31 protein-coding genes and 1 pseudogene are annotated in these 44,243 nt (G+C 67.5%); 19 read left to right on the top strand and 13 right to left on the bottom strand.

Annotation, left to right across the window (positions count from 1 at the left end):
- A pseudogene (locus tag C5O79_RS19395) lies at nucleotides 1-152 on the top strand (AI-2E family transporter); the annotation flags it as partial.
- A gap of 150 nt (nucleotides 153-302) precedes the next feature.
- Here the strand turns inward: C5O79_RS19395 and C5O79_RS19390 are convergent.
- From C5O79_RS19390 to C5O79_RS19380, 3 genes are all read right to left on the bottom strand, one after another.
- Nucleotides 303-2,504, bottom strand: coding sequence for a glycoside hydrolase family 3 C-terminal domain-containing protein (locus C5O79_RS19390; RefSeq protein WP_122477404.1), 2,202 nt, complete (start codon nucleotides 2,502-2,504; stop codon nucleotides 303-305).
- A 453-nt stretch (nucleotides 2,505-2,957) separates the two neighbouring features.
- A complete protein-coding gene (locus C5O79_RS19385; protein WP_047850115.1) occupies nucleotides 2,958-4,025 on the bottom strand; it encodes a glycosyltransferase in 1,068 nt (355 codons plus the stop codon).
- A 75-nt stretch (nucleotides 4,026-4,100) separates the two neighbouring features.
- A complete protein-coding gene (locus tag C5O79_RS19380) occupies nucleotides 4,101-5,357 on the bottom strand; it encodes an oligosaccharide flippase family protein (RefSeq protein ID WP_047850114.1) in 1,257 nt (418 codons plus the stop codon).
- A 492-nt stretch (nucleotides 5,358-5,849) separates the two neighbouring features.
- Here C5O79_RS19380 and C5O79_RS19375 point away from each other — a divergent pair, with 492 nt between their 5' ends.
- The gene (locus C5O79_RS19375; RefSeq protein ID WP_122475628.1) at nucleotides 5,850-7,709 is read left to right on the top strand and encodes an alpha/beta hydrolase; all 1,860 of its coding nucleotides are present in this window, start codon (nucleotides 5,850-5,852) and stop codon (nucleotides 7,707-7,709) included.
- A 158-nt stretch (nucleotides 7,710-7,867) separates the two neighbouring features.
- Here C5O79_RS19375 and C5O79_RS19370 read toward each other — a convergent pair whose 3' ends face one another.
- Nucleotides 7,868-8,353, bottom strand: coding sequence for a hypothetical protein (locus C5O79_RS19370; RefSeq protein ID WP_226148554.1), 486 nt, complete (start codon nucleotides 8,351-8,353; stop codon nucleotides 7,868-7,870).
- 58 nt (nucleotides 8,354-8,411) lie between these two features.
- On the opposite strand from C5O79_RS19370, the gene C5O79_RS19365 reads away from it, so the two are divergent.
- The 5 genes from C5O79_RS19365 (at nucleotide 8,412) to C5O79_RS19345 (ending at nucleotide 15,771) form a co-directional block, all read left to right on the top strand.
- Nucleotides 8,412-9,620 carry a polysaccharide biosynthesis/export family protein gene (locus C5O79_RS19365; protein WP_226148553.1) on the top strand — a complete coding sequence of 403 codons (1,209 nt, stop codon included), beginning with the start codon at nucleotides 8,412-8,414 and terminating at the stop codon, nucleotides 9,618-9,620.
- 55 nt (nucleotides 9,621-9,675) lie between these two features.
- Nucleotides 9,676-11,943, top strand: a complete 2,268-nt coding sequence (locus tag C5O79_RS19360; RefSeq protein ID WP_046547632.1) for a polysaccharide biosynthesis tyrosine autokinase — start codon at nucleotides 9,676-9,678, stop codon at nucleotides 11,941-11,943.
- Nucleotides 11,944-12,034: 91 nt separating this feature from the next.
- Nucleotides 12,035-13,357 (top strand): oligosaccharide repeat unit polymerase, encoded by a 1,323-nt coding sequence (locus C5O79_RS19355; protein ID WP_163009053.1) that lies wholly within the window; start codon nucleotides 12,035-12,037, stop codon nucleotides 13,355-13,357.
- Between the two features lie 108 nt (nucleotides 13,358-13,465).
- Nucleotides 13,466-14,524 (top strand): acyltransferase, encoded by a 1,059-nt coding sequence (locus C5O79_RS19350; protein WP_046547634.1) that lies wholly within the window; start codon nucleotides 13,466-13,468, stop codon nucleotides 14,522-14,524.
- Nucleotides 14,521-15,771, top strand: a complete 1,251-nt coding sequence (locus C5O79_RS19345) for a right-handed parallel beta-helix repeat-containing protein (protein WP_122475630.1) — start codon at nucleotides 14,521-14,523, stop codon at nucleotides 15,769-15,771. The genes C5O79_RS19350 and C5O79_RS19345 overlap by 4 nt, the downstream gene beginning before the upstream one ends.
- A 51-nt stretch (nucleotides 15,772-15,822) precedes the next feature.
- Here C5O79_RS19345 and C5O79_RS19340 read toward each other — a convergent pair whose 3' ends face one another.
- Nucleotides 15,823-17,403, bottom strand: coding sequence for a mannose-1-phosphate guanylyltransferase/mannose-6-phosphate isomerase (locus tag C5O79_RS19340; RefSeq protein ID WP_122475632.1), 1,581 nt, complete (start codon nucleotides 17,401-17,403; stop codon nucleotides 15,823-15,825).
- Nucleotides 17,400-18,062, bottom strand: coding sequence for a drug:proton antiporter (locus C5O79_RS19335; RefSeq protein WP_081421063.1), 663 nt, complete (start codon nucleotides 18,060-18,062; stop codon nucleotides 17,400-17,402). Before C5O79_RS19335 ends, C5O79_RS19340 begins: the two co-directional genes overlap by 4 nt.
- Nucleotides 18,063-18,266: 204 nt before the next feature.
- Between C5O79_RS19335 and C5O79_RS19330 the strand changes: the two genes are divergently transcribed.
- The gene (locus C5O79_RS19330) at nucleotides 18,267-19,490 is read left to right on the top strand and encodes a glycosyltransferase family 4 protein (protein WP_046548522.1); all 1,224 of its coding nucleotides are present in this window, start codon (nucleotides 18,267-18,269) and stop codon (nucleotides 19,488-19,490) included.
- A gap of 690 nt (nucleotides 19,491-20,180) precedes the next feature.
- Complete coding sequence (locus C5O79_RS19320) at nucleotides 20,181-21,572, top strand: sigma-54 dependent transcriptional regulator (RefSeq protein ID WP_046547638.1); 1,392 nt, start codon at nucleotides 20,181-20,183, stop codon at nucleotides 21,570-21,572.
- A 52-nt stretch (nucleotides 21,573-21,624) separates the two neighbouring features.
- Here the strand turns inward: C5O79_RS19320 and C5O79_RS19315 are convergent, their stop codons facing one another.
- The 6 genes from C5O79_RS19315 to C5O79_RS19290 form a co-directional block, all read right to left on the bottom strand.
- Nucleotides 21,625-24,075, bottom strand: coding sequence for a glycoside hydrolase family 2 protein (locus C5O79_RS19315; protein WP_236862381.1), 2,451 nt, complete (start codon nucleotides 24,073-24,075; stop codon nucleotides 21,625-21,627).
- Nucleotides 24,076-24,104: 29 nt separating this feature from the next.
- Entirely contained in the window at nucleotides 24,105-25,163 is a 1,059-nt protein-coding gene (locus tag C5O79_RS19310) for a DUF1839 family protein (RefSeq protein ID WP_122477411.1), read from the bottom strand.
- On the bottom strand, nucleotides 25,160-26,134 hold the full coding sequence (locus C5O79_RS19305; RefSeq protein ID WP_122475638.1) for an amino acid--[acyl-carrier-protein] ligase: 975 nt from the start codon (nucleotides 26,132-26,134) through the stop codon (nucleotides 25,160-25,162). Before C5O79_RS19305 ends, C5O79_RS19310 begins: the two co-directional genes overlap by 4 nt.
- Nucleotides 26,131-27,327 (bottom strand): acyl-CoA dehydrogenase family protein, encoded by a 1,197-nt coding sequence (locus C5O79_RS19300; protein ID WP_122475640.1) that lies wholly within the window; start codon nucleotides 27,325-27,327, stop codon nucleotides 26,131-26,133. The genes C5O79_RS19305 and C5O79_RS19300 overlap by 4 nt, the downstream gene beginning before the upstream one ends.
- Nucleotides 27,324-27,575, bottom strand: coding sequence for an acyl carrier protein (locus C5O79_RS19295; RefSeq protein WP_046547642.1), 252 nt, complete (start codon nucleotides 27,573-27,575; stop codon nucleotides 27,324-27,326). Before C5O79_RS19295 ends, C5O79_RS19300 begins: the two co-directional genes overlap by 4 nt.
- A gap of 189 nt (nucleotides 27,576-27,764) precedes the next feature.
- Nucleotides 27,765-28,547: a Crp/Fnr family transcriptional regulator gene (locus tag C5O79_RS19290; RefSeq protein WP_174242142.1), complete on the bottom strand. Its 783-nt coding sequence runs from the start codon at nucleotides 28,545-28,547 to the stop codon at nucleotides 27,765-27,767.
- A gap of 921 nt (nucleotides 28,548-29,468) precedes the next feature.
- On the opposite strand from C5O79_RS19290, the gene C5O79_RS19285 reads away from it, so the two are divergent.
- The 5 genes from C5O79_RS19285 to polX all read left to right on the top strand — a co-directional run bounded on the left by C5O79_RS19285 (nucleotide 29,469) and on the right by polX (nucleotide 35,625).
- On the top strand, nucleotides 29,469-30,251 hold the full coding sequence (locus tag C5O79_RS19285; protein ID WP_046547644.1) for a Crp/Fnr family transcriptional regulator: 783 nt from the start codon (nucleotides 29,469-29,471) through the stop codon (nucleotides 30,249-30,251).
- Between the two features lie 32 nt (nucleotides 30,252-30,283).
- Nucleotides 30,284-31,669, top strand: coding sequence for an undecaprenyl-phosphate glucose phosphotransferase (locus C5O79_RS19280; protein WP_122477413.1), 1,386 nt, complete (start codon nucleotides 30,284-30,286; stop codon nucleotides 31,667-31,669).
- Between the two features lie 285 nt (nucleotides 31,670-31,954).
- Nucleotides 31,955-32,995 carry a glycosyltransferase family 1 protein gene (locus C5O79_RS19275; protein ID WP_236862386.1) on the top strand — a complete coding sequence of 347 codons (1,041 nt, stop codon included), beginning with the start codon at nucleotides 31,955-31,957 and terminating at the stop codon, nucleotides 32,993-32,995.
- 312 nt (nucleotides 32,996-33,307) lie between these two features.
- Entirely contained in the window at nucleotides 33,308-33,700 is a 393-nt protein-coding gene (locus C5O79_RS19270) for a TraR/DksA family transcriptional regulator (RefSeq protein ID WP_047850105.1), read from the top strand.
- A gap of 155 nt (nucleotides 33,701-33,855) precedes the next feature.
- Nucleotides 33,856-35,625, top strand: a complete 1,770-nt coding sequence (gene polX, locus C5O79_RS19265) for a DNA polymerase/3'-5' exonuclease PolX (protein WP_122475644.1) — start codon at nucleotides 33,856-33,858, stop codon at nucleotides 35,623-35,625.
- Nucleotides 35,626-35,679: 54 nt separating this feature from the next.
- Here the strand turns inward: polX and ald are convergent, their stop codons facing one another.
- On the bottom strand, nucleotides 35,680-36,795 hold the full coding sequence (gene ald / locus C5O79_RS19260; protein ID WP_046547648.1) for an alanine dehydrogenase: 1,116 nt from the start codon (nucleotides 36,793-36,795) through the stop codon (nucleotides 35,680-35,682).
- 344 nt (nucleotides 36,796-37,139) lie between these two features.
- Here ald and C5O79_RS19255 point away from each other — a divergent pair, with 344 nt between their 5' ends.
- From C5O79_RS19255 to C5O79_RS19235, 5 genes are all read left to right on the top strand, one after another.
- Nucleotides 37,140-37,556: a DUF3995 domain-containing protein gene (locus tag C5O79_RS19255; RefSeq protein WP_122475646.1), complete on the top strand. Its 417-nt coding sequence runs from the start codon at nucleotides 37,140-37,142 to the stop codon at nucleotides 37,554-37,556.
- 701 nt (nucleotides 37,557-38,257) lie between these two features.
- On the top strand, nucleotides 38,258-38,995 hold the full coding sequence (locus C5O79_RS19250) for a gluconate 2-dehydrogenase subunit 3 family protein (protein ID WP_039356908.1): 738 nt from the start codon (nucleotides 38,258-38,260) through the stop codon (nucleotides 38,993-38,995).
- Entirely contained in the window at nucleotides 38,995-40,773 is a 1,779-nt protein-coding gene (locus tag C5O79_RS19245) for a GMC family oxidoreductase (protein ID WP_039356901.1), read from the top strand. The genes C5O79_RS19250 and C5O79_RS19245 overlap by 1 nt, the downstream gene beginning before the upstream one ends.
- Nucleotides 40,770-42,182 carry a cytochrome c gene (locus C5O79_RS19240; protein WP_122475648.1) on the top strand — a complete coding sequence of 471 codons (1,413 nt, stop codon included), beginning with the start codon at nucleotides 40,770-40,772 and terminating at the stop codon, nucleotides 42,180-42,182. Before C5O79_RS19245 ends, C5O79_RS19240 begins: the two co-directional genes overlap by 4 nt.
- A 207-nt stretch (nucleotides 42,183-42,389) precedes the next feature.
- Nucleotides 42,390-44,108 (top strand): cation:proton antiporter, encoded by a 1,719-nt coding sequence (locus tag C5O79_RS19235; protein WP_046547652.1) that lies wholly within the window; start codon nucleotides 42,390-42,392, stop codon nucleotides 44,106-44,108.
- Nucleotides 44,109-44,243: the final 135 nt, after the last annotated feature.

The raw sequence follows: 44,243 nt of genomic DNA, 5'->3' as shown, positions 1-44,243 counted from the left end.
GCGAGGGCGCGCTGCTCGGTGTCGCGTATGCGCTGGCCGGCGTCCCGCATGCGGCGCTGCTCGGCCTCGTCACGGCGCTCGCCGCGATGCTGCCGTTCTGCGCGCCCGTCGTGTTCTGCAGCGCGGCGCTGTGGCTGTTCGTACAGGGCGCGGCGGGGGGGGGCGGGGGGGGGGCCCCCGGGGGAGGGCCGGGCGCGGGCGGTGGGTGGCGTGGGGGTGCGGTTCGGGGGGGCGTTGGCGCTTGCGTTACACCGCCCGCGCGGGCCCCGCGGGGCCGGGCGCTTCCGTTCCTTCGCTACCGCTCAGTTCCCCTGCAACCGAATATCCCGCGACGATGCACCGACGTACACCGTTCCGCCCGGCACCACGCGCCAGCCGTTACGCGACGTATCCCACACGCTCTGCATCCGCGGCGATACGGTCACGCGTACCCGCCGCGTCTCGCCCGGATTCAGCCGGATCTTCTCCCAGCCGACCAGGCGCTTCGGCGGTTCGTCCTTGTACGGCACGCCCAGATAGACCTGCGGTGTTTCCGCGCCGGCGACGCGCCCGTCGTTACGCACCGTGAATGCGACGCTCAGTGCGCCGTCCCATTGCTTCGACACCGACAGCCCCGAATACGCGAAGTGCGTGTACGACAGCCCATAGCCGAACTCGAACATCGGCTTGATGTTGTGCGCGTCATACCAGCGATAGCCCATGTTCAGCTTTTCCGCATAGACGGGATCGTTGTCGAACGCACCGTTTTGCCCCCAGGTCGGCGAATCCTGGTCGCGTGCGGGGAACGTGACAGGCAGCTTGCCGGACGGATTGACCGCACCGAACAGCACGTTCGCGATCGCCTTGCCGCCGGCTTCGCCCGGATACCACGCCTCGACGATCGCGGAGACCTGGTCCTTCCACGGCATCAGCACCGGGTTGCCGCTCTGGACCACGACGATCGTGTGCGGATTCGCGCGGGCGACGGCTTCGATGAGCGCATCCTGGTTCGACGGGTTTGCGAGGCTCAGGCTCTGGAGATCACCGAAATCCTCGCCGGCCGGCTGCGCGACCACGACGATCGCGACGTCCGAGCGGCCCGCGAGCGCGGCGGCCTGGTCGATCTCCTGTTGCGTGTACGCGCGGAACGGCGACTGCTGGTCGGTGTTGCCCGCGAACGTGACCTGGGCGGCCGGCGCGAGCGCGCGGATCGCCGCGACGATCGGTACGTCGACCTTCAGCCACGGATTGCGCCACCAGCTGCATCCCGTCGATGACCCGAACGTCAGGCCACCGCAGCCCGCGAACGATCCCGATACGGGATCGCGCGTGTTGCCCGAGCCGCCGCCGGACAGCACGGCCGTATCGGCATGGCCGCCGATCACCGCGATGCGCGACAGCGCCGACGCGGCGAGCGGCAACTGGTTGCCGTCGTTCTTCAGCAGCACGATCGACTGCTCGGAAGCGGCCTGAGCGAACCGGTTCGCGGCCGCGAAATCGATCGTGCCGCCGCCCCTGGCCGGATCGTCCATCACGCCGACGCGGATCATCACCGCGAGCTTGCGTCGCACCATGTCGTCGAGGCGCGCGGTCGACACCGACCCGTTCGCGATGGCCTGCTTGACGGCCGCCGGTGTGAGGTACACGGTCGATCCGACGTCTTCTTCCTCGTCGAGCCCGGCATTGATCGCGGCAGCGGTGCTGTGCGTCGCGCCCCAGTCGGACTGCACCTGGCCCTGGAAGCCCCATTCGTTCTTCAGCACGTCGTTCAGCAGGTGAGGGTTCTCGCAGGCATATGCACCGTTCAGGCGGTTGTAGCTGCACATCACGCTGCCGGGCCGCCCGCGCTTCGCGGCGATCTCGAACGGCAGCAGGTAGAGCTCGCGCAGCGTGCGCTCGTCGATCTGCGTGTTGCCGCCCATCCGGCCGTGCTCCTGTTCGTTCCCGGCGTAGTGCTTGATGGTCGCGATGACTTTCTGCCGCTGCGTGGCGAGCGTGCGTTCGGCGAGCAGGTCGCCGGCCAGCAGCGGATCCTCGCCGAGATACTCGAACAGGCGGCCGCCGCGCGGCTCGCGCGCGAGGTTGGTGCCGCCACCGAGGCCCATGCCGAAGCCTTGCGCGCGCAACTGGATCGCGACCTGCTTGCCGTAGTCGTACGACAGGCGGCGATCCCAGCTCGCGGCGACGGCGATCGTCGCAGGGAATGTCGTGCTGGCCTGCGACGTGCTGCCGGAACCCGTCGCTGAATCGACCATGTTCAGGTCGGGAATGCCGAGCCGCGGCACGCCCTGGATGTAGCCGGCGCCACCGCCCGGCACTTTCGACATTTCGTATTGCGAATGAATGAATTGAAGTTTTTCGTCGAGCGTCATCTTGCGCACGAGCGAGTCAGCGCGCCGGACCGCCGCGGCGGACGCGAACGCTTCGGTCGCGTCGCCCTGCGCGTTGAAATCGGCGTCGCCGGCGTAGGCGGTGGTGCAGAGGGTCGCTGCCAGCACGACGGCCGGCCAGAGGGTGTCCCGCATGTTGCTCTCCATGATCGTATTGCCGGTTGTTCGGATGATGTCTGGAGCTGCGCACGTCCGGTGGATTCGCACCGGACGCAATTGGCTGGCGATGCTGGGTGGTTGCGCGTCGGCATGCCGGGCCAGGCGGGGAATCGTTACGGCCGGTTGGGCCCGATCGAACATCGAGGACGGCGACGCGGACCGCCCGGCGCTGCCGAATCGGATGTAGCGATTCTCTGCAGCGACCAATCGTACAAATGTAGTTTGACTACAGCATCGGTGTTTCTACCGATATGTCCGATCTTTCTTGGGTGCGGGTGCCTGGCGAAGCGGAGAGGTGGTCAACGTTCCCGATCGCGATCGTGTGACACCGTAAGAAGTACCTGAATACAGGTGTTTCGCGCGGAACGGCGGTGACGCGCGCAGTCCGGCTCGTTGCGAACGCATCGAATGGATCGGGCACGCACTTCGCTATCGGGCAGCGCGGGCCGCGGTTCGCGAATCGGTCGACGGGCGGACGCGCGCAAGCGGATTGGCGATGTAGCGAATCGCACGATCGCTGAGCGTCGATGACGGCAGCAGGCACGCGAGCGACAGTCCGCTGACGGCCAGCTTTTTGAACGGCCGCCAGAACGGATTGCGTAGCACGGTATGCCAGTAGCGATCCGAATCGGACAGGAACCAGCGCCAGCGGCGCGCGAGCGGCGCCCGGTACAGCGTGCTCGCGAAGCGCGCCTTTTCGATCGAGAAGTCGAACGGTTCGGCCGGCAGCGCTTCGTTTAGCCGCGTGCCGGCAATCGTGCGCAGCGTTGACCATCGGCGTGCGGACTTCAACGCACCGGTGGCGGCATCCTCCGCATTGGCGAACGCAAGATCGGCCGTGTCGCGGTTGACGTCGCCGGCGGCAGGGGCAGCCGGTGGATGAACGCGATAGCCGCCGAGCGTCGCATCGATCATGTGAACCGCGCCGAGCAGCGCGATCCCGTAGATCGCGTAGAAATCGGCGCCGTGCAGGTTGTCGGGTGTGACGGGCACCGGGAAGATGCGCCGGAGCGCGTCGGTCCGGTATGCGTTGCCCGACGCGGGCGGCGACGGATACAGCCAGCCCGCGCGCAGCAGGCGGCCGCAATCGGTGGCCACACCCGACTGCGGGACCGTGACGCCCGTCGCGGTGCCTTCCTGCGTGATCACGTCGAGCCGGAAGTGCACCTTCACGAAGTCGCCGGAGGCGAACGCGGTCAGCACGCGGGCAGCCGCGTCGGGGTAGAGCAGGTCGTCCGCGTCGAGCAGCAGCACATGGCGGGTCGCGACGTGCTCCAGCGCGCGGTTGTATGCGGCGACCTGGCCGCGATTCTCCTGGAAAACCGCCGCGATGCGCTCCCCGTAGGAGCGGATGATGTCGCGGGAGTCGTCGGTCGAGCCGTCGTCGACCACCAGGACGCGGACATCTTCGGCGGTCTGGGCGAGCGCGGAGTCGATCGCGGCACGCAGATAGGCGCCGTGGTTGTAGTTGCAGATTGCGATGGTCAGGTCTGCCATGAGCGGCTCCCGCATGAACTGGGTTCGGGCTTCTCGGCGCGCGTAACCCGCAGCGCGCCGTCGTGCGGCCGGAGGCTAGCGGCGCGCAATGGAGCTGCCGGGCAGCGGAATGCCGGCGCGATAGACGACCGCCGCGAGCGCGGCGGCGACTGCGGCCTCCGCGAGCAGCACGGCGGCCGCGGCACCCAGCTCCGCGAAGTACTTCGCGAGCACGGGCAGCAGCACGATGTTCAGGATACCGGACGACATCAGGATGCGCGTGAAAGCCGTTTTCATGCCGAGCGGCAGCATGGTCTGCACGCCGAACAGGTCGGTCATGCCGGCCATGAACGGGATGAACGCCATCCAGCGCAGCACATGAACCGTCGGTTCGTACGACGGGCCGTACAGGATGCGCACGGCTAGCGGCGCGCCGAAGAAAATCACGAGTGAGATGCAGAGCACCATCACGACCTGCACGACGAACAGCTTGCGCAGGAACGAGAACGCGTCGTTGCGCGCGTGCCGCATCAGGTAGCTGATGCGCGGATAGGTGGCGGCCTTCAGCGGCTGGAGCAGGCTTAGCGCCGCGCGGATCAGCTTGTCGCCGGCGGCGAAGTAGCCGGCCGCGACGTTGCCCGACACGAAGCCGAGCAGCACCGTGTTGGTCGATGCATAGAACGCGATCGACGTCGACGCGAGAAACACCTGCCAGCCGCCTTTCAGCGATTCGGCGATGTCGGCCACGCCGACGCGGACGAAGTCGATTTCGCGATGGAAGTACAGATAGACGGCCAGCGCGATCGCCGACAGCATGGGCACCGCGGCGTTGACGATCATCGCGCGATCGATGTCCTCCGGGCTGTGCACGAGCGCGAACATCGCGGGCAGGCTCAGTACGCGGCCGACGAACAGGATCACGCTGAGTGCGCGCAGCTTCTCCATCCCCTGGAAATACCAGCCGGGCGTGAAGGCGACGCCGGCCACCATGCCGAAGCCGATCAGAAGCAGGTCGCGGTCCTCGCCGAAACGCCCGATCAACAGGGTCAGCAGGACCAGCACGATGAAACAGATGAGCGCGATCCCGATCTGCGCGTACAGCGTCGCCCAGAAGATACGCGAGCGTTCGGCGCGGTCGTCGCGTGCCAGCGCGATGCGCGGCGTGGCGGTCAGATCGAAGCTATAGCTCGTGCAGTTGGTGAGATACGCGATCACCGCGAGTGAGAACGCGAGCTGGCCGTAGCCTTCGGGGCCCAGCGCGTGCGTCAGCAGCGGCGCGATCAGCAGCGGCACCGCATACATCGAAATCTGCAACGTCAGCAGCAGCAGGAAGTTTTTCTTGAGGTTTGACATTCGCTCGGTCGGCGCCGTTGGGGATCGCATGGCGGCGGGTAACGTGGTGCCGTACGGATGCGCGGCCGGTCGGCGCTGACCCGGCTGCGAGGATTCGCGACCCGTTCCGGCGTTGCCGGTGTCCACCGGCGATGCCGGCACGGCCACATCGTATGGCGGTCATGATACGGGCCGGGCAACGGGGGATTGTTCGCGAGCCTACCGTTCGCGGATTCGGTTCGCATGACGGAATGAATCGCGAAAGGGGCCGCGGCGTTGCGTCGTGTCGGTGATGAATGCATTTGTAAGCTGGCGCACCGAAGGCCGGTGGGGCCCGATGATCTAATTGGACGCATGGAATACGGCGGGCGGGCCGCGCAGGGGCGCGGCGGATGGTTGCAGCCGGTTCCTGCCAGGGCGGACCGACGGCTGGAAATGCGCCATCGCGCACTCTGGTGGAGCCGCCGGCGTGGTTGTGCACGGAAAAACAAATACCGATCCGAGGAGTACCGAGTGAAGCCGATAACGTTCGGTAGCTGCGTTGGGTGGCTGCACGAAGGACAGACGGCACAGGGCGTGATCCTGTGCGAATCGCTTGGCCATGAGGCCGCGTGGACGCACAAGCTCATGCGAGCCGTCGCGGAGCGTCTCGCCGACGCGGGCATTACGGTGTTGCGGTTCAACTACCCGTGCGCCGGCGATTCGGCCGGCGACGATCTCGACGCCGGACGGCATGCCGCCAGCATCGACAGCATTCATCGCGCGATCGACCTGTTGCGCGACGACGCCGGCGTGACTGCGCTGACGCTCGTCGGCATGCGTGCGGGCGCGTTGTTCGCGATGCTGGCCGCCGCGGGCCGGCGCACGTCGCCGCCTGTCGATGCGATGGTGGCGCTGTCGCCGGTCGTGCGCGGTCGTGCGTACCTGCGCGAGCTGACGTTCGTGCATCGTCAGTGGCTCGATACGATGCCGCCCGCGACCCGCGCCGCGCACCGCGACGAGCCGTGCATGAACGTGCTCGGGCATCGCTTCCCGGCCGAGTTAGCCGATGCGCTGAAGGCCATCGATCTGTGCGACGTCGTGCGTGATGCGCCGGCGCTGCCCGGCGCGATGCTGCTGATCCAGCCGGAGCAGGGCGACGGGCCGGCGTTGCGCGACGCACTCGTGGCGCGCGGCGTGAACGTGACCTGCGATGCGTTCCGCGAATGGCCGACGACGATGCTCGACGGCACGCGTTCGCAGTTGCCGCACGCGGCGATCGACACGCTGGTGAACTGGATCGTCGCGCGTGCACCGGGCCGCGACATTGCCGCATCCGCAGCCGGCGTTCCGACGCGCGCCGTCCATACATGGAGCGGCGAGTCGGCCGCGGCGCTCGACATGGGCGACATGACGGAGCAGGTCGTCGCGGTCGGCCCGAACCGGCTGGTCGGCGTGCTGTGCCGCCCGGCCGACACCCGGCCGCCCACGCCGGTCGGTCCGGCGCTCGTGATCGCGAATACGTCGACGAATCCGCGTAGCGGCGAAGGGCGCTTCGGCGTGCGTCTGGCCCGCACGCTGGCGCGGGCCGGCGTGACGACGTTGCGGATCGACGTGAACGGCGTGGGGGACAGCGGGCCCGACGCACCGGACGACCAGTCGGGCGTCGTGTACTCGCCGCAGGCGATCGACGACGTCGCGGCGGCCGCCGACTGGTTGCGCGCGCTGGGTCATCCGGACGTTGTCGCGGCCGGCATCTGTTCGGGTGCCTACGCGGCGTTGCATGCGGCGGTGAAAACGGCGTCGCTCGGCGGCGTGATCGCGATCAACCTCGCACGCTTCGTGTGGCCGGCCGGGCTCACGCTCGAAGCCGCGCAGAAGCAGCGGATCAATTCGGTTCGAGGCTACTGGCTGTCGTTGCGCGACTGGCGTCGCTGGAAGCGGCTCGTCCTCGAAAGGCGCGACGTGCGCCCGATCCTGCGTGCGGTGGCCGCGAACGGGATCGCACGCATCAGCGTGCCCGTGAAGAGGGTGGCCGCGCGTATCGGCTGGAAGCCGCGCGCCGGTACGCCGCGCGGCGTGATGCGCGAACTCGCGCAGCGCAACGTCCGGACGATGCTCGTCTACGGCGCGCTCGATCCCGGCATCGACGACGTCCGGCGTCACTTCGGCGCGGTCGAACACGCGTTCCGCCGCTCGCGCCACGTGCGCCTGCACTTGATGCCGCAGGTCGATCACGCGCTGTACGGCATCGCGGGAACCGCGGCCGTGATCGATCTCTGCACGCAGGTGTTGAGCGGCGACTCGGGGTGGACGGTCGGACGTGTTTCCGATCCGTCGGCACCGGACGCGGCAGGTCGGTCCTACACGAACGTGTCGGTCGGAAGTTCCTGATGAACGTCGCGCGAAGTTGGGCGGTTGGCGGGGTGCGATCCCCGTTCGTATGAAGATCGGCGTTCGGTGGGCTTGCTCACAGACGCGCCCGTCGCACCGGTGTCCAATCCCGTATCAGCGCACGCGCCGTTGCACCGGCGCATGACCGGGCGGCGGCGTCAGTCCGTGTCACCCGGCTGTGCGTAGGGCGACGTCGTGTAGGGCGATGCGTACAGCGTGCCGGTATCCCACGCACCGTCGCCGGATGCACTGGCTGCTTTCGGGCGGCCCGGCCGGCTCGGCGCGAGCGGCCGACGCAGCACGCCGCGGGCACGCGATTCCGGTTCCGTGTCGGCGCGAGGGCCGGGAGGCGCAAGGCCCGGCGCGGCGGAATCGGAGGCCGGCGTCGCGGCGCCGACCGTCGCGGTCTGCGCCGAACGCTGCCGCGGAACCGGCAGGGTCTGCGCGATCGCCGCCGGCGAGGTGAAGGCCGGCGCATCGGCCGGGTCTGGGCGCAGCGATTGTGCATCGGCGCTGCAGGCGAAGCCGGCTGACAGGATGCAAGCGAGCGACGAAAGCGAGAAGGAGCAGTTCATGACGAATCGTACGGAATGACGTGCGGTGACGAGGGAGGTGCGGCGCCGCAATGCGAGCCGCGCAGGCAAGCGTAATGCCGGAGCCCGCCGCGTTCGGCGGGTTACCGCACAGTTTTGGAAGGACATCATGTCAACGACGACGCAAAAGGAATCGATACGCGCGATGTGGCAGTGGTGCACGCGCTATCTGTCGCGCGTGGCGCTGGCGGCGACCGTATGCACACTGAGCGCGTGTGCGTTCTCACCGGGCATGACGTATCGCCCGCCGGCCGAGCGCGACGCGAATGCGCGCGTGAGCGCCGACGCATCGGGCGCGGGCGGCCTCGACGGGGTGCAGAACGTGTCGAGCGAAGACCTGATCGAGATCACGCCGGCGTTCGTCGAGCAGCATGATGCGGCACAGCATGCAAACGTCGACGCCGAGATCCGCCAGTTGTTCGGTACGCCGAAGCCCTACGTGATCGGTGCCGGCGACGTGCTGAACATCGTCGTGTGGGATCACCCCGAGCTGAACCTGCAGACGACCCAGACGACGGGCGGCGGCGATGGCGTGGGTGCCAGTTCGGTCGCGACCGGCTACACGGTGGACGCGAGCGGCAGCGTGCAGTTCGCGTACGCGGGCCTCGTGCACGTGGCGGGGCTGACCGAGGCGCAAGCGCGCGCGGTGCTGACGAAGCGGCTCGGCGAATACGTGCGCAAGCCGCAAATCGCAGTGCGCGTCCAGGCGTACCGCAGCAAGCGCGTCTATCTCGACGGCGAAGTGCGTACCCCGGGGCTGCAGATCGTCAACGACATGCCGATGACGCTGCCCGAGGCGATCGATCGCGCAGGCGGCTTCACCGCGACGGCCGACCGCTCGCAGGTGTCGGTGACGCGCGGCGACAAGACCGTGATGGTGAGCCTGCCGGCCATGCTGGCCGCGGGCATCAATCCGACGAACATCCTGCTGCGCGACGGCGACCTGGTGCGGGTGCGCGCGGCGAACGACAGCAAGGTATTCGTGCTCGGTGAGGTGTCGCGTCCGGCGACGCTCACGCTGACCGACGGCCGCATGAGCCTCGGCGAAGCGCTCGGCGACACGGGCGGCGTCAGCCAGTACACGGCCGATGCGCGTCAGGTGTTCGTGGTACGGCGCGGGCCCGGCAACCGGCCGCAGGTCTATCACCTTGATGGGCGTTCGCCGGCCTCGTTCGCTCTCGCCGACCGTTTTCCGCTCGAGCGTCGCGACGTGGTGTTCGTCGATGCGTCGTCGCTGGTGCGCTGGAGCCGCGTCGTCAACCTGCTGATTCCGTCGTCCGCGCAGGGTGCGCTGACGGCCAAGGCCATTTCGCCGTGAACCTCGCGACGGATCGCGCAATTGCGATGCGTAGCGTCTACGGGACCGATCCTGTATGAACGCCCAGACTCTCCCTGACCCGCACGACGGGCCCGCGCTGCGGCCGTCCTATCCGTATCGCCGCTACTGGGCCATGCTCGTTGGCGGCCGGCGGCTAATCCTGTGCACGGCGCTCGCCGGCGCGCTGGCCGGGGCCCTCTATGCGCTCTGCGCGCGCCCGGTTTACCGGACCGATATCCTGTTCCAGGTCGAGCAGAGCCCGACCGAGTCGAAAACGAACTCGCCGCCGGGCGACCCGTCGTCGGTGTTTGACCTGAAGACCGATGCGTCGACCGAGATCGAGGTGTTGAAATCGCGCGCGGTAATGGCGCGTGCGGTCGACGATACCAACCTGGCCATCGATGCGCGGCCGCACTACCTGCCGGTCATCGGCTGGCGGTTCGTGAACGCGGCCGACGGGTTGTCGTCGCCGCTGCCGGGCGGCTATGTGTACGGCACGGAGCGCATCGACGTCCCGACCTTCGACGTGCCGAAACGTTTCGTCGGTAAGCGTTTCGCACTCGTCGTCGGCAACGGCGGCACGTATACGCTGCAGCGCACGGGGTTGCTCGGCAGGACCGGGCCAGTCTGGCAGGGCAGGATCGGCCAGCCGCTGCACGCCGAGACGCCGCAGGGGCCGCTCGACGTATTCGTGCGCGACCTAGCGGGCGAGCCCGGCGCACGCTTCGACCTCACGCGCTACGGCGACGAAGAGGCGACCACGTGGCTGCAGAAGAACGCGCTGATCTCGGAGCGCGGCAAGCAGTCGAACATGATCGGCGTGACGCTCGACGGCCCCGATCCCGTGCACGACAGCCGCGTGCTGAATGCGGTTGGCGACGCGTATCTGGCGCAGAACACGCAGCGCAAGTCCGAAGCGGCCGACAAACTGATCCGCTTCATGGATGCGCAGCTGCCGCAGTTGAAGGCGCAGCTCGAAAAGGCCGAAAGCCGCTTCAATGCGTTCCGCGCGTCGCACGGCACGGTCAATACCAGCGACGAAGGGCTCGCGCTGCGTCAGCAGTCGGTCGACATCGAGACGCGCGTGCAGACACTCCAGCAGCGCCGCGAGGAACTGCTGACACGGTTCATGCCCAAGCATCCGGCCGTCGTGGCGGTCGACGCGCAGCTCGCCGACGCGCAGCATTCGCTCGACACCGTGCGCAAGCAGATCCAGCAGTTGCCGACCGTCGAGCAGGGCGTGCTGCAACTGCAGCGCGACGTGGCCGTCGATACCGCGCTCTACACGAACCTGCTCAACACGCGTCAGCAGATGATCCTCGCGCGGGCCAGCAAGACAGGTACCGTGCGGATCGTCGACGCGGCGAAGATCGCGGAGACGCCCACCGGGCCGCATCGCGGGATGGCCGTGATCGCGTCGCTGCTCCTCGGCCTGCTGGCGGGCGCCGCGTTCGTGATTGTGCGGCAGCGGGTTGCCGGCACGATCGGCGATGCCGAGGAAATCGAATGGTCGACAGGCTTGCCGGTGTTCGCGGCGGTGCCGCACAGCCCACTGTCCGAACCGATCGTGCCGCGGTCAAAGGCCGCGCGGCGGCGCGCCGGGAGCAAGCCGGCACTGCCGATGGCGCCGGACGGCCCGGCGCTCGAAAGCCTGCGTAATTTCCGCACGGCGCTGCAACTGGCGATGGCAGACGCTCCGAACCGCGTCGTGCTGATCTCGGGGCCGACGACGGGTGTCGGCAAGTCGTTCGTCGCGGCGAATCTCGCGTCGCTGGTAGGAGCCGCGAAGCGACGCGTGCTGCTGATCGACGCGGACTTGCGCAAGGGCTCGCTGCACGAGCGGTTTCGCTTCAGCCGCGCGCCGGGCCTGTCGGACGTCGTGAGCGGCACGCACGGGTTCGATCAGGCAATCAAGCGCGAAGCGATGCGCGGCCTCGATTTCATGCCGATGGGCAACGTCGTGCCCGATCCGGGTGAATTGCTGCTTCAGCCGGCGTTCGCCGAACTGATCGAGCAAGTCGCGTCGCGCTATGAGATGGTCGTGATCGACGGTCCGCCGCTGCTGCCCGTGGCTGACGCGCTGGTGCTGGGACGCCTGGCCGGAACCGTGTTCCTCGTCGCGCGCAGCGGTGTGACGACGCTGACGGAACTCGACGAAAGCGCGCGACGGCTCGAAAACGCGCAAATCGCCGTACGCGGCGTCATCCTGAACGACTTCAAGGGCGCGCCGGGACGTTATGCCTACGGTTACACGGATGCGAACACCCATCAGGCGGCATCCGGCTACGCAGACGTGATGGGTGCGCGCGGCCCGGCCGGCTGAGCGGCGAGCGCGCGGCGCCGCGCGGCAAGCTGCACACAGGCGAAGCAATGGAACGGACATCATGAACAAACGAGTGGCTGCCCGCTCGCGCATGCGGCAGCGGCGGCCTGAGATGCGCCGCGAGGCGGTTCGCGTGGGACGCGCGGCCGGATACGCGGGTTACTGGTGGGAAGATCCGGCACGACTCGTGCTGCTCTTCATTCTGCCGTTGTACGCGCTGCTGTCGATGAGCCTGCTCGGCGACCAGAAGTCGATTGCGCGCGTCTATTTCGACGGATATTCAGCGTTCGCGGGCGGCCTGTTCCTGTTGGTGCTGACGGCCGCCGCGTGGGTTGCGGCGACCGATGCGCAGGTCCGGCGGGTGCCGGACGACGGGCCGGCGGAGCTGTCGCCGCGCGTGCTCGATTTCGTGTTCGCGCTCGCGCTGTTCGGCTATCTCGTGATGATGAGCGGCGTGCTCGCGCATCCGGCCGTCCTGCTGCAGTTCCTTACCGGCACGGCAAACACGTTCGAACTGATCGAACTGAAAGGGCGCGTCACGGGCCTGAGTTCGTTCACGCAGGCGACGGCGCCGTTCGTCGCGCTGTATTTCTACGTGTTCAGGACGCCGGTCAAGGGCTTCAATCGCTACAAGGCATACCTGGCCTTACTGGTCGTGCTGACGCTGTTGCGCAGCTTCATCTTCGCGGAGCGGCTCGCGGTCATCGAGATCGCATTGCCGTTCGCATTGATGGTCGTGCGGTTCCGGCTCGGCCGCAAGCGGTTGCGACTGCTTGCGCTCGGGCCGTATGCGGCGATTCCGCTGCTGCTCGGCCTGTTCATCGTGAACGAATACAACCGGTCGTGGGAAACCTACTACATCAACATCTACGACAACATCTTCGATTTCGCAGTCGAACGCCTGGGCCTGTACTACTCGACGTCGCTGAACAATGGCGCCGGGATCCTCAACGTACTCGGTTGGGGCAACGGGCATCCGATGTTCACGTTCGACTGGCTGCTGCATTTTCCGGTGATCGGCGCAACGCTCCAGCCGTGGCTCGACTCGGGCGACAGTGTCGACCTGTTCCTGAACAGCTATGCCGATCCCGAGTTCAACAATCCGTCGGGCATTTTCGTCCACTTCTACGAATGGGGCTGGTTTGGTCTGCTGAACGCGGCGTTCGCCGGCTGGGTGTTCGGGCGAGGCTATGCAGGATGGCGGAGCGGAAGCGGATTCTGGTGCTGTGCGCACGCGGTGCTCTATGTGTCGCTGATGGAAATCCTGCGGATTCCGAACCTGTTTAGCGGCCGGGACTTCGTGCCGGTCGTGCTGCTGATCGTCGTGTTCGGATGGTTCGTGAAGCGGCCGGAACGTGAATCGACCGCTGCCGCGCGCGGGGTCGCGAACCGGCATGCGCCCGACATCGGCTAACTGTCGTCCAGCCCACAATCTTTCGAGGCCGGCATGCATAAAGTGGGGCCTCTCACGATCACTCGCCATGCATGCTGGCCCTGAAGGGGCAGCCGCTTGGACCGCCACATGACTACGACTGCACGCGAAACCAGCCTCGACGTCGCCCGCGGCGCGGGGATCACTCTTGTCGTCTACGGGCACGTATTGCGCGGCGCCGTCTCGTCGGGCCTCGTGCCGGCCGGCGCGTCCGAGACCGTGTTGGCCTGGGTCGACTACGTGATCTACACGTTTCACATGCCGCTGTTCTTCTTCCTGTCCGGGCTGCACGTATGCAGCTCGTTGCGCGCTGCGCCGCAACGGTTCATGGGGGCGAAAGTACGCACGATCGTCTATCCGTACCTGCTGTGGTCGGTCCTGCAAGGCGGCGTGCAGATTGCGATGGCATCGCACGGGACCAATCATCCGTTCTCGGTCGGCGATCTGCTGGCGATTGGCTGGCGGCCGTTCGCGCAGTTCTGGTTCCTGTACGCGCTGATGCTTTGCATGACCGGCGCATGGTTGCTTGCACGATGGGTGCCTGCATTCCCGCAGACGCCGATGCCACCGCGCGTCCGCGGCGCGCTCACGGCAAGCGCAGTGCTTGGGCTCGCGATCGGCGCGGCGACGCAGTGGGGCATCGGGTCGACCACACTGATGAACTGGCCGTTCTTCGTGGCCGGTGTCGTCGCGTCGCGTGCGTTGCCCGGCTGGCTCGAACGCAACAGTCATCCGGCGGCGTGCGCGCTGGCGGCGGCGGGCTTCATCGTGGCGGTCGCCTTCGCGCACGGCGTCGGGAACGCAACGAGTGTCTGGGCCGTTCCCGCCGCGTTCGCCGGCATCGCGCTGATGCTGCAGTTGGCATATCGCCATGCAGCGTCGTCCGCGCGTGCCGGCTGGCTCGCGGCGATCGGGTACGCATCGATGCCGATCTACCTGATGCACATTCTGGTGATGGCCGGCGTGCGCATTGTGTTGATGCGCGCCGGCGTCGGCAGTCTCGCGACGCACCTCGCGATCGGCACGCTTGCCGGCGTGGCGGTGCCGATGGCGGCTTACCTGATCGCGCTGCGCACGGGCACCGCGCGCGTCGCAGGATTCCCGGCCTGGCCGGGTCGTGGAGCGGCCGTGCGGCCGCAACCCGCATGACCGGACGCCGACGCCTTTCCCGTCTTTGCTGCGCGATGCTCGGCATGTGGATGAGCACCGGTTCCGCGGACGCGGCATACGCGGAGAAGGTGGCCCATGCGCCTCAGGCGGCGCAGGTGACGATCCGCGCGACCGTGCCGGATGCCCATGTCACCCCGGCGTCCGACGGCGACGATCAGGCCGACGCACTGCAACGCGCGCTGGACGGGCTGCAGCCGGGCCAGCGACTCGTGTTCGCGCCGGGGCGCTACGTCGTCGGCCGCTCGCTCGTCGTTCGGCAAGCGCAGGTCGTGCTGTCGGGCTACGGCGCGACGCTGAGTGCGACCGTGCCGGACGACCAGACGATCGAAATGCGCGGCACGGGCACGACGATTGCCGGATTCCGGCTGGCGGGAACGGGCTCGACGCGAATGGGCACACCCAGGTCGACCAAGATCGAAGTGACGGGGCGCGACGTACAGGTGCTCGACAACGCGATCGTCGGCGGTGGAGGCGGCATTTTCGTGTTCGGCGGATCGGATATTGCGATTGTCGGCAACGAGGTGCAGGCGACGCTGGCGGACGGCATCCACATCACGCACGGTGCACGCAATGTGCTCGTGCGGGGCAACGTCGTGCGCGGCACCGGCGACGACATGATTGCCGTGGTGAGCTATCAGGGCGACGGCGTGCTCAGCCGCAACGTGCTGATCGCCGACAACTCGCTCGAGGGCAATGCGTGGGGGCGCGGCATCACGGTGGTGGGCGGAGCAGACGTGACGATCGCGAACAATGTCGTGCGCAACGTGCAGGTGAGTGCGGGCATTCTCGTCGCACAGGAGGACAGTTCACGGACCTACGGGGCGTCTGGCGTGCTGGTCGAGAACAACGAGATTTCCGATATCCAGACCGCGGCCGGCCGCACCGATCCGCGCCCGCTGACCGAGCAGGCCGCGATCGACGTCAGTACGTGGTCGGGCTCGGTGACGCGCGTGGTCGTAATCGGCAACCGTGTGTCGCGCGCGCGGTTTGCCGGCATTCGCGTGTGGGGAAACGTGTCGCAGTACCGGATCGTGGATAACCGGTTGTCCGCGATCGGCGGGGAGCCGGTGCAGGTGGGCGGGGGCGGAGGCTGTCCCCCCGGCGGCACGAATGCCGCGCAGTGCAGGCTGCCGGTCGCGCAGCCCGCGTCGATCGACGCGGTCGGGGCCGATACGTCGGCGTTGCCGCAAGTGCGCGAAGCGCTCAGGCAGGCGCGCCCGCGGTAGCGCGGCATCGACCGACGAATCGATGCACGCGCCGGCGTGCGCGGCACGCGATTACCGCACGACGTCTCCCTCTACCACCGGCACGTGCGGTTCCCGTGCAGTGAGCGGGACCGCCTGCTGTTCCGGCAGCGTGTCGACGACCGGGCGCCCGTACTGGTCGTCGAAGCGCACGATATCGTCTTCGCCGAGATAGTTGCCCGATTGAACTTCGATGATTTCGAGCGGAATGCGGCCGGGATTCTCGAGGCGGTGGACCTCGCCGACGGCGATATACGTCGACTCGTTCTCGCTGAGCAGAAAGGTCTCGTTGCCGCGCGTCACCTTCGCGGTGCCGCGCACGACGATCCAGTGCTCGGCGCGGTGATAGTGCATCTGCAGCGACAGCCGCTTGCCCGGTTCGACGACGATCCGCTTCACCTGGAACCGCTCGCCGAGATCGATCGAATCGTAGTGCCCCCACGGACGCTGCACCTTGCGGTGTTCGCTCGCCTGCGGGCGCCGGTCGCTCTTCAGGCGCGCGACGATGTTCTTCACGCGCTGCACGTCGTGCCTGTTCGCGACGAGCACCGCGTCGGGCGTTTCGATCACGACGACATCCTTCATCCCGACGCACGCGACGAGACGGCCTTCCGAACGCACGAGGCTGTCCTGCGTGTCCTCGAACACGATCGGGCCGCGGGCGACGTTGCCCTGGTCGTCCTTCGGCATGATTTCCCAGATCGCATCCCACGTGCCGACGTCCGACCAGCCGGCCGAGAGCGGCACCACGATGCCTTCGATGCCGAGTTCGCTGCTGTCGGCCAGGCGCTCCATGACCGCATAGTCGATCGAGTCGGACGGGCAGGCGTCGAACGCCGCGGCGTCGATCCGGAAGAAGGGATCGTCGGCGACGCCCGCGCGCCACGCCGACTCGCAGGCCGCATGGATTTCGGGCGCCAGCGCGTGAATCGCCTTCAGCCAGACCGATGCGCGTGTAACGAAAATGCCGCTGTTCCACCAGTAGTCGCCCGACTGCAGGTAGCGCTCGGCGAGCGCCGCGTCGGGTTTCTCGACGAAGCGTCCGATCGAATAACCGCCTTCTCCGCCGTGGCGGCTCGTCCGCGGCTCGCCGACCCGGATATAGCCGTAGCCCGTTTCCGCGCGGCGAGGCAGCACACCGAGCGTCACGATCGCGCCCTCTTGCGCATAACGAGCCGCGCGCGCGATCGCATCCTGGAACGCGCCGACATCGGCGATCGCGTGATCGGCCGGCATCACCGCGAGCACGGGGTCGTCCTCGAACACGCTGGCGTCGAGCGCGGCAAGCGTGAGCGCCGGTGCCGTGTTGCGCGCAGCGGGTTCGAGCAGGATACGGGCGGGCGCCGCACGGTCGACCACTTGCGCGGCGCTCATGATGCGATGCTGTTCGCCGCACACCAGCAACAGCTTGTCGCCCAGCACCGCGTTCGCAATGCCGTTCAGGCGGCGCGCCGTCGCGGACAACGGCGATTCGTTCGAGGTCAGCTCGATCAGCTGCTTCGGAAACTGTTCGCGCGACAGCGGCCAGAGGCGCGTGCCGGAGCCGCCGGCGAGGATGACCGGCAGGATGCGTGGAAGGTCGGGTGCGGGAACCGGGCGTAGGGTGCGTGTCATCGATTGGCTCCGGTATCGGCGGGCAGCCGGTTGTGCACGCGTCCGTCGGCACGCGCGTCTTCGTTCCTGGGCCGGGTCGTCGAAACGGTCCGGGACAGCAGTTGGCGCAGCGCGCCGGCGGTGCGGTCGGCCGGCCGGATCATGCCGACGAACGGTGCACCTTGCTCGAGATACGGTCCGTACGCCTTGCGGAATCCGAAACGTTTGTAGAACGCCTGGCGCGGCGCGGGAACGTGCATGCGCAGCGCGGCGTCCGGCCATGCGGCCAGTGCGGCGGTCAGTGCACGTTCGAGCAGGTGTTCGAGCGTATCGCCGTCGCGGCACGCTTCGCTCGTCAATACCTTGTCGATCACGACGTCCGGATCGATGTCGTCGCCGGGCAGGAGTCGTGCGTAGGCCGCGACTTCCGCCGCGTCGCCGTTGCGCACGGTTGCATAGACGTGCAATGCGCCGGCGTCCTTGCCGTCGATGTCGAGATGAGTATGCGCATCCTCGACGACCAGCACGGTGTTGCGTGCGCGCAGGATTGCATAGAGATCGACGGCGCTCAGATGTTCGAATTCACAACAATGCCATTCCATGATGCGGTCCTCGTGTGAAACCTTCAGCACGCCATGTCGCACGGATACGTTCGTCCAGTGCGAAGCGGCGATGATCATGATGCGGATGCGGCGCGCGCCGGTCTGTTCGAAAGCTTACCCATGCTCGGGGTTCGCCCGAGCGAGGCGTCATGTGCCGACAGCGCCGTAATGTCCGCTAGCACACATCGGCGGTGCCGGTGCTTTCCGATAATTGCCATGGCGTGGTGGCCGCGTTGCGCGGCTCATCCCTGTCGAACGCCAATGGAGAATCGGGAGCGGTACTTGAAGATTGCAATCGTTCACGACTGGCTGGTCGTGCCTGGCGGTGCCGAACGCGTGCTGGCGCACATGATCGACTGCTTTCCGCAGGCCGATGTCTACAGCCTCGTCGATTTCCTCGAGGATCGGGACTGCCTGCGCGGCCGCGCGGTGCGCACGTCCTTCATCCAGAAGCTGCCGTTCGCGCGCACGCGCTACCGCAGCTACCTGCCGTTGTTTCCGCTGGCCATCGAACAGTTCGACCTGTCGGCGTACGATGTCGTGCTGTCGAGCTCGTATGCGGTTGCGAAGGGCGTGCTCAGCGGCCCGGACCAGTTCCACGCCAGCTACGTGCATTCGCCGGTGCGCTATGCGTGGGACCTGCAACACCAGTACCTGAACGAGGCCGGCCTCGCACGCGGGCCAAAATCGGTCATCGCGCGTGCGCTCCTGCATTACATCCGCAACTGGGATGCGCGTTCGGCGAACGGCGTCGATCGCGTGGCCGCCAATTCGCACTTCATCGCACGCCGCATCCGCAAGACTTACCGGCGCGATGCGACCGTGATCTATCCGCCGGTCGACGTCGACCACCTGTCGCTGCGCCCGGACAAGGAGGCGTTCTACCTGACCGCGTCGCGGCTCGTGCCGTACAAGCGGATCGACCTGATCGTCGACGCGTTCTCGCGTACGCCGGAACGCCGCCTCGTCGTGATCGGCGACGGGCCGGAGATGGAGAAGATCCGCGCGCTGGCCGGGCCGAACGTCACGCTGCTCGGTTACCAGCCGTTCGACGTGCTGCACGACCACCTGCAGCGTGCGCGCGCATTCGTGTTCGCCGCGGAAGAGGATTTCGGCATTTCGCCGGTCGAGGCGCAGGCATGCGGCACGCCCGTGATCGCGTACGGGAAGGGCGGCGTGCGCGAGTCGGTGCGGGCGTGGCCCGGCGCCGGCGCAACGGGCCTGTTCTACCGCGCGCAGACGGTCGATGCACTGGTCGATGCGCTTGCCCGATTCGAAGCGCTGCCGCGCGGGGCGATCGATCCGCACGCGTGTCGCGCGAATGCCGAGTTCTTCAGTTCGGCGCGCTTTCGGGACGCGTTCACGCGCTTCGTGATGGATGGCTATGCTGCGTTGCAGGAGGAGATGGCCGGTCCCGCCGGTTTCACGCCGCACGGCGATGCGTCGATCGAGGGCGGCATGGGCGATCTGCGGGATCGGGAGGGCGAGACGGCGCTGCGAACCTGAGCGGCGATCGTGCGGGTTGATTACGGAGTGTAACCGCCGGGCGGCCCGTGCACCGTGCCGGGACGACGCCGCCGGCCGGCGGCGCGCACGATTATGCGGCGTGTGACGTGCGGTGCCGGTTTTTTGAAAGGATTTCGGTGAAAATCACGCGCAATCGAGGGAGCCGATCTGGCGGAAATGTAGTATTTGGCACTGATTGACGCGAATGTTGAGAGAGAATCAAATCTCAGTAGCCAAAGGTGTGTCGCGCGGGGCGACCGGCTGCGTAACCGGCTGATTCAGGATTATCTTTTGGTAACAAGACCATCTCGAAACGAGGTGTAAATTCACGAACGGATGAAGTGCGACGGTCATCCCGCTCGTGGGTTGGCCGCCATCCGGCTCTGTATCGGGCGCGATCGTCGTGTACGACGCGACGCACGCTCGAACGGATGCTCCGTTTGTCGACGTGCCCCGCCTGCCGGCGGGTCGCGTCAAAGCGGGAACGTCGTGGCTCGCGCAGTCGCGCGTTCCCTTCGAGTTCGATGACAACGAGGCCGGATGACATCCGGCTCGACCTCCGGGGGTTCTCGCCGTGTGCAGTTTCGATCTTCGCCAAGGCTGCGGAAACGCAGCGCGGAAAGGTGGCCATGCGCCGCCGGCCGCAGCGCACGCGAACGGTTCGCGGAGTGGAGAAAGTGATGGTTCGTTATGAATATGCCAATAACGCGCGATAAGAGCGCCGACGCGGGGAGTGGTAACGGGCAGCGTCCGCTGATTTACTGGACGCAGTCGCCGTCCGTCATGCTCCGGAAGGAACTGGCGCGACGCGACTGGAAAGTGTCGATCGTCGCGCAGGCGAGCGAGCTGCGCGACACGTCCGGCGAAATCACCTGCGGCATCCTCGACCTGAGCGGCGGCCATGCCGACGCGATCGGCAGCATCGCATCGACCTGCGCGTCGATGCGCGACGTCGTCTGGGTCGCACTCATCGACGTCGGCCAGACCGCTTCTCCGAACGTGCGCGCGCTATTGCGCGACTATTGCTTCGATTACGTCACGTTGCCCGCCTCGCACCAGCGGATCGCCGATACGGTCGGCCACGCGTACGGCATGGAATGCCTGTTCGCGCGCGACCGCGAACGGCTCGAATCGGAGGAAAAAGGCATCGTCGGCACCTGCAGCGCGATGCTGCGGCTGTTCGATACGGTGCGGCGCTTCGCGCGCACCGACGCACCGGTGTTCGTGTTCGGCGAAACCGGCACCGGCAAGGAGTTGACGGCGGTCGCGATCCATCGCCATTCGGAGCGCCGTAACGGCCCGTTCGTCGCGGTCAACTGCGGCGCCATTCCCTCGCATCTGCTGCAATCCGAACTGTTCGGCTATGAGCGCGGCGCGTTTACCGGCGCGAACGCGCGCAAGATCGGCTATGTCGAAGCGGCGAACGGCGGCACGCTGCTGCTCGACGAGATCGGCGACCTGCCGCACGAGAGCCAGGCGAGCCTGCTCCGCTTTCTGCAGGAACGTGCAATTCATCGCTTGGGCGGCAGCGATCCGGTGCCGGTCGATGTCCGGATCGTGTCGGCGACGCACGTCGACTTGCGCGAAGCGATGGAGGAAGGGCGTTTTCGGCCGGACCTGTTCCACCGTCTGTGCGTGATGCGCATCGACCAGCCGCCGCTGCGCGCGCGCGGCAAGGACATCGAGCTGCTCGCGCATCACATGCTCGAACGCTTCCGCGGCGACGCGCGCCATCGCGTGCGCGGCTTCTCGACGGATGCGATTACGGCACTCTACAAGCACGACTGGCCGGGCAACGTCCGTGAGCTGATCAACCGCGTGCGCCGCGCGGTCGTGATGACGGAAGGGCGCCTCATTACCGCGCAGGATCTCGAACTCGAATACTGTCTCGATGCCGCGTCGCCGTCGGTGGCCGACATCCGCAAGTCGATCGAACGCGAGGCAATCGAAACCGCCCTGTTGCGCACGCGCGGGCGCGTCGCGGCGTCGGCCCGCGAGCTCGGTGTGTCGCGCGCGACGTTGTATCGCTGGATGGAGGCATACGGCATCGAGCGGCCGCGCGGCACGGGCTCGTCCGACTGAGAGTCATTCGACAAGGCGACACTCGCGGCCGCCGAAAGCCGCGAGCGTTGCGTCAACCGGCCTGCGTCGCGCGCACCGTGCGCGCGGCGTTCACGGCCCGGATTTCCACGGTCGGCGGCCCATCGGTCGCGGCCGCATGCTTCCCGACCATTTCAAGCGGAACGAGCGCGACGCGTGCCGGCGTGCCGGGCGCGAGGTGGAACCAGTCGTCGCGGGGCACGTAGCCCGGCGCATCGATCTGCACATGACGCGCGACGTGCCGTGTATCGATGTCGACGTGCCATGTGTCACCGGTGCGCGACACGCACGCTTCCAGCCCGAGTTCACGGCGCGCCAGCACGGCCGGATGCGTGCGGGACGGGAAATGGAACGCCTGCGACAGCAGCGTGCCGTCGTCGGCACGCAGCGTCGCGACGACGGTGTCGTGTTCGCAAGGCCCGAAGCGGTACGCGTAGGTCCAGTCGAAGAACCGGCCGAGCAACTCGGCCGAGCCGATCCGCACCGTGTCGTGCGCGGCGATCCGCACCGGGCAACCGGCACGCGCGACCGGCGTGCGGCCGTCGCGCAGCGCGACCAGCTCGAGCGCGGCCGACAGCGGCGCGGGACGCTCGTTGACGACATGCACGTCGAGCCCGTTCAAGCCTTCGTCGACCAGCAGCACCTGCACGGGCTGCAGGACCTGGCGCAACGCATGCCACGCCGATTTCGGCCGGTAGGCGGCGTCGATCAACCCCCAGCCGGCGCCCGGCATCACGTCCTGGAACTGCCAGACGAGCGCGCCGGCGCAGCGCGAGCCGGTACGCCGCCATTCGGAAAACGTTTCGCGCATCAGGTCCGCGATCACCGCGCGCGACAGCTCGAAGTAGCGCGCCGGATCCTCGCGCCGCAGCCGGTCGGGCACGACGTCGTAGAGCGTCTGCAGATAGTGGTCGCGAACGTCCTCGAAATCCCACGACGTGCCGGGGTCGCGCGGCACGGCCGCCTTCCAGCGCGGCTCGTGCACGCCGGGCCAGCCGAGCTCGGCGAGCGTCGCGTCGCACGGCACGTTCGAGAATGCGAGGCATTCGCTCGCGAAGCGCACGTCCGCGCGGCGCGCGTCGTCGAGCGGGCGCAGGTACGCACCGACGCCGTAGTAGTGCGACACGCGTTCGCGCGGGGCGAACGGCAGCACGCCGCCGTCGGGCGAATCGGGTACGTACGGGACATCGGGCCGGCATGCGGCCGCGTGGCCGGCCAGCCGGTCGGCGGTCAGCTCGAGGAAGCGCTGCTTCGGCCCGAGCCCGGACATCGCGGCCTGTTGTGCGATCTCGCTGCCGCCGCACAGTATGGCAAGCGACGGCGACGCGCTGTGCCGGGACAGGAACTGACGGACTTCGCGATCGACGTTGTCCGCGAATGCGGGATCGTCGAGCGCATAGTCGAAGTTCGCGAACATGAAATCCTGCCAGACAAGCAGCCCGAGCCGGTCGCACCACGCGTGAAAGGCATCGGCCTCGTAGGTCATGGTGCCGCCGACGCGGATCATGTTGAAGCCGGCGTCGCGCGCGAGCCCGAGCAGGCGGGCGTAGGTGGCGTCGTCCGCGTGCAGCGTGCGCGGCGCGGCGCTGCTCCAGCATGCGCCGCGCGCGAACACGGGCACGCCGTTGATGCGCAGCCCGAAGCCCTTGCCGTCGGCGCCGGCGTCGACTTCGATCGTGCGGAAGCCCGTTGCGCCGAGCGGTCGCAACGCGTCGCCGAGATGCAGTGCGACGTCGTACAGCACCGGCTCGCCGTGCGTATGCGGCCACCAGCGGCACACGTTGGGCACCGCGACGCTTGCGCGCAGACGGTCGGGGCCAGCGCGTTCGAGCGTGGCGTGGTGCTTGCCGCACGACAGCCGCGCGGCGAGCGCGTCGGGCAGCGGCGCGGCGAACGTCAGTTCCGCGTCGAGCCAGCCCGTGTCGCCTTCGATGCGCGCGTGCAGGTCGCAATCGACGAGCACGGGCCCGTCGGCCGGATCGAGCACGTCCACGGGCCGCCAAGGGCCGGTCGGCACATGCGGCGGAAACCAGCCCGGCATGTGTCCGAACAGCGACGTGCGGACCGTGCGCAGTGCCGCCGGCTCCGCGAGCCGCGTCCGCCAGCGTGCACGGCGCGGCGCGCGCGTGTCGCGCAGGTGCGGGGCGAGCGCCCGGAAACAGAGGCTCAGCCGGTGCGTGCCGTCGAGCGACACGGAAACGTCATGTGCGACGAACATGCTGTCGGAGCGGAGGATCGGCGTGTCGTCGAGCCACGCCTGCGCGAGCGTCGCGAGGCCGTGAAAGCGCAGCACGCGCGGCCCGTGTCCGCGCAGTTCGATCCGGTACCAGTGGTCGCGCTCGTCGAGCGATGCGGCTTCGTCGAGCCGGCCCGCGAGCGCGAGCGACTGCGCGACCGTGCCGGGCACGGTCGCCGGGATCCAGCCGTCACCGGCGGCCGGGAGGTCGCGCGGTTCCCGCGCGGCGCCCGCGGCGGTCGCCAGCATCGACCACGCGGGCAGGGCACGCGTGCGCGTCACCGCATGGCCGGCACGGGTGCCGCCGTGTCGCTGCGCACGGGCTTCATGTGCCGCAGCGGCAACGCGATCTGTCGCGCGCACGCCACGACGTCCGTATAGGCGGCCTCGATCGCTTCGAGCGTCGAGTCGCCGCGCTCCTCCTTGCCGCGCGCGCACGCGCGTGCGAGCCGGAATTCGAGCACCATCGCTTCGGACGCGATGCGGTCGCATGCGGCACGGATCTCGGCGAACGGCCCGACGCAGCCGCTGGCCTGCAGCCAGCGCGCGTAATGGCCGAACAGCTCGAAATTCGCGCCGAGCTGCCGCACCGAGTTGAACGAGTACGCATGGAAATGCTCGAGCGGCGAATCGGCGAGCGTCCTCGCATCGGTCTGCAACTGCCGCCGGAACGCGGCGATCGGGTTGACGACCGGCAGGCGCCGCAGGTGGCGCTGCAGCGCGGCGAGCGACGTTTCGCACAGCTCGCGCTCGTCGAGCGGCGCAAACCGCCGCTTCGCGCATTCCACGTAAGGCGGCAGCGTCATCGGCGAGCTGCCGCCGACGAGCCCGTTGTAGTCGAAATCCTCGGCCACGTAATAGCCGCTGTTGTGGAAGTAGCCGATCTGGCGCTTCGCGCGGTCGATCGCATCGATGCCGATCGTCGTCTTCGTGTGCTGCGTGCGGTAGCTGCTGCCGCGCGTGTCGGGCAGGAACCACGCGTCGACCTCGACGATCATCAGGTGGCCGCGTGCAACCTGCGTCTCGATGTGCTGGTCGAGCGGTTCGTAGATCGAGTGCTCCTGCACGACGATGCCGTACAGCCGCTCGAGTTCGTCGTGCGGAAACTTGAAGAACGTGAACTGATCGCCCTCGAAATCGAGGGCGATCGTAAACGGCAGCGCCGCGTACGGATTGAAGCCCCACCACCGGAGCACCTCGAGCCACATGTCGACGTAGCAGTTGGTCTGTTTCCAGACCATCTCCTGGCTATGCAGCGGATGCGGGCGGTAGTGGCGCGCGCGGTGGCGCACATCCTCGAACGACGCGTCTTCGCCGTCGCGGGACACGAATCTCATGGCGTGCCCCACAGCACGTCGCGGACTTCGCGCGGCCACGCGTCGATGTCGAAGCCGTGATGGCGGAACAGTGCGAGCGTGAGCCGTTCGAGGCCGAAGCCGACGCAGCCCGTGTGCGCGACGTCGCCCGTCGCGGTGCGGATGTCCCACAGCAGCCCGAAATGGTCCATGTGGTAGTTGAAGCTCAGGCACGCGGTCTGGCGATCGTCGTGCTCGATCGGGATCAGCAGCTCGAATTTCAGGTTCTGCTCGCGCTGGCTGTTCGCGACGATCTTGCCGCCGCGCCCGAAGAACGGGTCGTTCGCGAGGTCGATCGCGTTGGGCAGGCGCAGCGCCTCGATCATCCGCGTGCCGCGTTCGATCCAGGTCTCGCGGAACGACACGATCTGCTCGGGCGTGCCGATCCGCACGTACTCGCGCATCCGGAACAGCTGCATGCGGGTCGGGTCGAGCGACGGCTCGTGACGGAAGCAGTACGAGAAGACGTCGACGATCCGGCCGTCGGCCGGCAGTGCCCCCGCGCGTGCGACGACGGGGTAGACCGGGTAGCACGCGGCGGGCGTCATCACGACGTAGGTCGGCTTCTGGCTTTCCGTCCAGTCGTCGCCGCGATCGAGGCACTGCAGCACGCGCTGGTGCTGGTGTTCGTCGCCGCAGAACGCGTGCACGCTGCCCGCGAGCTGCGGGAAGCTCTTCATGTATTCGCTGCGCTCGAACTCGGTGCGGCTCATCGCCGGCGGGAAGCGCAGCACTACGGCCTGCTGGTCGGCGCCGATGCGCGTGACGAACGCGTCGAGCGCTTCCACGACGCGCTCGAACCGTTCGCTGCGGCCGAACAGACCCTGGATGCCGGTCGAGACCAGCAGGCCCGCGTCGATCAGTTCGTCGCGCAGCGGGTTGACGCCCGCGCGGTCGATCGGTGCATCGGCGGGAGCGGGGGCGGTAGAGGGCACGGCAAGGCGATCGTTCACGTATGTTTCTCCAGCGTCGCAGGACGCAGCGCGAGCAGCAGGTTCGAGGTGTTGACGGCAATGCGGTCGTTGCTGATCATCAGCGGCGCCGCATGCAGGTCGCGAAGGTGGCGGCCGATGCTGAACGGCGTGCCCTGCTTGTAGCCGGCCATCCCGCAGATCATCATGGCCTGGTGCGCGACTTCCAGCGCGGTCGTCGACACGTAGGTCTTCAGCGTGTTGATCTCGGCGGCCCGGGCCATGCCGGCCGACCACGAGCGGGACGCCGGATTCGCATGAAGGCGCAGCACGTTGTCGACGCGGGCCTGCATCGCCTGCATCAGCGCGAGCGATTCGGCGATGCGCCGCGACGCGGGCGACGGCGCGCCGTCGGTCTGGCGGGCCTGGGCGCGGAAGAACTGGTGCGCGCGGTGGAACGCGTCGCCGGCCACGCCGATCCATACCGCAGCCCACAGGATGTGCGATACCGGCACCATCGTTTCCTCGGCGATCTTCGCGAACGGTACCGGCAGGCACTGGACGGCGGCGCCGTGCGCATCGAGCTCGAAGCCGTTGCTGCAGGTGCCGCGCATCCCGAGCGTGTCCCATTCGCCGCGGCGCGTGAGCGTGTAGCCGTCGCGCAGCAGCGTGACAAGCACCTGCTCGGAAGCCGGCGCGTCCGCATCGCGTCGTGCGGTCGCGAGGATGCCGTCCGCATAGTCGCCATACGAGATCGTCGGCGCCGACTTGCGCAGCCGGAATTCGCCGCCGCTGGTTTCGAGCGCGCACTGGCTCGCGCGCAGGTTGCCGCCGACGCCGTCTTCCGACGTGGCCGATGCGAGCAGCCACTGGTGGCGCACGAGCTGCTGCAGGAACAGCTTGTGCCAGCCCTGATCGGCGGCGTGATTGACGATGCAGGCGACCTGGATCTGGTGCATCGCGAACACCATCGCCGACGATGCACAGGCCTGGCCGAGAATCGAGCAGGCCGACGCGATGTCTTCCAGCGACGCGCCCACACCGCCGAGGTGGGGCGGCACCATCGCGCCGAGCAGGCGGCGCGCGCGCATCGCCTCGATCGCCTCGACGGGGCAGCGCGCGTCGCGATCGACCGCGTCCGCGTGCTGCGCGGCGATCTGCGCGACGGCATGCGCGGCCTCGTCGAGCCGACGCGCATCGCTGTCGGCCGCGAGTTCGGGAAGCAGCGCGCTCATGCTGAATGCTCGGTGCGTTGCAGCGTGGTGATCGTGTCCGCGAGCGCGTCGATGCTGCGGAACAGGTTGCGGTTCAGCATCTCGTCGGGAATCTCGATGTTGAATTGCTTCTCGATCGCGAGCATCAGCTGGATCGTGTCGAGTGACGAAAGGCCCGCTTCATAGAGGTCGTCCCCGTCGCCGATCGAATCGATCGCGGCTTCGAGATGGGCGACGTGCTTCAGGATGGTTCTGATTTCGTTTTTCACGTGCTGCTCCGGCGTGCGTGGTGTCGTCCGCTCGGGCAGACGCGCGACACGCGCTGACGTCCCCCCGGCAGTCCGGCATCAGTAGACCATTGGCAGACGCGGCGTTCTGTTCGCCACCCTACAAACAGCTGACCCGGCAGGCACCGGACGGCACGCGCGGCGGCGCCCCGTCGCGATGCGGCACGCCGATCAGGCGCGCGACGCGGCCGGCACACCCGAATCGGCCGACAGGATGCGCTTCATCTCGTCGCGCACGATCGCGCGGCAGCCGCACGACATTTTCTCGAGGCCGTCGAGGTCGGCGAGCTCGATCGAACTCCGGTACTGCCGGATCAGCCCCAGCTTCTGGATTTCGCCGGCGGCATCGGTGACCGTTTCGCGCCGCACGCCGAGCATCTGCGCCAGCATGCTGTGCGTCACCTGGATCTCGATGCTGCGAGTCCGGTCGTACGCGAGCAGGAACCATCTGCATAACTGATGTTTGAGCACGTGATGACGGCTGCAGAACGTGATCTGCGAGACCTGCGCCATCAGCAGCCGCACGCAGACGAACACGAGATGGCGGATCACCGGCGATGCGTCGAACGCGGTGGCGAACACGCGCCGGTCGAGCCGGTAGACGAAACCGTCGCGGCAGGCCACGGCGCGGCAGGGCATACGGCCGCTGCCGCCGATCACGTCGTCGCACACCACGCTCTCGCTGCCGATCTCGGCGACTTCCAGCGTCATGCCGCCGGACGACACGTACTGCAGCGAAATCGCGGTCGTGACGGGCAGGTAGACCGCGGCGAGCATTTCGCCGGGCTCGCAGAGCACTTGTCCGGATTTCAGGTGGACGAGTTGAAGGTGGGGGACGAGCGTCGCGAGCTCGTCGCGGTCGATGGCCGCGAGAAAGCGGTTTGCATCGAAGCTGTGGGAAAGCTCGATCATGCCGTTCGCGTACGCGACGGCGTCAGGGGCCTGGTGAGTCACGGCGCATCCTCGTAGGTGGCGGTCACGCGTCGTCTCGGCGATATCCCGGGAATGGGGAATTCGCACGATCGTGCGGACTTGTGTTCGTCAAAAATGGAGTGACGATACTGGCGAAAAGGCTAGCACGCCATTGAAATCGATCAATTGCACATTACGTCATTTCACAAAGTTTGACGATTTTTGGTGGGTGCAAACGTTATACGGATTTAATGATTCATTTCCGTGAAATTAATCATCCGGAAGTTGAATGCGACTTCGGGCATTCATTCCATGTCGGCCGAGAATCAATCGGGTGGCGGGCGTACATCGCACGGGGAAAGTGCGCGATGGGCGTTGAACATTGTTTGACAAATAAATGATGCTCGCAAGAATCTGTCAAATAATCAGTGGCTTGCGTGCGAATTGTGCGGTGGGTCACCGAGGCGGAAATTAGTGCGCCGATTCAGATTTGAGACAGTTTCAAACAACCGTGTGCGGCGTGCGGCCGTAGCGGCAGGTTTTCCGGTACATCATGGAAACAATTGAAAATCGACTGTAAGTATATGAACGACAAGCCGTACAGCACCGGTGCGGCCGCCTCGGTGCGACGCTGGTGAATTGATCAGTCAAATCGCATGCAGTGTCCGCCGCCGGGAAGAGTGTCCGAAAATGAGACGCTTTTTTTGTTTTTTGGCCGGTTATTCCGTTGATCTAAATCAGGTGTGATTCATATATTAAGGATGGGCATGTATTGGCACGTAAATCGCTTATTCGGGCTGGCGTGTTGAAACGGAACGGTCGACTCGATCCGGCGGCGATAAGCCGGCGGTCAGTCGGAATCAGGGTTGTGGGCCGCAACCACGATCAGTCCGGGCGCGCATCGCGATAACGAGTTTCGTGCACGCGGCTGCAGGCGGCGCGGACAATAAAAGGGATACAGACATGCTTCATCTTCACTCGAGCTATTCGGCGAACGCCATCCTCGATGCCCTCCCCGAGGACAGCATCCGCACCATCGCACCGCATCTCGAACTGGTCAGGATCAAGGCCGGGATGCTCGACCGGGTCGGCGAGCCGATGCGCCACGTGCATTTCCCGACGACGTCGATGATGTCGGTGCAGCACCTGATGGAGGACGGTGCGATGGTCGAGGTGGCGCAGGTCGGCCGCGAGGGGGTGGTCGGGCTCGCGACGTTGGTCGGTGGCGCCGCGGCGTCGCACCGGGTCGAGGTCCGTATCGGCGGGATGGCCTATCGCGTGCCGAGCTGCGTGATGCGCGCGGAATTCGAGCGCTCGCCCGCAACCTACCGGCTGCTGCTCAATTACTGCCAGGCGGCGATGGCGCAGATCTCGCGCAGCGCGCTGTGCAACCGGCATCACTCTGTCAGCGAGCAGCTCAGCCGCTGGCTGCTGCTTGCGCATGACCGCATCGACGGCGACGAACTGGCCGTCACGCAGCAGACGATCGCGAACATGCTCGGCGTGCGGCGCGAAGGCGTGACGGAAGCGGCTGGCAACCTGCAGGAAGCCGGGCTGATCCGGCAGCGCCGCGGCCGCATCACGGTGCTCGACCGCGACGGCCTCGAACATCACGCGTGTGAATGCTACAACCTGATTCGCGCGGACTATCGCAGGCTGCTCGGCACGCGCGGGACGGCGAGGCCGACACCGGTTCGGCCCCGCATGCCGGACGCGCATCGCGGGTTCCCGGCACATGGTGCGTGACGATGCAATCGAAGTCCGGTGGGACGAATTCGATGCGGCGTTCTGTGATCGCAGTTACCGACGCCGTGCTCGTGCTGGCAGGCGCGCTTGCCGCGCAGGCGGCATCGGGCCTCGTGTGGCGCGAGTTGTCCGACGCACAGCGCGGCGCGATCGCGCTGCTGTGCGTGCTGACCGTGGCCTTGCTGCCGCGCTACCTGCGCACCGTGCGTGGCAGCGTGGCGCCGCAACGCGGCACGCATGCGCTGACGCAGACGACCGTGGCGCTCGCCTGCGCGAGCGTGCTGACGGTAACCGCCGCGATGTGGATCATGAACCGCGGCGGCACGATCACGACACACTGGATCGTGCGCACGGTGCTGGCCGGCGACGCCGCATTGCTGCTCGGCCGCGCCGCGCTGCTGGCGCTCGCGCTGACGCGTGACGACCCGCGCGCGCGGCAGCGCCGCGTCGCGGTGGTCGGCGCAACGGCGTACGGGCGTGTCGCGGTCGAGCGGATGCAACTGGCGCCGCAGGGGCTTTTCGTGGCGGCGTGCGTATTCGACGACGACGCACAGGCTGCCTCCGGCGGCATCGGCGGCGTGCCGGTGATCGACGACTGGAACGTGTTGCGCGATCTGATTCGCGGCGGCGAGATCGACGAGGTATGGCTCACGCTGCCGATGTCGCACGAGTGGCGGATCCAGCGCATCGTCCGCGAGTTGCGCGACGAGTTCGTGGAACTGCGGCTGTTGCCCGACGTGCGGCAGATGGCGGTGGTCGATCGCTCGGCGACCGACGTGCTCGGCATGCCGGCCATCAATCTCGCGACCACGCCGCGCTCGGCGCCGGAGCTGTGGGCGAAGTTCGCGTTCGACCGGCTCTTTGCATTCGGCGTGCTGATTCCGTTGCTGCCGCTGCTGTCGATGCTGGCGATCGCGGTCAAGCTGTCGTCGCCCGGGCCCGTGCTGTTCAGGCAGCGCCGCAAGGGTGTCGACGGCCGGGAGTTCGACATTCTCAAGTTCCGGACGATGCGCGTGCATCGTGTGCAACCGGGCGTCGTGCGACAGGCGTCGCGCAACGATTCGCGGATCACGCGCGTCGGTGCGTTCCTGCGGCGTACGTCGCTCGACGAGCTGCCGCAGTTCTTCAACGTGCTGTTCGGGCAGATGTCGGTCGTCGGCCCACGCCCCCATGCGATCGAACACGACGACTTGTACCGGCAACTGATCGACTGCTACATGTACCGCTACCGCGTACGGCCGGGCATCACCGGATGGGCGCAGGTGAACGGCTATCGCGGCGAGACGCGCAAGGTCGAGGCGATGGAAGCGCGTGTGAAGTTCGATCTGTTCTACATGCAGAACTGGAGCTTCTGGTTCGACATGAAGATCATCCTGTTGACGGTCGTGCGGGGATTCATCGGGCGGAATGCTTTCTGAGGATGACGAATCATCTGGAAAGCGGTGCGTTGTGCGATCGAACGTACTGACCGGAGCGCAGGTGACGGACACACTGACGGCACAGCAGCATCCCGCGTAACGGGATGTCCGGCGGCGCGATGGCGCGCCGCAGCCATCGGAATGGTCACGATCATGTCAACGTCGATTCGAGAGCGAAGCGCACCGGTACTGCAGGAAGCGCGCGCGGAGCGGGGCGCCGGCACGGCCGCGCATATCGCGCGGCCGTGCCGGCTCGCAATCAACGGGAAATTCACCGCGCAGCGCATGACGGGCGTTCAGCGCGTGGCATACGAACTAACGGCCGAACTTGCGCGGATCGCGAGCGCCGACGAGGCGCCGTCGCTCGTCGTGCCGTCCGATCACGATCCGGCGGCCATGCCTGGCGGCGCGCGGTCGCAGACGTCCGGGCGCCGGCATGGCACGCTGTGGGAACAATGGACGCTGCCGCGCACGACGCGCGGCCGGACCTTGCTGAGCCTTTGCAACATCGGCCCGCTGGTGAAGCGCGATCAACTGCTGATGATTCATGACGCGGCGATTTTCGATCTGCCGGCCGGCTATTCGATGGCGTTTCGCCTCTGGTACCGCTTCGCGTTCTCGATCATGAAGCGACGTGCGCGCCATATCGTGACGGTCTCGCATTTTTCGCGGGCGCGGCTGGCCGCGCGGCTTGGCGTGCCGCCTGCACGCCTGTCGGTCGTGCCGGGTGCGGTCGATCATATCGACCGCATCGATGCCGATCATGGCGTGCTGTCGCGCCTGAATCTCGAGACGGACCGCTACGTGTTGTTCGTCGGGTCGCTTGCGCCCGGCAAGAATCTCGTGCGCGCACTGGCCGCGGTGGCGCTGATGCGCGAGTCGCACCCGACGTTGCGCTTCGTGATCGCGGGGGGTGCCAATGCGAAGATCTTCGGCGCACGGGCGGCGGGCCTGCGCGAAGACGATCCGTACGTCACATGGGCCGGTTACGTGACTGACGGCGAGCTGAAAGCGTTGTACGAGCATGCGGGCTGCTTCGTGTTTCCGTCGCTGTACGAAGGATTCGGGCTGCCGCCGCTCGAGGCGATGCGGTGTGGCTGCCCGGTCATCGTGTCGCACGAAGGGGCGCTTCCGGAAGTCTGCGGCGGTGCGGCGCTGTTCTGCGATGCGTATTCACCGCCGGATATCGCCGCGGCGATCGCCCGCGTGATGGACGATCCCGAGCTGCGGGCACGGTTGCGCACGCTGGGCAGCGAGCACGCGCAGCGATACAGCTGGCAGCGCTCGGCGCGCATGTTGATCGACATCGTCCGTGCCGATGCTTGACGTGCGATGACGCAACGTCGCACATGGGCCGGGCGATCCCGTCGGCGTCTGCGATATCCGCATTCGACGATGTCGCGATTTCGCATCCGTCCCCAGTTACGGCGCGCGTAGGCCGAGCGCTGCATTGCACGCTGATTCCGGTCAACACACGCGCGTTCAATGGGTTTATCCTGCGTCGAATGCGTCCGGCACTTCGTGCTGCCGGGCGCACATCCGGACACGGTGGCAGGCGGTGACGCCGGCCCGCCGCGCGCCGGCGCGACACCGCGCGCCGCAATGCTCCGCGCGCGACCCGGAACAGGAGAGACGGCCATGGCGCTCGACCAGCAACAACGGCAGACGCTGAAACAGCGGCTGAACGAGAGCGAGCAGACGTTGCGTGCGGAGATCCGCACCAGCGAAGACCAGCGCGCGTCGGAGTCCTACGCAGACCTCGCCGGTGCGGCGCCGGACGAGGGCGACGAGGCCAATGCGGATCTGTTCGTCGACGTCGATCACGCGTTGATCGGCATGAAACTGACCGAGCTGCGCGCGATCGGCCGCGCCCAGCAGCGGATGCGCGACGGCAGCTACGGCGAGTGCATCGACTGCGACGGCTCGGTCGGCTACGAGCGCCTGCTGGCGCGCCCGGCCGCCGAACGCTGCACGCATTGCCAGTCGATCTACGAGCGGCAATACGCCACGACGCCGCGCGCCTCCCTCTGACGCCGACACCGTCTCCATCACGACGCGGCACATGCGGCGTGGCCGGCGTACGATGATGAACGGGCGCCCGGCGGCGTCAGCATGCGGCGCCGGGCGGGCAGACGCCGTCGCGCACGCGCGCGGCGCCATCCACGTGGAAGGGAGCCGCGCCGATCATGCCGATCCACAACGCCGAGTGTGCGGCCGTGTTCACCGAGATTGCCGACATGCTCGAGATCCAGGGCGCCAATCCGTTCCGGGTGCGTGCCTATCGCAACGCAGCACGGACGATTGGCGACTACGGGCGCGATATCCCGACGATGATCGCGAACGGCGACGATCTCGGGAAGATTCCTTCGATCGGGCCCGATCTCGCGTCGAAGCTGCGCGAGATCGCCGCGACCGGCACCTGCGAACTGCAGCAAACGCTGCGTCACGCGCTGCCGGGCGCGATCGTCGAGCTGCTCGACGTGCCGGGGCTCGGCGCGAAGCGTGTGAAGGCGCTCCATGACGCACTGCACGTCGATTCGCTCGAGCAGCTTCGCGCGGCAGCGAAGAGCGGGCACGTGCGCGAGTTGCCGGGCTTCGGCGCGAAAACCGAAGCGCATCTGCTCGAAGCGATCGACGACCGGCTGAAGCGCGAACCCCAACGCTTCCTGCTGCCGGATGCAGCGCGCTCGCTGCTGCCGCTGCTCGAACGCCTGCGTGCGATTGCGGGCGTCGGCAAGGCCGTGCCGGCCGGCAGTTTCCGGCGCCGCCGCGAGACGGTCGGCGATCTCGACATCCTCGTCACCGCACGTGATCCAGGCGCAGTCGCCGAAGTGTTCGTCGGCTATGGCGAGGTGGCGCGCGTGCTCGCGCACGGCAAGACGAAGTCGAGCGTCGTGCTCGCCAGCGGGTTGCAGGTCGACCTGCGCGTCGTCGATGCCGATGCGTTCGGCGCGGCGCTCGTCTACTTCACCGGATCGAAGGCGCACAACATCGCGTTGCGCAGGATCGCGCAGGCCGGCGGGCTGAAGATCAACGAGTACGGCGTGTTTCGCGGCGACGAACGGATTGCCGGCGCGACCGAGGCGTCGGTCTATGCGGCGATCGGGCTGCACGACGTGCCGCCCGAGTTGCGCGAGGATCGCGGCGAGATCGATGCCGCGCGCGCGGGCACGCTGCCGGCACTGGTCGAGCGCAAGCACCTGCACGGCGATCTGCATGCGCATACCGACGCGTCGGCCGGTCGCGACAGCCTGCGTGCGATGGCCGATGCGGCACGCGCACGCGGGTTCGCGTACCTGGCCATCACCGACCGGTCGCCGCATGCCGGCGGTAGCCGCAGCGACTTCGACTGGCTTTCCCGGCAGCTCGACGAGATCGATCGCCTCAACGCGTCGTTCGACGGTTTCGTGCTGCTCAAGGGCGTGGAGGCGAGCATTCGCGAGGACGGCAGCCTCGATGTGCCCGATGCGATGCTCGGCCGGCTCGACCTCGTGGTCGGTGCGGTACGCGACGGCTTCGACCTGTCGCGCGACGCACAGACTGCACGCATGCTGCGCGCGATGGACCATCCGTATTTCACGATTCTCGCGCACCCGACGGGCCGCGTGCTCGGCGAGCGTGATGCATGCGAACTCGACGTGCCGCGCGTGATCGCGCACGCCGCAGCGCGCGGTTGCTTCGTCGAACTCGATGCGCAGCCGCGGCGGCTCGACCTGCCGGACGTCTGGTGCCGCGAAGCCGCGAAGGCCGACGTGCCAGTGGCGATCGGCTCCGATGCGCGCAGTGCGGACGAACTCGACAATCTTGCGTACGGCGTCGATCAGGCGAGACGTGGCTGGCTCACGCGGCCCGACGTGCTGAACACGCGCACGCTCGCGCAATTGAGGCCGCTGCTTGCACGCACGATGGGAGCAGGCGGCTCGTCGAAGCGTAGCGGCGGCGCGAAGGGCGCGTGAACGCAGCCGGCGGCGTGTGCTGTCAGCCGTTGGCCGCTCATGAATGCGGCCACGTCATGCCAGTACGCCGGCCGCCGGCACATAGGGCAGGCCAAGCGCCAGCGCGACGGCTTCGTACGTGATGTGTCCGTCGCACACGTTCAGGCCCGCACGCAGATGCGGATCGTCGGTCATTGCCTGCTTCCAGCCCTTGTCGGCGAGCGCGAGCGCATGGGTGAGCGTCGCGTTGTTCAGCGCGAAGGTCGACGTGCGCGCGACCGCGCCGGGCATGTTCGCGACGCAGTAGTGCACGACGCCGTCCACGACGAAGGTGGGGGCCGCGTGTGTCGTGGCATGCGAGGTCTCGAAGCATCCGCCCTGGTCGATCGCGACGTCGACGACGACCGCGCCCGTGCGCATCGTCGCGATCATGTCGCGCGTGACGAGCCGCGGCGCCGATGCGCCCGGCACGAGCACGGCGCCGATCACGACGTCGGCATCGCGGACGGCTTCGTCGATCGTGTGTGCATTCGAGCAGACGGTCGTGATCCGGTTGGCGAAGACGAGGTCGAGCTGGCGCAGCCGGTTCACGTTGGTATCGAGCACGGTAACGCGCGCGCCGAGGCCGACCGCCATCTGCAGCGCGCCGGTGCCCACCACGCCCGCGCCGAGCACGACGACATGCGCGGCCGGCACGCCGGGCACCCCGGCCATCAGCAGGCCACGGCCGCCGCGCGGGCTTTCGAGGTGCGTCGCTGCGACCTGGATCGACATGCGCCCGGCCACTTCGCTCATCGGCGCGAGCAGCGGCAGGCCGCCGCCCGGGCCTGTCACGGTTTCGTATGCGATGCAGACGGCGCCGGACTTCACGAGTGCGGCCGCCTGGTCGGGATCGGGCGCGAGATGCAGGTACGTGTAGAGGATCTGGCCGCGTCGCAGCATCGCGCATTCCGCCGGCTGCGGCTCCTTGACCTTGATGATCATGTCGGCGCGCGCGAAGACTTCGTCGGCGCCGTCGCAGAGCGATGCACCCGCGGCCGTGTAGTCGTTGTCGAGCAGGCCGATCGCCGTGCCCGCGCCGCGCTGCACCAACACGCGATGGCCGTGCCGCGTCAGTTCGCGCGCGCCGGCCGGCGTGAGGCCTACGCGATATTCGTGGTTCTTGATCTCTTTCGGCACACCGATCAGCATGAGTCGCCTCCATGGCCTTCGTTATCGTTATCGTTGTCGTGCAGGTGCGCATGCGGCGACCGATTGCACGTGCGGCCGATCGCGCAGGGGCGGTTCGACCGCAGTACTGGAATAACAGGGTAGTAGCGCGCGGAGGGAAGTCAAGCGGCCGGACCGTGTGCACCGGCGCGCGCACTGCATCGCAACATGCGCCGCCGCGGGTGGCGGGTTGCGACCGGAGGTCGCAATGCACGTGGTGTCGGGTTTCGGTATCGTCACGTGTGGCGCGGATCGGGGCCGCGCGCCGGCACTCAGCCGGCAACACATCGAGACGACGAGACAACGACACGAGGGCACTGACCGACATGACCGGAGCGTATTTCAGCGTGCCGACGCTTTGCGCAATCGCGCTCGTTCACGTCTACTGGGCGTTGGGCGGGCGGCGCGGCAAGGGGGCGGCCATTCCGGAGCAGGGCGGCGAGCCGCTATTGCGGCCGACCGCCGTCGGCACGCTCGCGGTCGCGGTGGCGTTGCTGGGCGGCGCGTGCGTGGTTGCCGCGCGTGCCGGCTGGCTGGGACCGAACACGTATCCCGGCACGATCTCGTTCGCGGTCGTTGCGTTCGCACTGATCTTCGCGGTGCGGGCCGTCGGCGATTTCCGATACGTCGGCTTCTTCAAGCGGATTCGCGGGTCGCGTTTCGCGCGTATGGACACGCTGTGTTACTCGCCGCTCTGCGCGGCGCTGGCGCTGTCCATCGCGTCGATGTTCTGGCCGTGGTGAGCGCGCATCTCAGCGCGCCGTCCTGTCCATCTCCACAAGGAATTCCGCCGGCACGGTGTCGGTCAGCCATACGCCGTTTTTGTTGTTGTGTTGTTTCATGAGAGGCGGAGGCCACCAGAGCGCCACGCAAAAGGGCGCTCCCGGGTACCCCGTGTAGCTGGAAAGAGACATCCGTCGGCGCAACTCGCCACACAGCAATCGTCTACCTGACGCCCGCATCAGTCGGTCATCACGCGATCCTTGCCGATTCCGACTCCCGGATTTTTCAATTGTTGCGATTTTCGAGGCACTGAATTGCCTTGATGCGACACTTGATGGAACCGGTTCCATATATAATTCGCGGCACTTTGTCGCCGGACCCGAAAGAGGGTCGTGCACGTCGCGCTTGCTGTCGGCAAACGCGGCGTCTAAGTTGAATGAGGGTCATGAGCGATAAGGGGCAGATGCCGGGAGATGCCGGTATTTGTCAGATGATAAGGCTCGCAAAGAAGCCGATCCGTGCAGCGCAACCTGAATTGGCGCGATGCGCGGCTGCATGAAGGCGCTGCCGTGCCTGGCACGAGTGGCGCCTGCAGCGAGGTTGTTCGCAACAGACGAAAGAACAGGACGGCCAGCCGCATGCGGCATGGCTGCCATGCCGGGCATGCCGCATGCGGAGTGCGCGCGTCCGGGCCCCGATCCCCAACGATCAACATCCGACCATGTCCACGCCACCTGACAAACCCAACTCGCGCCGCCGTTTCCTGCGCACGTCGGTCGCGCTCGTGCCGATCGCGTCGGTCGCCGGCTGCGACCTGCGTTCGTCGTCGCCTTCCGCGACGACCGGCAACGCGCCCGGCGCATCGGCCAACGCCGAACGCGCTCCGTACAAGCCGACCTTTTTCGATGCGAAGGAGTGGGCGTTCGTCCAGGCGGCTGTCGACCGGCTGATTCCGGCCGACGCCGAAGGTCCCGGCGCGCTCGAATCGGGCGTGCCCGAATTCATCGACCGCCAGATGGAGACACCGTATGCGCACGGCGCCACCTGGTACATGCAGGGGCCATTCCAGCAAGGCGTGCCCGAGCTCGGCTACCAGCTGAAGCTGGTGCCGCGCGACATCTACCGGCTCGGCATCGCGGCGGTCAACCGTTATTGCGAGAAGACCCACGGCAAGGCGTTCGCGGATCTCGACGCGCCGACGCGCGACACCGTGCTCGGCGCGCTGGAAAAGGGCGGCGCCCAGATCGACGACGTGCCGCCCGGCGTGTTCTTCGGTCAGTTGCTGCAGAACACGCGCGAAGGCTACTTCTGCGACCCGGTGCACGGCGGCAATCACGACATGGCCGCGTGGAAGATGATCGGCTTTCCGGGCGCGCGCGCGGACTTCATGGATTTCGTCAACCAGAACGGCAAGTCGTATCCGTACGGCCCCGTCTCGATCAACGGGGAGCGCAGCTGATGGCCGCAGAGAAAAAGCCGCATGTCGATGCGGTGATCGTCGGCTTCGGCTGGACCGGCGCGATTCTCGCGAAGGAACTGACCGAAGCGGGCCTGAACGTCGTTGCGCTCGAGCGCGGCGAGTATCGCGACACCTATCCGGACGGCGCGTATCCGAACACGATCGACGAACTGACCTACAACATCCGCAAGAAGCTGTTCCTCGACCTGTCGAAGACGACCGTGTCGATCCGCCACGGCCTGCAGGACACCGCGCTGCCGTACCGGCAGCTCGCCGCGTTCCTGCCGGGCGAAGGCGTCGGCGGCGCGGGGCTGCATTGGTCGGGCGTGCATTTCCGGATCACGCCGGAAGAGCTGCGCCTGCGCAGCCACTATGAAGAGCGCTACGGCCGGAAGTTCATCCCCGAAGGGATGACGATCCAGGACACCGGCGTGACCTACGAGGAGCTTGAGCCGCATTTCGACTTCGCCGAGAAGGTGTTCGGCACGTCGGGGCAGGCGTACAAGGTCGGCGGCAAGGTGGTCGGCGACGGCAACGTGTTCGAAGCGAACCGCAGCGACAACTTCCCGCTGCCCGCGCAGCTCAACACCTATTCGGCGCAGCGCTTCTCCGACGCGGCGAAATCGCTCGGCCTGCATCCGTACCGGCTGCCGTCGGCGAACACGTCGGGCCCGTACACGAACCCGTACGGCGTGCAGATGGGCCCGTGCAACTTCTGCGGCTACTGCAGCGGCTACGCGTGCTACATGTACTCGAAGGCGTCGCCGAACCTGAATATCCTGCCCGCGCTGAAGCAGGCGCCGAACTTCGAGTTGCGCTCGAAGTGCCACGTGCTGCGCGTCGACCTCGACGATACGAAGAAGCGCGCGACGGGCGTGACCTACGTCGACCCGGCAGGGCGTGAAGTGCACCAGCCGGCCGATCTCGTGATCGTGGCCGCTTTCCAGTACCACAACGTGCACCTGCTGCTGCTGTCGGGCATCGGCAAGCCGTACGACCCGATCTCGGGCGAAGGTGTCGTGGGCCGCAATTTCGCGTACCAGAACCTGTCGACGATCAAGGCGTTCTTCGACAAGGACACCTACACGAACCCGTTCATCGGCGCGGGCGGCAACGGCGTCGCGGTGGACGATTTCAATGCGGACAACTTCGACCACGGCCCGCTCGGCTTCGTCGGCGGCTCGCCGCTGTGGGTGAACCAGGCCGGCGTGAAGCCGATCAGCGGCATCGCGACGCCGCCCGGTACGCCGCAGTGGGGCTCGGCGTGGAAGAAGGCCGTCAAGGACAACTACGCGCACACGATCTCGATGGACGCGCACGGCACCAACATGTCGTACCGCGACGTCTATCTCGACCTCGATCCGACCTATCGCGATTCGTACGGCCAGCCGCTGTTACGGATGACCTTCGACTGGAAGGACAACGACATCAAGATGGCGCAGTACGTGACCGGGCAGATGAAGAAGATCGCGGAGGCGATGGGGCCGAAGGCGATCAGCGTATCGACGCGCGAATTCGGCAAGCACTTCGATTCGCGCGCGTACCAGACGACTCACCTCGTCGGCGGCGCGATCATGGGCACCGACCCGAAGACGAGCGTGCTGAACCGCTACCTGCAGTGCTGGGACGTGCACAACGTGTTCGTGATGGGCGCATCGGCGCTGCCGCAGGGCATCGGCTACAACCCGACCGGGATCATCGCGGCGCTGGCCTACTGGTCGGCACGTGCGATCCGCGAGCAATACCTGAAAAATCCCGCCCCGCTGGTGACCGTATGAAGAGGACGATGAACCACAACGTCGCGCGCCGGATGTCGCGCGCGCTGGCGGCCGGTGCGGCCTGGGCCGCGCTCGGCCTCGCGGGCTCGGCGGCGTTTGCACAGCCCGCAGCACCCGCGGCGGCTTCCGGCCCGGCGGCGGCACCCGCGGCCCAATCCGCCGACGCGGCCCTGATCAAGCGCGGCGAATACCTCGCGCGGGCGGGCGACTGCATCGCGTGCCACACCGCGAGCGGCGGCAAGCCGTTCGCCGGTGGGCTGAAATTCGACACGCCGATCGGCGGGATCTACTCGACGAACATCACGCCGGACCCGAAGACGGGCCTGGGCGGCTGGACGGTCGAGGACTTCACGCGCGCGGTGCGCGAAGGCGTGCGCAAGAACGGCGACACGATGTATCCGGCCATGCCGTTCCCGTCCTACGCGCGCCTGACCGACGACGACATGAAGGCGCTGTACGCATACTTCATGCACGGCGTCGCGCCCGTCGAGCACGAGAACCGCGCGGTCGACATCCTGTGGCCGCTGTCGATGCGCTGGCCGCTCGGGATCTGGCGCAAGATGTTCGCGCCGACACCGAAGCCGTTCGATGCTTCGCCGTACACCGATCCGGTGGTCGCGCGCGGTGCGTATCTCGTGCAGGGGCTCGGCCACTGCGGCGCGTGCCATACGCCGCGGGCGCCAACGATGCAGGAGCGCGGGCTGACCGACGCGAACGGCCCGGACTTCCTGGCCGGCGGCGCGGCGATCGACGGCTGGGTGCCGACGAGCCTGCGCGGCGAGCCGCGCACGGGCCTCGGCACGTGGACGGAAACCGAGATCGTGCAGTTCCTGAAGACGGGCCGCACGCTGCGCACGGCCGCGTTCGGCGGGATGACGGACGTGGTCGGTCACAGCATGCAGCACATGACCGACGACGACCTGAATGCGATCGCGCGCTACCTGAAGACGCTGCCGCCGCGCGTGCAGGGCGAACAGCCGCACGTGTACGACGCGGCCGCCGCGAAGGCGCTGCAGACCGGCGACGCGAGCAAGCCGGGCGCGGCCGTTTATCGCGACAACTGCATGGCCTGCCACCGCAGCGACGGCCACGGCTACACGCGCGTGTTCCCGGCGCTCGCCGGCAACCCGGTCGTGCAGGGCGACGATCCGACCTCGCTGATCCACGTGGTGCTGGAAGGCAGCGCGCTGCAGGGCACGCGCACCGCGCCGTCGACGTTCACGATGCCGCCATTCGGCTGGCGCCTGTCGGACCAGGAAGTCGCGGACGTGTCGAACTTCGTGCGTACGAGCTGGGGCAACACGGGGGCTGCCGTGACGGCCGCGCAGGTCGCGAAGGTGCGCAAGAGCGTGCCGTCGACCCGGCCCGAACCGCCGCCGGGTGCGCGCTTCCCGCAAGCGTCGCGCTGACGGAGCGGCGGGGCGCCAGCCCCGCCGGTTCGATCTGCATCAAGGCGCCGCCGCATCCGCGCGGCGCCGCTCATTTCGCCGGGGTTGCACCCCGCAAAGGCGCGCCACACGTGAATTTTTCGCGGCGGCGCGCCATTTTTCCGCCTCATCCCTTATCCTTTCATTCTTGAACCTTACTAAATAGTTACAAGAACTTCGGGAGGGGGGATGCCTCATGACGTCAGCCTGATTGCGTTGCTCGCGGCCGGTTTCGGTCTCGCGATGGTTTTCGGTTATTTCGCGTCGCTGTTGAAAATGCCGCCGCTCGTCGGCTATCTGCTCGCCGGGATCGTGATCGGCCCCGGCACACCCGGCTTCGTCGGCGACCTGTCGCTCGCGCAGCAGCTCGCCGAAGTCGGCGTGATGCTGCTGATGTTCGGCGTCGGCCTGCATTTCTCGCTCGGCGATCTCCTCGCGGTGCGCAAGATCGCGCTGCCGGGCGCGATCGTCCAGATTACGGTGGCCACGCTGCTCGGCGGCGGGCTCGCGCTCACCTGGGGCTGGAGCGTCGGGGCGGCGCTCGTGTTCGGGCTCGCGCTGTCGGTCGCGAGCACGGTCGTGCTGCTGCGCGCGCTCGAAGGGCGCGGGCTGGTCGAGACGGTCAACGGGCGCATCGCGGTCGGCTGGCTCGTCGTCGAGGATCTCGTGATGGTGCTCGTGCTGGTGCTGTTGCCGCCCGTCGCGGGGCTGCTCGGCGGCACGCCGCCCGGCGACGCGCATGCGGCCGGCGGCAGCGTGTGGGGCACGCTCGGCGTCACGATGCTGAAGGTCGCGGCGTTCATCGCATTGATGCTGGTGGTCGGCAAGCGCGTGTTCCCGCGCATTCTGTGGCTCGTCGCGCGCACGGGCTCGCGCGAGCTGTTCACGCTGTGCATGATCGCGGCCGCGGTCGGTATCGCGTTCGGCGCGGCGAAGCTGTTCGACGTGTCGTTCGCGCTCGGCGCGTTCTTCGCCGGGATGATGATGCGCGAGTCGGAATTCAGCCGACGCGCGGCCGACGAGACGCTGCCGCTGCGCGATGCGTTTTCGGTACTGTTCTTCATTTCGGTCGGGATGCTCTTCGACCCGAAGATCCTGCTCGCGGAGCCGCTGCACGTGATCGAGGTCGCGGCGATCGTGGTGATCGGCAAGACGCTCGCGGCCGTCGCGCTCGTGATCGCGTTCCGCTATCCGCTGAATACCGCGCTGACGGTCGGTGCGGGTCTCGCGCAGATCGGCGAGTTCTCGTTCATCCTCGCCGGCCTCGGCCGTGCGCTCGGGCTGCTGTCGGCCGAGGGGCAGAGCCTGATTCTGGCCGTCGCGCTGATCTCGATCGCGATGAACACGCTGCTGTTCGCGATGATCGATCCGGCGCTCGCGTGGATCCGCAAGCATTCGGCGTTCGCGCGCAAGCTCGAAGCCCGCGACGATCCGCTCGCCGCGCTGCCGATGTCGACGCCGCAGACGCACCTGACCGGGCAGGTCGTGATCGTCGGCTACGGCAAGGTCGGTACGCGAATCGCGCACGCGCTGGACGAGCGCGGCATCGCGTATGTCGTCGTCGAGCAGAATCGCGAGCTCGTCGAGAAACTGCGTGAGGAAGGTGTTGCGGCCGTGTCGGGCGACGCGATCGAGCCGATCGTGCTCGTGCAGGCGCATATCGCACGCGCCGGGATGCTGGTCGTCACGCTGCCCGACGTATTCGACGTGCGGCAGATCGTCGAGATCTCGCGCACCTTGAACCCGGCGATCGAGGTCGTGCTGTGCACGAACAGCGGCGACGAGGCCGCGCTGCTGTCGAATGAGGGCATCGGCACCGTGTTCATGGGCGAGTCCGAACTGGCGCGCGGGATGACCGAGCACGTGCTCGGCAGGATGACGAAGCCGGCTGCGGCCGCTGCGCATTGACGGCGCGCGGCATCGCGCCGCGCGCCGGGCAACGCGCGGCGGCCCGGGCGGGCCGAGGCGCGAATAAATGGTCGGAGGAGGCGGCGGGAACGCTCAAATGATGCGCGGCGTTCCTGGAAAGCGGGACGGTGCCCG

Source organism: Burkholderia sp. SRS-25, assembly GCF_004343765.1.
Lineage (GTDB): Bacteria > Pseudomonadota > Gammaproteobacteria > Burkholderiales > Burkholderiaceae > Burkholderia > Burkholderia contaminans.
Note: the sequence above shows the minus strand (reverse complement) of the source record. Positions and strands in the feature narration are given on the sequence as shown.

Coding starts and splice junctions, on each gene's coding strand:
- C5O79_RS19390 (WP_122477404.1), bottom strand. CDS start 2,504: ATGCGGGACACCCTCTGGCCGGCCGTCGTGCTGGCAGCGACCCTCTGC.
- C5O79_RS19385 (WP_047850115.1), bottom strand. CDS start 4,025: ATGGCAGACCTGACCATCGCAATCTGCAACTACAACCACGGCGCCTAT.
- C5O79_RS19380 (WP_047850114.1), bottom strand. CDS start 5,357: ATGTCAAACCTCAAGAAAAACTTCCTGCTGCTGCTGACGTTGCAGATT.
- C5O79_RS19365 (WP_226148553.1), top strand. CDS start 8,412: ATGTCAACGACGACGCAAAAGGAATCGATACGCGCGATGTGGCAGTGG.
- C5O79_RS19360 (WP_046547632.1), top strand. CDS start 9,676: ATGAACGCCCAGACTCTCCCTGACCCGCACGACGGGCCCGCGCTGCGG.
- C5O79_RS19355 (WP_163009053.1), top strand. CDS start 12,035: ATGCGGCAGCGGCGGCCTGAGATGCGCCGCGAGGCGGTTCGCGTGGGA.
- C5O79_RS19350 (WP_046547634.1), top strand. CDS start 13,466: ATGACTACGACTGCACGCGAAACCAGCCTCGACGTCGCCCGCGGCGCG.
- C5O79_RS19345 (WP_122475630.1), top strand. CDS start 14,521: ATGACCGGACGCCGACGCCTTTCCCGTCTTTGCTGCGCGATGCTCGGC.
- C5O79_RS19340 (WP_122475632.1), bottom strand. CDS start 17,403: ATGACACGCACCCTACGCCCGGTTCCCGCACCCGACCTTCCACGCATC.
- C5O79_RS19335 (WP_081421063.1), bottom strand. CDS start 18,062: ATGATCATCGCCGCTTCGCACTGGACGAACGTATCCGTGCGACATGGC.
- C5O79_RS19320 (WP_046547638.1), top strand. CDS start 20,181: ATGAATATGCCAATAACGCGCGATAAGAGCGCCGACGCGGGGAGTGGT.
- C5O79_RS19315 (WP_236862381.1), bottom strand. CDS start 24,075: ATGCTGGCGACCGCCGCGGGCGCCGCGCGGGAACCGCGCGACCTCCCG.
- C5O79_RS19310 (WP_122477411.1), bottom strand. CDS start 25,163: ATGAGATTCGTGTCCCGCGACGGCGAAGACGCGTCGTTCGAGGATGTG.
- C5O79_RS19300 (WP_122475640.1), bottom strand. CDS start 27,327: ATGAGCGCGCTGCTTCCCGAACTCGCGGCCGACAGCGATGCGCGTCGG.
- C5O79_RS19285 (WP_046547644.1), top strand. CDS start 29,469: ATGCTTCATCTTCACTCGAGCTATTCGGCGAACGCCATCCTCGATGCC.
- C5O79_RS19280 (WP_122477413.1), top strand. CDS start 30,284: ATGCGGCGTTCTGTGATCGCAGTTACCGACGCCGTGCTCGTGCTGGCA.
- C5O79_RS19275 (WP_236862386.1), top strand. CDS start 31,955: ATGACGGGCGTTCAGCGCGTGGCATACGAACTAACGGCCGAACTTGCG.
- C5O79_RS19270 (WP_047850105.1), top strand. CDS start 33,308: ATGGCGCTCGACCAGCAACAACGGCAGACGCTGAAACAGCGGCTGAAC.
- polX (WP_122475644.1), top strand. CDS start 33,856: ATGCCGATCCACAACGCCGAGTGTGCGGCCGTGTTCACCGAGATTGCC.
- ald (WP_046547648.1), bottom strand. CDS start 36,795: ATGCTGATCGGTGTGCCGAAAGAGATCAAGAACCACGAATATCGCGTA.
- C5O79_RS19255 (WP_122475646.1), top strand. CDS start 37,140: ATGACCGGAGCGTATTTCAGCGTGCCGACGCTTTGCGCAATCGCGCTC.
- C5O79_RS19250 (WP_039356908.1), top strand. CDS start 38,258: ATGTCCACGCCACCTGACAAACCCAACTCGCGCCGCCGTTTCCTGCGC.
- C5O79_RS19245 (WP_039356901.1), top strand. CDS start 38,995: ATGGCCGCAGAGAAAAAGCCGCATGTCGATGCGGTGATCGTCGGCTTC.
- C5O79_RS19240 (WP_122475648.1), top strand. CDS start 40,770: ATGAAGAGGACGATGAACCACAACGTCGCGCGCCGGATGTCGCGCGCG.
- C5O79_RS19235 (WP_046547652.1), top strand. CDS start 42,390: ATGCCTCATGACGTCAGCCTGATTGCGTTGCTCGCGGCCGGTTTCGGT.